At 36.3% G+C, this 57,671-nt stretch carries 44 protein-coding genes and 1 other annotated feature (1 of these 45 running past the window's edge); of the genes, 22 read left to right on the forward strand and 22 right to left on the reverse strand.

The features are described from left to right. The 3 genes from H592_RS21560 to H592_RS0105505 all read left to right on the forward strand — a co-directional run. A partial coding sequence (locus H592_RS21560) for a transposase domain-containing protein (RefSeq protein ID WP_037071003.1) occupies nucleotides 1–253 on the forward strand: 253 nt, incomplete at its 5' end. 158 nt (nucleotides 254–411) lie between these two features. Beyond that, entirely contained in the window at nucleotides 412–1,338 is a 927-nt protein-coding gene (locus tag H592_RS0105500) for a glutaminase (RefSeq protein WP_037071005.1), read from the forward strand. Between the two features lie 319 nt (nucleotides 1,339–1,657). Beyond that, on the forward strand, nucleotides 1,658–2,149 hold the full coding sequence (locus H592_RS0105505; RefSeq protein WP_037071008.1) for a GNAT family N-acetyltransferase: 492 nt from the start codon (nucleotides 1,658–1,660) through the stop codon (nucleotides 2,147–2,149). Between the two features lie 182 nt (nucleotides 2,150–2,331). Here H592_RS0105505 and H592_RS0105510 read toward each other — a convergent pair whose 3' ends face one another. Further along, nucleotides 2,332–3,696 (reverse strand): sigma-54 interaction domain-containing protein, encoded by a 1,365-nt coding sequence (locus tag H592_RS0105510; protein WP_028867897.1) that lies wholly within the window; start codon nucleotides 3,694–3,696, stop codon nucleotides 2,332–2,334. A gap of 866 nt (nucleotides 3,697–4,562) precedes the next feature. On the opposite strand from H592_RS0105510, the gene H592_RS0105515 reads away from it, so the two are divergent. The 4 genes from H592_RS0105515 to H592_RS0105530 all read left to right on the forward strand — a co-directional run bounded on the left by H592_RS0105515 (nucleotide 4,563) and on the right by H592_RS0105530 (nucleotide 10,986). Beyond that, a complete protein-coding gene (locus H592_RS0105515) occupies nucleotides 4,563–6,002 on the forward strand; it encodes an NAD-dependent succinate-semialdehyde dehydrogenase (RefSeq protein ID WP_028867898.1) in 1,440 nt (479 codons plus the stop codon). A 364-nt stretch (nucleotides 6,003–6,366) separates the two neighbouring features. Further along, entirely contained in the window at nucleotides 6,367–7,524 is a 1,158-nt protein-coding gene (locus tag H592_RS0105520; protein WP_028867899.1) for an iron-containing alcohol dehydrogenase, read from the forward strand. 18 nt (nucleotides 7,525–7,542) lie between these two features. Continuing rightward, nucleotides 7,543–8,922 (forward strand): hypothetical protein, encoded by a 1,380-nt coding sequence (locus H592_RS21565; protein WP_084296207.1) that lies wholly within the window; start codon nucleotides 7,543–7,545, stop codon nucleotides 8,920–8,922. Nucleotides 8,923–9,702: 780 nt separating this feature from the next. Continuing rightward, nucleotides 9,703–10,986, forward strand: coding sequence for a KAP family P-loop NTPase fold protein (locus tag H592_RS0105530; RefSeq protein ID WP_028867900.1), 1,284 nt, complete (start codon nucleotides 9,703–9,705; stop codon nucleotides 10,984–10,986). 803 nt (nucleotides 10,987–11,789) lie between these two features. Here the strand turns inward: H592_RS0105530 and H592_RS0105535 are convergent. The 3 genes from H592_RS0105535 to H592_RS0105545 form a co-directional block, all read right to left on the reverse strand. After that, nucleotides 11,790–12,365, reverse strand: a complete 576-nt coding sequence (locus H592_RS0105535; protein ID WP_028867901.1) for a porin family protein — start codon at nucleotides 12,363–12,365, stop codon at nucleotides 11,790–11,792. Nucleotides 12,366–16,325: 3,960 nt separating this feature from the next. Then, the gene (locus H592_RS0105540; RefSeq protein WP_028867902.1) at nucleotides 16,326–17,585 is read right to left on the reverse strand and encodes a Y-family DNA polymerase; all 1,260 of its coding nucleotides are present in this window, start codon (nucleotides 17,583–17,585) and stop codon (nucleotides 16,326–16,328) included. After that, entirely contained in the window at nucleotides 17,585–17,995 is a 411-nt protein-coding gene (locus tag H592_RS0105545) for a LexA family protein (RefSeq protein ID WP_028867903.1), read from the reverse strand. Before H592_RS0105545 ends, H592_RS0105540 begins: the two co-directional genes overlap by 1 nt. Nucleotides 17,996–18,236: 241 nt before the next feature. On the opposite strand from H592_RS0105545, the gene H592_RS0105550 reads away from it, so the two are divergent. Beyond that, the gene (locus H592_RS0105550) at nucleotides 18,237–18,605 is read left to right on the forward strand and encodes a ribosome recycling factor family protein (protein WP_051369021.1); all 369 of its coding nucleotides are present in this window, start codon (nucleotides 18,237–18,239) and stop codon (nucleotides 18,603–18,605) included. A 139-nt stretch (nucleotides 18,606–18,744) separates the two neighbouring features. Here H592_RS0105550 and H592_RS0105555 read toward each other — a convergent pair whose 3' ends face one another. Together H592_RS0105555 and H592_RS0105560 are read right to left on the reverse strand one after the other, a co-directional pair. Then, entirely contained in the window at nucleotides 18,745–19,146 is a 402-nt protein-coding gene (locus tag H592_RS0105555) for a DUF1801 domain-containing protein (protein WP_028867905.1), read from the reverse strand. A gap of 411 nt (nucleotides 19,147–19,557) precedes the next feature. After that, the gene (locus H592_RS0105560; protein ID WP_028867906.1) at nucleotides 19,558–20,925 is read right to left on the reverse strand and encodes a formimidoylglutamate deiminase; all 1,368 of its coding nucleotides are present in this window, start codon (nucleotides 20,923–20,925) and stop codon (nucleotides 19,558–19,560) included. A gap of 202 nt (nucleotides 20,926–21,127) precedes the next feature. Between H592_RS0105560 and hutC the strand changes: the two genes are divergently transcribed. The 6 genes from hutC (at nucleotide 21,128) to H592_RS23185 (ending at nucleotide 28,923) form a co-directional block, all read left to right on the forward strand. Then, on the forward strand, nucleotides 21,128–21,886 hold the full coding sequence (hutC, locus tag H592_RS0105565) for a histidine utilization transcriptional repressor HutC (protein WP_028867907.1): 759 nt from the start codon (nucleotides 21,128–21,130) through the stop codon (nucleotides 21,884–21,886). A gap of 446 nt (nucleotides 21,887–22,332) precedes the next feature. Then, on the forward strand, nucleotides 22,333–23,865 hold the full coding sequence (gene hutH / locus H592_RS0105570) for a histidine ammonia-lyase (RefSeq protein WP_028867908.1): 1,533 nt from the start codon (nucleotides 22,333–22,335) through the stop codon (nucleotides 23,863–23,865). Nucleotides 23,866–24,009: 144 nt separating this feature from the next. Continuing rightward, complete coding sequence (hutI, locus tag H592_RS0105575) at nucleotides 24,010–25,233, forward strand: imidazolonepropionase (RefSeq protein WP_028867909.1); 1,224 nt, start codon at nucleotides 24,010–24,012, stop codon at nucleotides 25,231–25,233. Continuing rightward, complete coding sequence (gene hutG, locus H592_RS0105580) at nucleotides 25,226–26,089, forward strand: N-formylglutamate deformylase (protein ID WP_051369023.1); 864 nt, start codon at nucleotides 25,226–25,228, stop codon at nucleotides 26,087–26,089. The genes hutI and hutG overlap by 8 nt, the downstream gene beginning before the upstream one ends. Next, nucleotides 26,089–28,086 (forward strand): urocanate hydratase, encoded by a 1,998-nt coding sequence (locus H592_RS0105585; RefSeq protein ID WP_028867911.1) that lies wholly within the window; start codon nucleotides 26,089–26,091, stop codon nucleotides 28,084–28,086. Before hutG ends, H592_RS0105585 begins: the two co-directional genes overlap by 1 nt. A gap of 108 nt (nucleotides 28,087–28,194) precedes the next feature. After that, nucleotides 28,195–28,923, forward strand: a complete 729-nt coding sequence (locus H592_RS23185; protein WP_051369026.1) for a HutD/Ves family protein — start codon at nucleotides 28,195–28,197, stop codon at nucleotides 28,921–28,923. Here the strand turns inward: H592_RS23185 and H592_RS0105595 are convergent. The 3 genes from H592_RS0105595 to znuC form a co-directional block, all read right to left on the reverse strand. Continuing rightward, nucleotides 28,912–29,451 (reverse strand): isochorismatase family protein, encoded by a 540-nt coding sequence (locus H592_RS0105595; RefSeq protein WP_028867912.1) that lies wholly within the window; start codon nucleotides 29,449–29,451, stop codon nucleotides 28,912–28,914. The two genes, H592_RS23185 and H592_RS0105595, sit on opposite strands and share 12 nt — an antisense overlap. Before the next feature lie 116 nt (nucleotides 29,452–29,567). Continuing rightward, a complete protein-coding gene (locus H592_RS0105600) occupies nucleotides 29,568–30,353 on the reverse strand; it encodes an iron chelate uptake ABC transporter family permease subunit (protein WP_245600370.1) in 786 nt (261 codons plus the stop codon). Then, nucleotides 30,346–31,140, reverse strand: coding sequence for a zinc ABC transporter ATP-binding protein ZnuC (gene znuC, locus H592_RS0105605; RefSeq protein ID WP_028867914.1), 795 nt, complete (start codon nucleotides 31,138–31,140; stop codon nucleotides 30,346–30,348). Before znuC ends, H592_RS0105600 begins: the two co-directional genes overlap by 8 nt. A 231-nt stretch (nucleotides 31,141–31,371) precedes the next feature. On the opposite strand from znuC, the gene H592_RS0105610 reads away from it, so the two are divergent. Further along, nucleotides 31,372–32,499, forward strand: coding sequence for a zinc ABC transporter substrate-binding protein (locus H592_RS0105610; protein WP_028867915.1), 1,128 nt, complete (start codon nucleotides 31,372–31,374; stop codon nucleotides 32,497–32,499). Between the two features lie 977 nt (nucleotides 32,500–33,476). Here the strand turns inward: H592_RS0105610 and H592_RS0105615 are convergent. The 6 genes from H592_RS0105615 to htpX all read right to left on the reverse strand — a co-directional run bounded on the left by H592_RS0105615 (nucleotide 33,477) and on the right by htpX (nucleotide 45,120). After that, on the reverse strand, nucleotides 33,477–34,358 hold the full coding sequence (locus H592_RS0105615; protein WP_028867916.1) for an NAD(P)-dependent oxidoreductase: 882 nt from the start codon (nucleotides 34,356–34,358) through the stop codon (nucleotides 33,477–33,479). A 489-nt stretch (nucleotides 34,359–34,847) separates the two neighbouring features. Beyond that, on the reverse strand, nucleotides 34,848–38,810 hold the full coding sequence (locus H592_RS0105620) for a translocation/assembly module TamB domain-containing protein (RefSeq protein ID WP_028867917.1): 3,963 nt from the start codon (nucleotides 38,808–38,810) through the stop codon (nucleotides 34,848–34,850). Beyond that, nucleotides 38,807–40,525: an autotransporter assembly complex protein TamA gene (locus tag H592_RS0105625; RefSeq protein WP_037071009.1), complete on the reverse strand. Its 1,719-nt coding sequence runs from the start codon at nucleotides 40,523–40,525 to the stop codon at nucleotides 38,807–38,809. The genes H592_RS0105620 and H592_RS0105625 overlap by 4 nt, the downstream gene beginning before the upstream one ends. After that, complete coding sequence (locus H592_RS0105630; protein WP_028867919.1) at nucleotides 40,525–43,053, reverse strand: putative bifunctional diguanylate cyclase/phosphodiesterase; 2,529 nt, start codon at nucleotides 43,051–43,053, stop codon at nucleotides 40,525–40,527. The genes H592_RS0105625 and H592_RS0105630 overlap by 1 nt, the downstream gene beginning before the upstream one ends. Next, nucleotides 43,046–44,023 (reverse strand): ABC transporter substrate-binding protein, encoded by a 978-nt coding sequence (locus tag H592_RS23190; RefSeq protein WP_051369027.1) that lies wholly within the window; start codon nucleotides 44,021–44,023, stop codon nucleotides 43,046–43,048. Before H592_RS23190 ends, H592_RS0105630 begins: the two co-directional genes overlap by 8 nt. Before the next feature lie 224 nt (nucleotides 44,024–44,247). Continuing rightward, on the reverse strand, nucleotides 44,248–45,120 hold the full coding sequence (gene htpX, locus H592_RS0105640) for a protease HtpX (RefSeq protein ID WP_028867920.1): 873 nt from the start codon (nucleotides 45,118–45,120) through the stop codon (nucleotides 44,248–44,250). A gap of 236 nt (nucleotides 45,121–45,356) precedes the next feature. Here htpX and H592_RS0105645 point away from each other — a divergent pair, with 236 nt between their 5' ends. After that, on the forward strand, nucleotides 45,357–45,638 hold the full coding sequence (locus H592_RS0105645) for a peptidylprolyl isomerase (RefSeq protein ID WP_028867921.1): 282 nt from the start codon (nucleotides 45,357–45,359) through the stop codon (nucleotides 45,636–45,638). Between the two features lie 145 nt (nucleotides 45,639–45,783). Here H592_RS0105645 and H592_RS0105650 read toward each other — a convergent pair whose 3' ends face one another. The 6 genes from H592_RS0105650 to yoaA all read right to left on the reverse strand — a co-directional run bounded on the left by H592_RS0105650 (nucleotide 45,784) and on the right by yoaA (nucleotide 51,897). Then, nucleotides 45,784–46,338 carry a cell division protein ZapC domain-containing protein gene (locus H592_RS0105650; protein ID WP_028867922.1) on the reverse strand — a complete coding sequence of 185 codons (555 nt, stop codon included), beginning with the start codon at nucleotides 46,336–46,338 and terminating at the stop codon, nucleotides 45,784–45,786. A gap of 177 nt (nucleotides 46,339–46,515) precedes the next feature. After that, nucleotides 46,516–47,526, reverse strand: a complete 1,011-nt coding sequence (pyrD, locus tag H592_RS0105655; RefSeq protein ID WP_028867923.1) for a quinone-dependent dihydroorotate dehydrogenase — start codon at nucleotides 47,524–47,526, stop codon at nucleotides 46,516–46,518. A gap of 236 nt (nucleotides 47,527–47,762) precedes the next feature. Next, nucleotides 47,763–48,575 (reverse strand): hypothetical protein, encoded by an 813-nt coding sequence (locus H592_RS0105660; protein ID WP_028867924.1) that lies wholly within the window; start codon nucleotides 48,573–48,575, stop codon nucleotides 47,763–47,765. Nucleotides 48,576–48,668: 93 nt separating this feature from the next. Further along, the gene (locus H592_RS0105665; RefSeq protein WP_028867925.1) at nucleotides 48,669–48,971 is read right to left on the reverse strand and encodes a hypothetical protein; all 303 of its coding nucleotides are present in this window, start codon (nucleotides 48,969–48,971) and stop codon (nucleotides 48,669–48,671) included. Nucleotides 48,972–49,038: 67 nt separating this feature from the next. After that, entirely contained in the window at nucleotides 49,039–49,779 is a 741-nt protein-coding gene (tsaB, locus tag H592_RS0105670; RefSeq protein ID WP_028867926.1) for a tRNA (adenosine(37)-N6)-threonylcarbamoyltransferase complex dimerization subunit type 1 TsaB, read from the reverse strand. Nucleotides 49,780–49,974: 195 nt separating this feature from the next. Beyond that, the gene (gene yoaA, locus H592_RS0105675; protein WP_028867927.1) at nucleotides 49,975–51,897 is read right to left on the reverse strand and encodes a DNA repair helicase YoaA; all 1,923 of its coding nucleotides are present in this window, start codon (nucleotides 51,895–51,897) and stop codon (nucleotides 49,975–49,977) included. A gap of 182 nt (nucleotides 51,898–52,079) precedes the next feature. Between yoaA and H592_RS0105680 the strand changes: the two genes are divergently transcribed. Beyond that, a complete protein-coding gene (locus H592_RS0105680; protein ID WP_028867928.1) occupies nucleotides 52,080–52,466 on the forward strand; it encodes a nitrous oxide-stimulated promoter family protein in 387 nt (128 codons plus the stop codon). Nucleotides 52,467–52,563: 97 nt separating this feature from the next. Here the strand turns inward: H592_RS0105680 and H592_RS0105685 are convergent, their stop codons facing one another. After that, nucleotides 52,564–52,797 (reverse strand): hypothetical protein, encoded by a 234-nt coding sequence (locus H592_RS0105685; protein WP_028867929.1) that lies wholly within the window; start codon nucleotides 52,795–52,797, stop codon nucleotides 52,564–52,566. 121 nt (nucleotides 52,798–52,918) lie between these two features. Between H592_RS0105685 and H592_RS23535 the strand changes: the two genes are divergently transcribed. The 5 genes from H592_RS23535 to hisB all read left to right on the forward strand — a co-directional run. Further along, the gene (locus H592_RS23535; RefSeq protein ID WP_084296208.1) at nucleotides 52,919–53,086 is read left to right on the forward strand and encodes a DUF2986 domain-containing protein; all 168 of its coding nucleotides are present in this window, start codon (nucleotides 52,919–52,921) and stop codon (nucleotides 53,084–53,086) included. 139 nt (nucleotides 53,087–53,225) lie between these two features. After that, nucleotides 53,226–53,341: a sequence feature (His leader region), on the forward strand. Between the two features lie 23 nt (nucleotides 53,342–53,364). Beyond that, on the forward strand, nucleotides 53,365–54,261 hold the full coding sequence (gene hisG, locus H592_RS0105695) for an ATP phosphoribosyltransferase (protein WP_028867930.1): 897 nt from the start codon (nucleotides 53,365–53,367) through the stop codon (nucleotides 54,259–54,261). A gap of 14 nt (nucleotides 54,262–54,275) precedes the next feature. Further along, nucleotides 54,276–55,568: a histidinol dehydrogenase gene (gene hisD, locus H592_RS0105700; protein WP_028867931.1), complete on the forward strand. Its 1,293-nt coding sequence runs from the start codon at nucleotides 54,276–54,278 to the stop codon at nucleotides 55,566–55,568. Nucleotides 55,569–55,657: 89 nt separating this feature from the next. Further along, nucleotides 55,658–56,728 (forward strand): histidinol-phosphate transaminase, encoded by a 1,071-nt coding sequence (gene hisC, locus H592_RS0105705; RefSeq protein ID WP_028867932.1) that lies wholly within the window; start codon nucleotides 55,658–55,660, stop codon nucleotides 56,726–56,728. Between the two features lie 9 nt (nucleotides 56,729–56,737). Beyond that, nucleotides 56,738–57,671, forward strand: partial view of a bifunctional histidinol-phosphatase/imidazoleglycerol-phosphate dehydratase HisB gene (gene hisB, locus H592_RS0105710; RefSeq protein ID WP_028867933.1) — the 5' portion only. The gene runs 137 nt beyond the window's last position; only the first 934 of its 1,071 coding nucleotides appear in the window; it begins with the start codon at nucleotides 56,738–56,740; its stop codon lies beyond the right edge, outside the window.

Genomic DNA, 57,671 nt, shown 5'->3' on the forward strand with positions numbered 1-57,671 from the left:
TAATGCGGCTGAAAATGCTATTCGCCCGTTTGTTGTTGGCCGCAAGAATTGGTTGCATTCGAACAGCGTCAAAGGAGCCAATGCAAGCGCCGCGATCTACAGTATGATTGAAACCGCGAAAGCCAATGAACTTGAGCCGTATGCTTACCTGTCATATATCATCAAAGAACTACCATTGGTTGAAACAATTGAGCAGTTTGAGAGTTTACTTCCATGGAATGTTAAAAATGAGCACTTAGCATACTGGCATTAATTCGTGCAGGTGGGTTAAATTTACGCTTACGGTGTAACATCAGTTGGTGAAATAGTTGTTATTTAATAAAATATATACAAGCATTACTAATAGCTAAAACTTCAATTTCATAACACGCCTAACGGCCACTCAATATAATACATTGGAGCAATGCATAAATGATTAATACAATCGATTATCATCATATTTTTTCTGAAATTGCATCTGAATTCAAAGAGGTTGATGACCTAGGTGCGATCGCAAACTATATACCTGAATTAGGTAAGGTTGATCCAACTAAGCTGGGAGTTCACCTTACTACTGTTGATAACCAACACTATGCATTTGGTGATGCTGACGAACCATTTTCAATTCAAAGTGTGGCAAAAGTATTATCACTGACATTAGCGTTGAAAATTATGGGAGGAGATCTTTGGAGTCGGGTTGGTGTTGAACCATCTGGTTCACCTTTTAATTCTTTGGTGCAGCTAGAATATGAAAAGGGCATCCCACGAAATCCATTCATCAATGCTGGCGCGATTGTTATTTGTGATATTTTGGTTACTTGTTTGGATGACCCAAAGGAAGACTTACTGGCGTTTATTCGAAAAATATCAGGCATTGATAGTATTAACTATTCTGCAAAAGTAGCAGAGTCAGAGAAAAAGTGTGGTTATCGTAATTATGCACTAGTCAATTTAATGAAAGATTTCGGTAATATTCATAACGATGTAGATATTGTTTTAGACCTGTATTTCTACCTTTGCTCGATTGAAATGACTTGTAAAGAATTGACTAATGCTTTTATGTTCCTTGCTTCTGGTGGTATAAATCCTATTACAAATGAAAGGGTTATTAGCCTTACAAGAACAAAACGAATAAATTCAGTGATGTTAACGTGCGGATTTTATGACGAAGCTGGTGAGTTCGCTTTTAGAGTTGGTTTACCTGGTAAGAGTGGAGTCGGAGGTGGCATTGTAGCCATACACCCTGGTAAATTTTGTATTGCAGTATGGAGCCCAAAGTTAAATGCCAAAGGTAATTCTTACAAAGGAATGAAGGTGCTTGAAGCACTCACGACCAAAACACAATGCTCTATATTTTGATCTGGGTTAGTCATGAAAACTGCTATTTCAAATGAATTGGTAATGATAATAAAAAATTATATGAATATTAGCTGCTATATGAAATTTAAACTGTACGTTCAGGTGTTTAAATAGAATTTAATTAAAAGAAATTTAAGGTAATACTGGATCTTATGGTGGAACAATTTAAGAAACCAGGAATGAAAATAGAATAAGCAACTTAATATCAACTAAATGCAATTATTGTCAGTTATGATTTGAATTAAAGAACGAAATAAGTAGGTTGAAGATGAAAGATTCAGCAACCTACTTAAGCGGCAACTTAGGAGTATAGTTTTACATGTCTGAACTAGTTATTCGTAGAGCAAAGGTCTGTGACTTAGATCGATGCTTTGAAATCGAAAATGATGCTTACGCTGGTGAAGAGGCGGCTACAAAAGAAAAAGTATTAAAAAGAATTAAAACCTACCCAGAAGGTTTTATTGTTTTAGAAAACGAAAAAGAAATTATTGGATTCATTAATTCTGGTGCAACACATACAGTCGAGCTGTCCGATGAAGAGTTCAAGGAATTAATTGGTCATGACCCTGAGGGTAAATACATTGTAATAATGTCAGTTGTCATTCATCCTAATTATCAGGGTAAAAGCTTTACTAGTTTGCTAATGAGAAACTTTATAAACGCAATGCAGGCAATGGGAAAAACTGAAATCTATTTGATATGCCAAACCGAGCTGATAAACATGTACGCCAAATATGGTTTTATTCATTTAGGGGAATCAGATTCTGATCATGGAGGTCTTAGTTGGCATGAAATGTCTCTTGCATTGTAAGACACATGATAAACATAATGAGTTAATGTAAGGGCTAAGCTCTGATATTTATAATCCTCTATTTAATAATCTAACAAAGCTGTTTAGTATATGGGTGACTCTAAGTATCTTGTTCAGGTCAAGCTGATAAGTTGCATTAGTTGCTTAATGGTTATGTGATTCAAGATTGAATCTATCTATGATTACTCGACGCTTTCTTTATTGGAATTCCAGCGTTTTTGTTTTTTTACTAAAGTTGATTGGTCTATACAAAGTGCTTTAGCAGCTGACCGAGTAGTGCCATATTCTTTTATTGCCTCATATATTAACTTTTGCTCTAGTGCTACTACTTGAGCTTTTAAAGAGCTTTTTTCACAAAGAAAAGTTTTTTCCAAGTTAAATTCAGCAGGGAGTTGCTGCAGAGTAATCAATGATTGGTCGGCCGTAACTACTAATCTCTCTGTGAGATTTATAAGCTCACGAATATTGCCGGGCCATTCATATCTACTTAACTGTGTAATAACTTCTTTATGCCAGTGACAATCTAGCCCATACATACTGTTGAAATGTTGAACATAGTACTCAAGTAGTGGACCGATTTCATCTTTTCTTTCTCGTAGTGGAGGTAATTTTATAGGGACAACATTTAACCGATAAAATAGATCTTCCCTAAACAAACCTGCATTTACTTGTGTTTTTAAATCATGATGTGTAGCTGAAATTAAACGAAAGTTTGTGACCTTAAATTCATTGCCACCAACTGGTATGAAGCGATTTTCTGCAATAACTTTAAGTAATTTAACTTGTAGACTTAATGGCAAATCACCAATTTCATCTAAAAATAAAGTACCATTATTAGCCGCTTCAAGTAACCCAATTCTTCCTTTTGCTGAAGCCCCAGTAAATGCCCCTGGCATATATCCAAAAAGCTCTGCTTCCATTAAAGATTCTGGCATAGCTGTGCAATTAAGCTCTATAAATGGACCATCAAAAACCTTACTATATTTATGAATGGTATTAGCTAATAGTGTTTTTCCTGTACCAGTTTCACCTTGAATAAGTATCTTAGTATTAGTTGTAGCAACTTTTTTTGCTAATTCATAGCAAGCTCTGGTATTACGACTAATAATTAGGGGTTCTTGATTATCATCGATTGCATCAGATCCATCGTATAAACTTCTTAATTTTAATAATTGTTCAAGCTGATCTTCAGTACGCTTTGCCTGTAGAAGCTCAGTAATATCTCTTACTGTAGTTACTACATACTCAATACTGCCTTTTTTATCAAACATCGGAGTTCCTGTAACAAATATCTTATGATCACCATCGATAGCTTGAATCAGGGTCACAACACGCAACTCCTTAAGAACTTCGAGAGAAACAGAACTCGAGATGAAACCACCTTCTACCACTTCAGACATGTGAAGACCAATTAAGCGATCCTTCGGCAATCCAGTAATCTTTTCATAGGACTTATTCATGGTAATGGTTATACCGTTACCATCAGTTATATAAACGCCATCACTAAGAGCATCAATTATTCTCTGTAAGTCTTTACCAAATACCATTTTTACTCCACTACTTTCCTAGAAAGCGCCAACAAAACGTAAGCCTGAAAATAATTATATTAAATATCTGAAACTTAGAGAACAAAAGTCCATTCTATTTGCGACTTATCTACTGTAAAAAAGTGATAATAATTATCATACAAAGAATAAAGCCATTTTTACTCGTTACTTAAGTTGAGAGATTAATTTGGGGCAAGTGAAATTAAATTGCATTAGCTAATACAAAACTCGAACTGCTTGGTCGATGCTTCACTATGAAATTAAACATTAACAACAATAATGCAAAATATACGGAAAGAGTGACCTATTAAAACCTGTCTAAGTCTAAGGTAATAAAAGATTCTAATTACGAAGGTGATATTAGGTGAACAAACTTCTAAGGTTAGAGGGGGATCTTTCTTAACAAGAAACCGTATAGAATACATCTTATATGTGTGTGATTTAATAACTGTAAAATAGATGTAGTACATATAACACTTAAGTTTCTTCTTGTAGTGGCTCCGATGAGATAGTCCCATTAAAATATGCTTTTATTAAACACCTCAAATATCATTTTTCATCTGCACGGAACCAAAAGCAAACTAATTCTCACACGCTTTAGCCACTTTCCATGCGCGATGAAAAACATCATCAAAAACTACTTTTTGATGCATAAATTCATCGATATATTGAGATAAAATCAAGTTATTCAAATGTTATTTAAATGTTACAGTAATGTAAATCAACAACTTAACTTAATATTGACAGGTTGGCTTCAAAGTTGCTTTGTATGGAAAACCGTTTAACTTGAATTAAAAATAGCGCTCGTTTTTACTTATTCAAGTTATACAGTTCCTATATAAATAATAACAAATAAGGTCAGGCTCATGCTACATGATATGTCACTTCTAAAAACACGTTGTTTGGTAAATGGTAAATGGATAGAAGCTAAAACAAAAGCAACGTTCCCCGTATTAAATCCAGCAACAGGTGAGCTCATTGCTGAAATTCCAGCCCTTTCTCCAGAGGAAATTCCTGCTGTTATTGAATATTCTCGTATAGCACAAAAAAAGTGGGCATTATTCACAGCAAAAGAACGCTCTAACATCCTAAGACATTGGTTCGAACTAATTGTCGAAAATACTGATGACTTAGCACTACTGATGACTATCGAACAAGGTAAACCTTTGGCTGAAGCAAAAGGTGAAATTGGCTATGCTGCGTCTTTCATTGAATGGTTTTCAGAAGAAGCAAAACGCATTTACGGAGACACAATTCCAGCAACAAGAACAGATCAAAGACTCTCCGTTATTCGCCAACCAATTGGTGTCACCGCCGCTATTACACCATGGAACTTCCCAGCCGCAATGATTACTCGTAAAGCTGCACCGGCTCTTGCAGCAGGCTGTTCTATGATAGTACGTCCTGCTGATTTAACGCCACTTACCGCACTGGCTATCGGAGAATTGGCTGTGCGAGCGGGAATCCCAGATGGCGTTTTTCAAGTGGTTACAGGTTCGGCGAGCGAGCTTGGAAAAGTATTAACTGACAGTAATGTGGTTAGGAAATTGTCTTTCACTGGATCTACCGAAGTCGGACGTTTATTGATGGCACAATGTGCACAAACCATAAAAAAAGTTTCCTTGGAGCTAGGCGGTAATGCACCTTTCATCGTTTTTGATGATGCTGATTTAGACAAAGCAGTGGAAGGTGCTATGGCATCTAAATATCGTAATGCAGGTCAAACCTGTGTCTGTGCAAATCGTTTATTAATACAACGGGGTGTATACGACGCGTTTGCACATAAACTAACAGAAAAAGTTAAAGCATTAAAAGTCGGTAATGGCGTAGAAGCAGGAACAGATATTGGCCCTATGATCGAAGAAAAAGCGATTATAAAAGTAGAAGCACAAATTCAAGATGCAGTCACTAAAGGTGCCACGTTAGCTTTTGGAGGACAGCGTTTAGGTGGACTTTTCCTACAACCAGCCGTTTTAACTGGGGTTACATCTGACATGTCAGTCGCACAAGAAGAGACTTTTGGACCGATGGCTCCGTTGTTTGTTTTCGATACTGAAGAAGAAGCTGTTGCGATGGCAAACGATACTATTTTCGGACTTGCAGCCTATTTTTATACTCGTGATCATGGTCGTATGGTTCGTGTTTCAGAAGCGCTTGAGTATGGAATGGTTGGCCATAATACTGGATTAATATCCAATGAGGTTGCACCTTTTGGTGGTGTAAAGCAATCAGGTTTAGGAAGAGAAGGTTCAAAATACGGCATAGAAGACTATCTTGAAATGAAATACATATGTAGCGCTATTTAATTAATAAAAGATAATAAATTTCAGAAAAACATGATGAATGGAATCAAATGTTTTTCTTTTAATACACTTAGTGTAGGCACCTTGAATAGGGTGGAGCAGACATATTGGTGAACTGCTTAGTGAATGGTTCAGAAAATATAATCTATCGGCACTTAAAGATAATTTTTTAAATAAATAAGTCTACTGAAACGTCGTTGGAAAAATATGGGGTAATTTATCCATGTTTGATGATGTGGAGGGAAGAAGGTGTAAAAAACACTCAATCTAAGATTGTTGGGGGGGGCGGTGACGGGGCCTCTATGGGCTTTATATCTAAGTGTTGATCATTCAATAAAAATCAAAATAATTAAAAAGGAACGTAGAGATGATATTTAATTCTCCTCAACAGATTATGCATGGCTTAGGGTGTTTAAATGAGAACACATTTAAATTGTCTAAGTTAAACCTAAATCGAGTACTGATAATTACTGACTCAAACATATTAAAAGTAGGCATTATAGCTAAAGTTACGGACTTATTACTAGACTCAGATATTACAATTTTTAGTGATATTCCTCCTGAACCAGCTTTGGAAGATTTAGTTGCTTGTGTTGATGTCATCAAGAAAGGTAATTTTGATTGTATCGTAGCAATAGGGGGAGGGTCGGTTTTAGATGTCGCAAAAGCAGGTAGAGTTTGTGCGAAATCAAACAAAACGATAGAAGAATTATTTGGTGAGAATTTAGTCGATAACGCAGGTATTCCATTGATTGCAATTCCTACAACGGCTGGTACCGGAAGTGAATGTACTGCAATATCTATTTTTAGTGTTGGTGATATGAAAAAAGGTATTGTCTCTAAATACCTTTTACCAGAACTTAGTATTGTAAGTCCTGAAATGACACTAAGTTGTCCTCCTAACATAACAGCAGCGTCAGGTGTGGATGCATTAGTTCATGCAATTGAATCGTATACATCAAATAACGCAACGCCAATGACAGATGCGTTAGCCATCAAAGCTGTAAGCCTAATTGCTAATTCAATTGTGAAAGCATACACATATCCCGATGATTTAGCCGCTAGAGAAAGTATGGCAACGGGCAGTATGTTAGCTGGGCTTTCATTTGGCAATGCAGGCGTTGGCGCGGTGCACGCGCTTGCATATCCATTGGGGGGTAAATACCATCTTCCACATGGTGTTTCAAATGCATTATTGTTGCCATTTGTTTTGAAATATAACATCACTCTATCAACGCTGGTTAAATTTACTGATATTGCTGAAGCTATGGGGTTAGAAACTCCGGCTGACGATATGTCTGATAAAGGTAAATTGCATCATGTATCAGAAACGTTAATTAGCCATCTGCATGGGTTATGTCGCGCAGTAAACATTCCTGAAAAAATTTCTGATTTAGTGCCTCTTGAAGATATTGATGTTGAGTATATGACTACTGAAGCAATGAAAGTGGAACGATTATTACGTAATAACCCGTACAAAATGACTCATGATGATGTCAGATCTATTTATCTAGCAACCGTTTGATTATAAAGGGATATATATATGTCAAATAACAAATTTAAAATAAACTTACCGTTTATCAATTACCGTTTTGAATTTCCTGATTTTTGCCAGGGATTACTAATGTGCGCAGTAGATCTTGCGGCAATACCATTGCTCATATCATTATTTGGTATGCCCATGGAGGTCGCTTTAGGTGTTGTTCTCATTAATGGCTTATTCTATTTATTACATGCTACTTTTAATGATGGTGTTGTACCAGGTTGGATAACACCAGCAATCCCCTTGATAATGGCTTTTGTGTCGGTCTTTCCTGAAGGCACTGAACGAATACATGCATTAATGGCATTACAGATGATGGTCGGTTTTTTATCTGTTTTTCTTGGCGTTACTGGCTGGGCTTTACCTGTAATTAAAGCTGTTCCTGCATCCATTCGTTCTGGAATAATCATGGGAGCCGGTATTGCATCAGTATTTGCTGTTTTTAAACTTGGTGGTCGATTTGATATTTTCCCTTACACCATTTCAATTGCGGTTGGTTTAGCATTTTATTTGATTTTTTCTGACCATTTTAAAGAATTATCGCAAAAAAATAGATTTTTCATGTCTATTAATAATTTGGGTATTTTCCCGATTATAGTTTTAGCTATTGTGATCGCTCCTTTATTTGGGGAAGCTCCTTGGCCAACGATTGAGTGGGGAATTACATCACCTGATTTTGGAACGTTATTTAGAGAGTATTCAGTTTATGGTATTGGATTCCCTCCACTTGAGACATTTATTTTTACTATTCCCACTGTAATGGCAATCTATTTAGTTTTGTTTGGTGACGTATTACAAACCAAAGCAATCTTAGATGATGCAGAATCAGCTCGCCCAGATGAACCATTAAATTATAGCCCTAATCGAGCTCATATTATTTTTGGCGCACGTAACTTAATCATTTCAGGAATTTCGCCAGATCCTACAATGGCGGGTCCTTTGTGGTCAGCGATGACCGTTGTAATATGCCAACGTTATAAGCAAGGTCAAAAATCAATGCAGAGTATGATTTCTGGTGTTGGTTCTTTTAGATTAGGGACCAATTGTGGGTTGTTAATGCTTCCTATCGTGTCACTTGTTCAACCTATATTGGGTATAGCACTTGCACTGACCATGATTATACAAGGGTATGTTTCGTGTAAAGTTGGGATATTAGAAGCTAAAAGTGAAAAGGATTTAGGGATTAGTGGTATCGTTGCTGGAGTACTTGTTGCCAAAGGGGCTGCTTGGGCATTTGCAGTCGGTACTGCAATTTGTGTGCTAATCTATGGATTCAAAATATTTAAGCCTCTGATTTATGGTTTTAAAAAAGGTGTTTACAAAAAAGAAGTTAGTACAGAAGAAGAACCAAATTTATTATTCAATCATTTGGAAAAATAATTCATTAGATACTGCCTCCTGATAAACCATAAAGCTCCACTATTTCAAGAAAGATATAGCTTCTCGGAGTTACTTGATGACTAGAGTACCGATGAACAATGTCGACAGGCATTGTTCAATTGGAAATCTAAAGGTAGCTTTGTGGTGTTATCAACCTCTAAATCAATTATGCGATAATCTGCTGATGAAAAATTCAATTACCTACGCAGGTTATCGTTATTCTCCAAAAATATATCAGCTATTCAGAGATTAGAAAACGTATATTAACCTATATAAATCTAATTATTAGCTGCCTTTTGACTTATTTTCGTCCATCGTTAACGATTGGTTATTGCTTTGCCATTGCTACTTCAAGGTATCAAGCTGACTCATTTGAAAAGTTTAGAGCATAAAAAATAACTTAATCAGATCGTTTCTGGTTATCTTGTTAATATACTACTTGGTATGATTAAAGAAGAGTAATAATATTATGGTGAATAAAACTTACGCTGCACGGCCAAGATAAATCCTATTTCTAATAAATCGTCAATGACAAATATATCGTCTTATCCATTTTTCAAAACAGTGAGAAGTTAAACACAAGGCTTAAGACTTTCAACCTCCATAATAGAACCTAATTAGCCTCATAAAAGCCTTTACAACTCGATTTAATCAATCATCTATTAAAAATTCAATAATCTATTTGAATATCAAGCAAATATAAAATACTGTATTTTTATAACTAAAATTCGGGCTGAGAACGAGAAACTCTACAGTCTCATTATATTTTTTGAGGGATTCATGAAACTAGCAATTAATCATCATGCGACAAGAATTGATAAAAATAGTAACTATATTTTTGGACGTGAAGAGTTTGCTGTAAACTTGAAAAATATTTTTACAAATACAGATGGTGGATTTGTTCTAGCAATTGACGCAAGTTGGGGCGAAGGTAAAACGTCATTCACTCATCAGTTAATTTATGATTTAAAGTATTCAAATAATTTGATTCCAATTTACTATGATGCATTTTCTAATGATTTTTCAAGTGATACTTTTTTGTCCATAGGAGCAACAATATCTCATGAAGTGGAAAAGCATTTCCAAAAGAAAGGGCTTAATAACAAAAATAAAATACAAATTACACACTTGAAAAGTGTAACAAAAAAAACTGCAGTAGAGTTAGTTAAACTAGGGACTAATTTAGCTGTAAGGTCATTGACTGCCGGGGTTGTGGGCAGCTCTGAGCTAGAAAAATTTGCGTCTGATGCATTTAACTCTGTGACATTTGACACTCTGGAACTCGATTTAAACAAAAAGTTTGAGGCATATGAGAATTCTAAAACTAGTATTCAATCTTACGTTAAAGCACTAGAGTCAGTTTGCTCTGAGAATGAAAAAGTCGTGTTTTTCATTGATGAACTTGATCGCTGTAGACCAAATTTTGCTGTTGAAGTCTTAGAAAAGATAAAACATCTTTTTCTTGCTAAGAATGTTATTTTTGTTATTTCTTACAATAAATTACAATTGTCTAAAATTATTTCAAGTGTATATGGTGTAGACGCTGAAGATTCATTTAAATACTTAGAAAAATTTATTCATATTGAAGCAAAATTACCAATGATCGATAGTAAGTATCAAGAAAGTTCTTATAAATTACTATTTAACAGTTTTGTCGATGAGTTTGATATTCAACTTCCTAGCGACGAATATTTAAGAAACATGTTTATTTCCTTATGTTCAGATAAACACTTAAAAATGAATAGTCGTGAAATTGAGCGGGCTTTCAGCTATGTGAGCTTTTGTTTTGCTTCTTTACCTCAAAACGATGGATTAGAACTGTTTAGATTTTTCTTGCCTGCTGCCATGATCAAAGTAAAAAATAGAGAACTTTTTGAAAGTGTTAAAGGTGGTAGTTTTAACTCTTTAAATGGAAATAACTCTCAAAAATGGGTGTACAATTTTTTTGACAAATATTTTTCTGATTATCTTGAGCAAAAGGCATCTAATGTATATTACGTTAAAGCTTTTGAAGAAGCATGTACTATTGTATCTATATTTAAACTACCTGCAGATGTCGAGTAGGGTATAAAACTATAAGGCTTTTAAATAGAACAAAAACAGCGGATTTCGTTTCGCTACACATTTTAACCGACTATTTTTGTCAGCTTAATGGTCAAGAGATTCAACTGAACGCTCGATAAATATTATTTGAAGAATAGAAGGGCTGTTAGATTAATATTTTTTATGAATAGTATATCGTTAAAATAAAATAAAATAAAATAAAAAATAAAATATCCGTTATTTAAATGAAAATTCTTCATCAACTGTAAAATTTTTTCTGGTTATGAGCTTATTTATTATGTAAATCTAGGATAAGAAAATATTATTACTATATGTAAAAATATTGGTGTGTATATATGATTTTTGATATCCAGAAAATTTAGTTAGTTAAAAATTTATTTTGTTTTTCCAATAGTAAAAAATTTAATCGCAAGCCAAGTGTAATTAGTAAAAAATATTTGAACAGTATGAAACTATAAGCATATACAACCTGTTCATCACTAGTCATTTAATAATATCCCACATCAATAAGGTGTGATGGAGTGTCTTACCTAATTATTTTCAATTACAAAAAATTAAGTAACTTCAATAACTTATGTTTGAAGATATTACAATCAAAGTAAAACTTCATGCTAAGAGTTTAGTATTAAGATTAATCTGGTAGCGGAAAATTTTCAAAAACGTTAGTCTATACTGTACCACTACATACAGATGATTTATTAGGTTTGGCAAGCGAGGTTTATTCTGGTCAGGGTGTAATACAATTTGTATTACACCCTTTGGACTTTACTTTTAAGTAGTTAATTTAATCATTCTACTTATCACTAGAAACGATATTCAACACCGATACTAGCCTGCTTAAAGTCTGTTTCTGTATCGGAACCGTTAGATACATTATCCAAATTAATTTCTGCATCATACCAAGTGTACTCGGCATTAATTAAAAAACGTTCTGTTACTTTAAACGCTACACCCGCACCAGCAAATACACCTTCATCATCTTTATTGCCAGAAAATCCGACCACGTTATAATCTGTTGAATACCATAACTGACCACCTTTAGCATACAACTCTACTCGATCAGCAACAGGCAATATCACCTTTAAGCCAGCGGTATAACCATCTGTTTCAGCGCTAGATAAGTTGTTGCCGTAACTACCAAAATCAATATAGCTACCTTCTAGAGCTAAGTAGTTGTTAAAGCGATAACCGACTATACCCTGGAGAACATCATTATTGTCGTCAAAATCATCTTCGCCATCTACTTTTAGGTAACCATAATTACCACCGACATAAATACCATGTTCAGCTACGTCTTTCTTGAAGTCATCAGCGTGAGAAAAAGTACTAACAGAGGCTAACGAAATAATTCCAGCTAAAGTAATAATCGTATTTTTCATAAGATACTCCTAGTTAATTGTGTAAATACATCTAACTAGTTACAAAATGGATGCCAACTTTATAAAAGTAACCGAGAGCTGTTTATCTTAGTTTGACATTTTGCTTAATATCAATGGGTTACGTTTGTTTATTTTTTTTGAGTGAATGTTGGAGAACAATATATATGCAATCATACTGCTTTTTTTTACTCGCTCAATGAGGTTGTGGTAACGTAAAATGGTAAATTTTTCTGATTAAATTGTAATATTTTCAAAGGATAAGTGAGGTCAAAGTAAACTTTATTCTATTATTTTATACCTTAAAAGGGCGTCCCATTTTCTTTTGATGCATACTTTCACCCGTTATTTTTCTATTTGGTCTTTAAATATGTCGCTGTCGATTACCATGCCTTTATTGGAAGAATTAATCAAAAATATCGAGTTGACTAATACGTCACTGAAAATAGTTCTGAGTAATAAATACAGCTTTAATGTCAGTTTTGTAACTGACGATGTAACATTTCAAAATATAAAATCGATTTTAAATGTTTAATCACCATATGAATTGTATAACAATGCATTAAAAATTTAATAAACAGTGAGTTGCGTTTCGTTTATTGCATCAGGAGTTTCAACTGAACACTCTAGAAATATTTTTAAAAAATAGAAGGGCAGTTAGATTAATATTTTTATGAATAGCATGTAGTTAAAATCAGATAAATAAATATCCTATCATTGAAGATAAACTTTTTACTAATAATAAAGTTGGTTCTGGTTATGAGGTTGTCTTGAAAATATAGGAAAAGAAATTGTCATTATCTATAAAAATATTGGGGAGTAAATAGTTTTTTTAATGCCAATAAAATTTATTTATTTAGTTAGTAATAATTTTATTTTACTAATCGTAAAGTAAAATTATTACAAGCCAAGTTTAATGAAAAAAAAATTTGTACAATATTAGTTATTAGTTATTTAAAAATAACTACATCAATGGGTGATGAAGTGTATTAATTATTTTTTCATTGAAAAAATAGTTAAGTAGCTGCTGTAAGTTAATGTTGTAGAAAACATTAGAATTCAAACATTAATCTATATGGCATAGAAATTAGTATTAAGATTAATTTTTTAATAAAAAATATTCGAACAATATTAAAACTATAAAGCTAGTTAATGTGATAGTTGATCATTAGGTTATTTAAAAGTATCCATATCAATAAGGTGTGATTAAGTATATTAATAATATTTTCCATGAAAAAACTGATTAAGTAACTGTAGTTGAATCGCCTGAAGAACAGATAGCAGCAGTTTAAAGTAGGTAAACTTCCTGAACTATCAGTTTGGGAAGCTGTAATACTTTCAAGTTAATGTTTAGAAGATATTACAACTCAAAAGTAAAACTTAATGACAAGAGTTTAAGGTTAATCTGGTAGCTGAAAATATATGTAAACATTTGTTAGCAGATACCGATGATTAATTAGGTTTGGTCAAGCCTGGCCAAGCTTAAATTAAATACGAATTTAGGAATTCAAATTATTTAATTATGCCTACGTAATATCAGACTGCTAATAAGTGATCTCATACTTAATTTACATAGTCTTATTTAACAAGCGGATTAGTTATAAACGCCAAAGCTTGAAAAGCACAAAAAACATAAAGGATAACAGTAGGTTATACATTTTATGTTAAATAGGATTATGGTAAATAAAAGAAAGTTAAGGTGATACTGGATCTCATTCTTAATTTACACTGACACAAGTTAATATTGAGAATAGCTATATTAAAACCCTATTTAACATAATATACATTACACGAAGTCATGTTAATGCTTGTGGCTAGATGGTATTTGTGTGGTAAAAATCATTCAATATGAGATTTTCCTCAACCGTAAGATTTTATAGTTACTAATTAACCTGTTGTTTTTATTTGAAATTAAATATCGCGTACGTATTTAATGAACTCTCGCTAAGTTGAATAATTATTTCCAAGTTAATCTCTATTATGTCGTTTATACTCGTTTCCTTATTTATTAAACTTACTCATTACTGCTAGCTAATACTACTGGCTAATAATGAGTCCATTACTTAGTCATTAACTAGTTTTTTCATTTGGCTATTGTCGGCCTAATTGTGATTTTTCTTTATTATATTGTTAACTCGTAACTTGAAAATTAACTGTTAGCTTAGCTTATTACATTTATCACATGAGTTTTAGATAGTTAAAACTACTTATTTTGTTATTTCTTAATGTAAATACCCGACAATTACCTTATAAATACTGAAAACATTTTTTTACTATCAACATTGCTAAATTTGATTATAAATTAGGCGCTCTGTGTTGAAATCTGAGATGTTATCAAGGCATTTATCTATAAGTAGGAAATCTCAGAGCCATTAATAAATAACTTTTTATCTTTAATTAGTTAAATATCATGCCTAACTACTTTTTATTGTCAGCTCTTAGACCAGAATATTTTTTATTACTTTAGATAAATACTATTTTTATTTTTTAACGTTAATGCCAATACTTAATCCTTATGCTTTTAAAATTATTTTAATGTTTAATAAAATTTAATTGTTATTACTGCTTCAATACTAATTTCTCATCTAATGTTATTACGACTTAAAAATTAATTACTTTTATTGATATTATTATTTTAACTTTTTTGATAACAAAACATTGTGGGTAATTTTTTATTGGAATTTTAAAATTAACTATTTGTTATATGCCAGTTACCTATAAAGCCAGATGTTATTCAATGATCGTTAAAGTTTAGCATTCTCCATTTAATTTTTTATTTAATAGATAGCTGAATTAATTATTTTAATGACACGCACGCATAAAATTTAATTCAGGTTAAGTAAATTTTAATAAAATAACTTTAACAAAGTGTCTTTAAAAATATTACTTTAACAACATAGTCTGGTTATTTTATCTATTTTAAATATCACACATAGATGGCAGACTATCTATTATTGATAGTCCATGAAATTATTTAGTTATTATGTTTTATAGTTTTATTTCATTTATTATAAAAATAAACTTATGTGTCATGCAGCCTTTAGTGAATTGAAATCTGTTTAGTTGTATCGTTACTGCCAAGATTTATATTTGTTATCTTGTATTTATGTATTTATGTATTTATTAAAAAATTAAAAAATTGACAGCCACCCTATCAATTACAATATTACGCACACGTTACAATTACATATTTAGAAACTTTAATTATTTATTCGTCTGATTTTAAATTATATTTTTCTCTAACTTAACAATTACTGAATAACAGCACAGGCCTATAAGTATATTTTCACAGGTCTCTATTACCGGTTATGAACTTAAATTTTAATACCCGTTCTCTTTTATAGCAGCTTGTAATTTTTTCCTTCAGAAAGTCCAAGCAAGACAACAGCAAGTGGTATAAGAATTAATATTTTTTGAATAGGCTAAACTTATTTAAAAACTTTTTTGGGGATGTATATAGTGACACATCAATAAAAAATTTTATGGTTTAATTCGTGTCACTACTTCAGGCTTAATTCCTTCAGAGCCAACTACCGAATTTATTGTTATCTAGTATAGGGCTCTAATGTAGTAACTGGCTGATAAAAATATTTATACTTACTACTATCATCCTCATCTTTTTTTACTTTTTGATGAATACTTATAATGCGTCAGAAAAGCCATATTTTAAATTATAGACTTTGCATTTTAGCTCAATATTAAATCAAGAACATTAACAACTCCCCTTCTCTATATGCTGGTTATTTATGTAATAAATTCGCTCTTTTATATAAAAAAATCACTTATATATAGCCGGAAATAAAGGGGGGGAATGAGTGTTGAAATAGTTTCTATTAAAATTTTTTAAATTTACACTTTATAAAAACGTGTTAGACACAATCTCTAGATATTAAATTAATACATTTAAAATCAACACACTAGGCTCACACCCTTAACAGGCTAAATTCATTTCAATACTATTATCTAACAACCAATTTTAGGGATATCTTTCCAATGAGTTGTGTATTGTGGTGTTAATAACTCTCTGCGCATTAACCATTTTTCTTCAGTGCCTTGTGCTGCAAAAAATAAGCTATTTGTACCATAGCGGTGATTGATTTCATCTAACATTTTCATCAATGACGCGTTATGTTCACTTGGATTGAATAGATCAAATTGTTGGTGTTTTTGACTACTTAAATTCAATAACGCAACGCCAATCTTGTAATATCGAACACCGGGTTTAAATAGCAGATGTATATTCTCGCTGATTACATGTAGCAGTTGCGAAGTGTCGTTAGTGGCCTGAGATAAGTGGACAATTACTTTATAACTCGCCGGTGATTTATCAAAGGGGCTACTTGATGCAAACGCTAATAATGTACTGCATAGTGAATATTGTTCTCTGGCTTTTACGCAGGCAATGGCAATATGTTTGGCTAATGCTTGATTTAGGCTTTGAATATCCGTAATACGTTTCCCAACACTACGTGTTGAAAATATTTGTAGTTTATCTGCCCTTACACCATCCCATATCTTACAAGGTTGGCCATTTAGCTCATTGATTGTGCGTTGTAACTCGACATTAAATAAACTTTTGGGTAATAGTTTAAGGTTAGCTTTACTCAGTTGTAATACAGTTTTGATACCATTTTGGGCTAATTTTTGATTGGTTTTTTTACCGATTCCCCATACGTCAAGCGGTGATAATTGTGCAAAAACATCTTCTTTAAACTGATCATTATCTAGCAAGCAGACACCGTTAAAACCAGGCCATTTTTTGGCAACATGATTAGCGACTTTTGCTAAGGTTAAGGTTTCGCCTAACCCTACACAAACCGGTAAGCGAGTTTCCTTCCACACGGCACGACGTATTTTTTCTGCCTGAATGGTTAAATCTGCAATGTTATGGCAACAGTGACTAAAATCTAAGAATGATTCGTCAATCGAATAGATATGTTGCTCTGGTGCAAAGCGCCCTATTATTTGCATCATTTTATGCGACAAGTCTGCGTAGAGTTCATAGTTTGAAGAACAGACGATAATACCTTTTTTTTCACAAAGATAACGCACTTTAAAAAAGGGTTGGAATTTTTTAATGCCCAATGCAAGCGCTTGTTTGTTGGCGGCTACAATACAGCCATCATTATTAGACAATACGATGATCGGCTTTCCTCGCCACTCTGGCCGAAACACTTGTTCAGCGCTGCAATAGAATGAGTTAGCATCGACTAAAGCAAACACTATAGATTGGCCGCTAATAACTGACTGCTTCGGTGGCAACGAATTGAACGTGTGACCACACCTTCGATTGTAAATTGATCGTCTTCATTAATAGGGATAGTTTTATAGCGAGGGTTAGCCGAGAGCAACAAACGCTCATTTATATTAATGATTTTACAAATAAACTCACCGTTATAATTAGCGACGATCACGTCGTTGTTTTTAACCGTGACATGTCTATCGACAATAAGGATATCACCACTGTATATACCAACACCTTGCATGGAGTGACCATCTGCTTTACCAATAAAGGTGGCATTTGGGTGCTCGACAAGCAGTGCATCCAAGCTTAATGGTAATTGTAAATAGTCACTTGCCGGGCTTTCAAAGCCGGTAATGCCTGCACTTGCTGTAATCAGAATGAAGTTCATAATAACGCTCACAATTTAACTGTATAAATAAACAGTTAAATTATAAGTGAGTTTGTTATAAGTACAAGCAGAAGTTAGTGCATGGTGATAGTATTACTGGCGAATTGATGTGCATCTAATCCTTGCCTTTAGCTCAATCGTTTCCCTAGTAATAACCTGACTAACTTTATATTATATTTTTGTTATCATGGTTTTACATTATTCCCATTCGGCAAAGCCGTTAACTTATTAAAGGCACAATGTGTTAAATAATGTTTCAGAGTTGTTATCCATCAAGTTGAATAATTTTATTCATCGTATCGATTCTAAAGCATTAATGGTAGAACTGGCTATTCAACATCGATGTAGTTTAAAGCGTATTCGTCGTTCTAAAAATTGGGGGTTGGTAGGGGCTAAAAAAGATCTTATTCAACTCAGTCTATATTTTAGGGAAAATAATAGTCTTTGGATTGCAGAAGCGATTGATAAAGCATTACCAAAAGCAAGCGTAGATTTATCACTCTTATTGAAATCGAACCCAGATATCACAGTCAATGAATTAGTTGCAGCATCTGGTTGTTCATTGGTTAAAGCGAGAGCTGCGATTGATTCAGCTGAACAACTTATTTGATGTGGTTAGTTAATAATGGAACTTTTTATTTTGAAAATACACCGTGGCGATGATAAAGCGTGGCTTTGTATAACGCGTAGAAAATGATTAAAATTACCTTTAGTTCATTGAATCAGAAACAATAAAATTCCCATTATTTTTATGCTCCTAATAAATCTAAATGTTTAATTTTCTTGTAACGTAAAGACATAGAAATACAATGTGCTAACTCTTGAGGTACTGGTTGGTCAATTTTTAAGATGATTGCGCGATTACCATCATATTTAAAAATATCGCCATAGACTTCTTTAAATGTATCAACGAGTGATGTTTTACAATTAAAGTAAATACAATACTGCTCAGGATGATTTGCTTTCCAATCAAATCGAACCGTACTCCCTGTTTTGCAAACGTAACTCGGTTCGCCCCACTTTAAGGTTTCCGTGATATCAGTTATTCCATCTTGCTTAGCAATGCTAAAAATTATATTTCGAATTGTATTCAGTAAAACAGCAATATGTTCAGGGTAGGTTTCAAATTTTTGTTTAACACTTAAGTCCATTAGAGAGTCCGCTTTACCAAGAAGTTTAATAGGGGGGGTGAATATATAGTCAAAAACTATGTTCCCCCTCTTGTACAGTCTGATGATTGAGCTAACCATTTAACCGTTTGCTTCATTTATAACATAAACAAAAGTGCTCTTCACTCAACTTGCCTTTACTGCACCAACTAAACATCTCAGTTTGTGAAAAAAGATGGCGCTGTAATTTTCCATAAGAATTAACCTATTAATTTGTGTATCTTGAATCATAATGGGATCCATTCATATTAAGTTATCTACCTAGATCCAATGCTGCCTAGCCTCAATGCTACCCATTATTAATGCTAATTAGCGAATGTAAAGTGTACAAAAATGAATAAGGTACAATAACGGACTTTTTTAAACTCCATATAAAACTGTTACTGTTAATTTTTAACCCATAAACAGTCTCTTTAATAATGCAGTAAATTCTGACCTAGCGAGATCTTCATTGATATGTTTGAAATCGCTGATCACAGGTTTTCCTGCTACGTAAACATGCTTGATTAGGTTTTCATTACAAGCAAATAACCAACGGTTAATAATATCTTCATTGTTACTTGCAGCAATAAAAGGGTGTTGATTATCTAGCACCATAAAGTCAGCTCGGTGTCCTACTGCTAAACCTAATTTTACTTGTGCTGCTTGATTCCCGCCAAGTCGTGCTTGGTTTAATAAAAAGTCACCTACATGATTCTGTTGATCACTATAAAGCCGATTACGTTGTTGATCTCGTAGTCGCTGGCCGTATTCCAGCGATCGCAATTCTTCTACTAGTGACAAACTAACATGGCTGTCCGAACCAATTCCCCAACGCCCTTGAGCTTCCATAAATGCTACCGCAGGGAAAATACCATCGCCGAGGTTTGCTTCTGTTGTTGGACATAAGCCAACGACTGCTTTGCTTTTAGCGATTGTGAATAATTCATCTTTATCAAGGTGTGTGGCATGCACTAAACACCAACGTTGATCGATGCCTATTTCATTATTTAACCATTGCACTGGACGTTGACCACTCCAGGCCAAACAATCTTGTACCTCTTTTTGTTGTTCTGCTATATGGATATGAATAGGTATTTGATTGGATGTCGCGCTTAATACTGTTTGTATTTGCTCTTGAGTGACGGCTCTTAATGAATGGAAGCAAATGCCTAAACGATGTAATGGATGATCTACGAATTGTTTTTCACAGGCCTGATGCAATGCTAAATATTGGTCACTATTGTTGATGAACCGCTTTTGTCCGCTGTTAGGCGCTTGCCCTGCAAAACCTGAATGTGCATAAAGCACAGGTAGTAGTGTTAAACCTATTCCAGCTGTATCAGCGGCGTGCATTAATTGTTCTGCCATTTCATTGATTTGAGAGTAGGCTTGGCCATTTTGTTGGTGGTGTAAATAATGAAACTCTGCAACTTGGGTATAACCCGCTTTGAGCATATCAATATACAGTTGGGTTGCAATAATACGCACATCATTGGGAGTGAGTTGCTCAACCATTTTATACATCAGGTCTCGCCAACTCCAAAAGCTGTCTTTAGGATCTAAGCTAACTTCAGCCATTCCAGCCATAACGCGTTGAAAAGCATGTGAGTGAAGGTTTGCAATTGTAGGTAACACTGGCCCATTTAAACAGATTGCCTTGTTTGCCACTACGTTGGTAGCGATGCTTTTGATGCAACCATCGATGACGTCGAAGCGAACATTATCTGCCCATCCATTTGCTAACAATGCTTGTTTTGCAAAATAAACCTGTTCAGTCATAAAACAATTCCACTATAATTTATTAAAAATACACACTAAAAAGTGTTTATGAGTGTAGCCTAACCTATCTTGTATATACAAGATAAACTTGAATCTATCTCCTATCTGTTATAACTACAAAATACTGGGTATAATTGCTTATTAAACCGTTTTATTTTTAAACGTTGTATTAATTGCCCCCTCTTTTAAACAAGGTAAAATCGTGACCGAAACTACCAGTAGCATGATGAACAAGCTTTCTCAGTCGATAGAGGACTCTCCAGCCCCTATTTATGCGCGCGTGAAACAAGCAATCTGCCTAAAAATTAACAGTGGTGAATGGCAAGCTAACCAACGTGTACCTTCAGAATCGGAGATGGTTAAAGCACTAGGTGTAAGTCGAATGACGGTGAATCGTGCGCTTAGAGAGTTAACTGATGAAGGGATCTTAATTAGACAACAAGGTGTCGGTACTTTTGTTGCGAAGAAGAAAACCCATTCAGCACTTTCTGAGATCCATAATATCGCCGATGAAATTGCGCAACGGGGTAATCAACATCGCGCGGAGTTAATCGAGATAATACGCACTAATGCGAGTATGGAAGAGGCTATCAACCTTTCAGTACGCACCAATCATACGATATTTCGTGCAACCATCGTACATTTTGAGAATGATCTACCGATTCAAATTGAAGAGCGAGTAGTCAATGCGACCCTGGCTCCAGACTATGACAAGCAAGATTTTCAACAGAATGAGACCTATGATTACCTGATGAAAGTGGCACCTATGACAGAGGGTGAGCACCTTGTTGAAGCAGTAATGCCTTCAGCTAACGAATGTAGACTATTACAAATTCAAGCTAATGAACCTTGTTTACAAATAAAACGCCGCACCTGGTGTGATGACCAATTAGTAACGACCGCCCGCTTGCTTTCTCCTGGCTCACGGTTTCAACTCTTCGGCCATTTTGGCGGTAAATAGTCTTATATTTGAATGACGTATTATTTTATCGTATTAAATGTATAGCTCTTTTAGCCTTTTGATATAAAACCCACTTATCCATTTAAGTAATAGCAGACTGCAATGTTCTGCTATTACTTTGCCACTTTGTACTAATCATACTTATTAAAAGCACTGGCTTTTTATTGAATTTTTTATCAAGAGAACAATTTTTGACATTAACTGACGTATTAAACTGAGCCACTTTTCCTACGTAAAAAGTAAGATCACATATTTACTAAAATACACATCATTACTTTTACAAATGACTTGCACCGAATATTAAATGCTATTAGTATCAAATTTATAGTTGTATATACATGTACATTTAATTGCGTGTAATTACATTTACTGAACAAAATACAAGTTTTATCTATCTTCCAACAGATAGGTAAAACTAAGTAACGCATGTTATGGAGACTTACACTATGTTTGAATTGACCATTAATCCAGGAAAACTGACGCTTAATGAATTACGCAAGATTAGCCGTGAAGCCGTAAAAATATCTTTGCATGAAAGTGCCATTGAAGGGATCCACGCCAGTAATCAGATAGTTAATGATGTTATTGCCGATGACCGTGCCGTCTACGGAATTAATACTGGATTTGGTCTACTCGCCAACACCCGTATTAAAACTGAAGATTTAGATGAATTGCAACGTAGTATCGTACTATCGCACGCTGCAGGTATTGGTAAATTAATGAGTGATGCTACCGTAAAATTGGTGATGACATTAAAAGTAAACAGCTTAGCACGTGGGTACTCTGGCATTCGCTTATCAGTGATTGAAGCCTTGATCACCTTGGTTAATAAACAAGTTTATCCATGTATTCCACAAAAAGGTTCAGTTGGTGCCTCTGGTGACCTTGCACCCTTAGCTCACATGAGTGCCGTACTTTTAGGTGAAGGTCAAGCACGCTATAAAGGTGAGATCATCTCTGGGCAGGCTGCATTAGCGATTGCTGGCCTTCAACCTATTACACTGGCACCAAAAGAAGGTTTAGCGTTACTTAATGGTACGCAAGCCTCAACAGCTTTTGCTTTAGAAGGTTTATTTCATGCCGAAGATTTATTTGCTTCTGCCATTGTTTGTGGTTCGTTATCTGTTGAAGCTGCACTAGGTAGCCGCAGCCCTTTTGATGATCGTGTTCATCAAGTTCGTGGCCATCAAGGACAAATAGATGCGGCCGCTGCGTATCGCCATTTATTACGTGACAGCAGTGCAATAAGTGAATCTCATGTTGATTGTGAGAAAGTACAAGACCCTTACTCTTTACGTTGCCAACCACAAGTCATGGGGGCTTGTTTAGATCAAATTCGTAATTCAGCTAAAACATTACATATTGAAGCAAATTCAGTTTCTGATAATCCGTTAGTGTTTGCACAAGATGGCGACATTATTTCAGCGGGTAATTTCCATGCTGAGCCTGTTGCGTTTGCCGCAGATAATCTAGCATTAGCAATTGCTGAGATTGGTAGTTTATCGGAACGTCGTATGGCCTTATTGATTGACAGTGGCTTAAGTAAGTTACCGCCATTTTTAGTTAATAATGGCGGTGTTAACTCTGGCTTTATGATCGCGCAAGTGACGGCAGCGGCATTAGCGAGTGAGAATAAAAGCTTTGCGCATCCAGCCTCTGTAGATAGTTTGCCCACTTCCGCAAATCAAGAAGACCATGTTTCGATGGCAACTTTTGCAGCGCGTCGTTTAAAAGATATGTCTGAAAACACACGGGGAATTTTAGCCGTTGAAATTCTGTCCGCAGCTCAAGGTATTGATTTCCGAGCACCACTTAAATCTTCTGATGCATTAGAACAAGCAAAAGCAGAATTGCGCGCACAAGTCGCATTTTATGATAAAGACCGTTACTTTGCGGCAGATATTGAAAAAGCGAATAACTTGTTAGCACAAGCCGTACATAATGAACTGATGCCTTCACAATTATTGCCGAGTCTATGACCTCGTGATTAATGAATAACCATACAAAAACTTGTTTTGGTTAATTAAAAGTAACGCTAACAATTTGATGGTGTTTGAGGGAAGTATACTTCTATTGAAGATCATTTTTTAAGCTTAATATTTCAATATAGCTGCGGGGCATTTATGGGTACTTCTCTAAAATTTGATTCACTTTGGACAGGGTTTCATGCTGCAACAATGCGCAGTGGTCAATATCACTGCATAGAACACGCAGCAATCGGCGTTACAAAACAACGTATAAGTTGGATTGGAAAGGAAGCCGACTTACCTACTCATCAATCCAAAATAGAGCACAACCTTGGCGGTGGCTGGGTGACTCCTGGATTAATTGATTGTCACACACATTTAGTTTTTGGCGGTAATCGTGCCACTGAATTTGAACAGAGGCTAAATGGCGTGAGTTATAAAGCTATCTCTGAAAATGGCGGCGGTATTGCAGCTTCAGTTAAATCAACACGAGAAGCAACCGAGCAACAATTAATACAATCTGCACAAGCTAGGTTACAGGCGCTGATCAAAGACGGTGTGACTACTGTGGAAATTAAATCCGGTTATGGGTTATCTACTGAACACGAAATAAAAATGTTGCAGGCAGCTCGTGCTTTAGCAACCAAACTTCCCGTTGAAGTTAAAACCACTTGCTTAGCTGCGCATGCTTTACCTCTAGAGTTTAAGGGGCAAGCAGATGCTTACATTGATTATCTATGTGATGAGTTGCTACCTGAAGTCGCTAGATTAAAACTGGCTGATGCCGTCGATGCTTTTTGTGAAAATATTGGTTTTAGCAAAGAGCAGGTAGCACGTTATTTCAGCACCGCACAATCTTTAGGGTTACCCGTTAAAATCCACGCTGAACAATTATCTTATCAAGGTGGTGCAGAGCTGGCGACCGACTTTAAGGCACTTTCAGCGGATCATATCGAATATATAACCGAACAAGATGTAAAAGCCATGGCCGACGCAGAAACGGTTGCGGTGTTATTACCGGGGGCGTTTTTTACCTTAAAAGAGACACAAAAGCCACCTATTGCAGCACTGCGACAATATAACGTGGCAATGGCTATCGCTACCGATTCAAATCCAGGGACCTCTCCTGTACTTTCACTACGATTAATGATGAACATGGCTTGTACTTTATTTTCTCTTACTCCAGAGGAAGCCCTAGCGGGTGTGACCATTCATGCAGCTAAAGCACTTGGTTTAGCTGAAACACATGGCGAATTAACTATTGGAAAAGTCGCCGACTTCGTTTGCTGGAATGTACAAAGTCCCGGTGAATTAAGTTACTGGATAGGTGGTGAACTTTTGAAAACGCGTGTTAAAGCAGGAGAAATTACTCATGGCTAATGACTTAGGAGGGGTAGTAGAAAATGAAGGAAATAAAATACTATCTCCCTTTAATTTTTTTCAAGGTGATAGTCCGATCCTGGTCAGCATGCCACATTCAGGTACCAAACTTATTACTGGTATGCAGCAAAGAATGACCGAACAAGCGAAAGTATTACCAGACACAGATTGGTTTATACCTGAACTTTATGATTTTTTGCAAACGATGAATATCAGTAATATTAGTGCTAATTATTCTCGTTATGTGATCGATTTAAATAGACCTTCTGATGATCAGCCACTGTATGCCAGTAAAACAACAGGACTATTTCCTGACATTTTGTTTTCTGAGCAGCCGGTATTCTTAGCCGATCAAATACATTCAGAAGCATTGAAAATACAAATAAAAACAAAAATCTGGGCACCCTACCACCAAAAAATCAATGATGAACTAACACGTATTAAAAATAAGTTTGGTTATGCGATTTTGTTCGATGCACATAGCATCGCAGCATTTGTGCCCATGTTATTTACAGGAAAATTACCTGATTTCAACTTTGGAAATAATGATGGGGTTGCTTGTGCACCTACGTTGTTAAATATTGTAGACAAAGTCATCGCTGCAACCCCCTATCAGCAAGTGAGTAACGGTCGCTTTAAAGGCGGTTATATCACTCGTTCATTCGGCAAGCCGCAACAGCAGATTCATGCCATTCAATTAGAGTTATCACAGGCAACTTACCTCAAGGATAACGCTAATAACTATCAACTCGATCCTGCTAAAAAAATACAAGTAAGTGCGCTTTTACAACAACTATTTCAGGCTTTACTCGCAGCTGGTAACCCAAGCGATTTAAATATTAAGGAAAACAGATAATGAATTTTAAAGAGATGATTTTAGAAGGGATCCCAAACACGCTACCAGAAAAAAAACAGCGTAATATCGAGTTGAGCCACGCCCCTAAAAGAAAAGATATTTTAACTCCCACTGAAAAAAAATTAGCGATAAAAAATGCATTAAGGTATTTCTCTCCTAAACATCATCAAGTTCTTGCTGAGGAGTTCTACGAAGAGCTACAAAATCACGGTAGAATTTATATGTACCGTTTTATCCCAAATTATAAAATATCAGCAAGATCAATTGATGAGTTTCCACATCAATCAAAACAAGCAGCGGCTATTATGTTGATGCTTAGTAATAACCTTGACGCTGCAATAGCACAACACCCTGAAGAATTAATTACCTATGGAGGCAATGGGTCTGTTTTTTCGAACTGGGCGCAATATCTTTTGACCATGAAATATCTGGCTGAAATGACTGATCAGCAAACCTTAGTTTTATACTCTGGGCATCCAATGGGGTTATATCCATCACATAAAGATGCACCTAGAGTGGTCGTAACAAACGGGATGATGATCCCAAACTATTCTAAACCGGACGATTGGGAAAAATTCAATGCGCTTGGTGTGACTCAATACGGTCAAATGACCGCAGGTTCGTTTATGTATATTGGTCCACAGGGTATTGTTCATGGCACCACTATTACGGTATTAAATGCAGTACGAATGATCAAGAACCGTGACCAATCTGTATTGCCTATCTTTGTTACTTCAGGTTTAGGTGGCATGAGTGGTGCACAGCCAAAAGCTGCGGTTATTGCGAAAACGATTGGTATTGTTGCTGAAGTTAACCCTAAAGCGGCTTATAAAAGGCATCAACAGGGTTGGGTTGACGAAGTACATGAAGAGATGGATAAGCTGATTGAACGTATTCGTTTAGCAATCAAGGAGAACACCCCTGTTTCTTTAGCTTATCTTGGTAATATCGTTGATCTGTGGGAACGCTTAGCAATTGAAGATATTACAATTGACCTGGGTTCCGACCAGACTTCGCTACATAACCCTTGGGCTGGTGGTTATTACCCAATAGATTATAGTTTTGAAGAAGCCAATGAGATGATGGCTAATGACCCAGAAAAATTTAAACAAGCGGTACACAATACTTTAAAAAGACACGTAAATGCAATTAATACATTAACTACTAAAGGCATGTACTTTTTTGATTATGGTAATGCATTTTTGTTGGAAGCAAGTCGTGCTGGCGCGAATATTTTAAATCAAGATGGTTCATTTAAATACGCTTCCTATGTGCAAGATATTATGGGTCCTATGTGTTTTGACTATGGCTTTGGCCCCTTTAGATGGGTATGTGCATCATCTGATGGTAAAGATCTTGATACCACGGATCAAATTGCAGCAGAAGTATTACTGGAAATGCACAAGACTGCTCCAATTGAAATAAAACAGCAGATTGCTGATAACTTACTTTGGATCCAAGAAGCGAAAGAAAATAAAATGGTGGTTGGGTCTCAAGCTAGAATTCTATATGCCGATGCTGAAGGCCGTATGAAAATTGCCATCGCTTTTAATAAAGCAATCAAAGAAGGAAGATTAACAGCACCAGTGATTTTAGGGCGAGATCACCACGATGTATCAGGGACAGACTCGCCCTATCGCGAAACATCAAATATCTACGATGGTTCTCAATTTACTGCTGATATGGCAATTCATAATGTGATTGGTGATTCATTCCGTGGAGCAACCTGGGTCAGTATCCACAATGGAGGCGGTGTTGGTTGGGGTGAAGTGATCAACGGTGGTTTTGGCATGATGTTAGACGGTTCAGAAGACTGCGATCGTCGTGTTAAATCGATGCTGCATTGGGATGTAAACAATGGTATTTCAAGAAGAAGTTGGGCGCGAAACGACGGTGCAGTATTTGCGATTAAACGCGCCATGGAAATGGAACCAAACCTTAAAGTAACTATTCCAAACATTGCAGATGATGCGCTGCTTGATGAACTTATAAATTAGCCATTAGGATTTACTGTATCAAGTCGAAGCGAAATAGCTATTTCCCTGCTCATATGAAATCTTGTATGGGCAGGCATGAGATGAGTAATTCCAACCAAGGTAAATAACGTGCTTGAATATCAAATACTATTACCACAGCAATACAAATCGATGCCCTGGAAAAATGGTCTTGGCACTACGCTTGAAATTGAACGTTACGACGATAAAAACGGGTTATGTTTTCGCATTAGCCAAGCGAGTGTGGTCGAAGATGGCATTTTTTCTGACTTTAGCCACTTACAGCGGACTCTAGTGCTGCTGTCAGGTCAAGGAATAACACTTGAACATTCACATCAACAACAGGATCATAGCGCTAGCGATGTACATGAATTAACCAGGCCATTAGATATGGCTCATTTTGATGGAGGAGATAAAACCTTAGCAACTCTTCATGATGGAGGAATTGAAGATTTGAATATTATGGTTAGAAAAACGGATACAACGGCAAAGGTTACTGTCATGAAGCTTGGGCGAACGTTAGTAATATCAGGTTCTAACCAACGGTTATTTAGCGCCTATTATGCCAATAGTGATTGTAACCTGCACCTAAAAACAAGTAATGGAAATGCTTATGTTGTTGAGTTACCTAAAAATAGTTTATTACGTTTAAAAGTAGAACCCTGGTTAACAAACAGTTTTAACAGCAAATCTGCAGCTCCCTTGAGTGATACAAGCACAAGTAATAACATCACTTCTACTACTGTCACCGCCAAAATAGTAACGACGAAAACGTTAACGACATTAACAGTAACTAAAGGTGCTGGTGTATTCATCGACATAACAAGTTTAACGGATTAATTCTAATATTTGTTTAAATTCAGGATCTCGGCAATCTTTTACTAGTTCATATAAGCACATCTCTAATCCTGTCGTATTAACGCCACTATTTTGTAATGCATTAATAGCAAGTTGCTTATTAACAGCAAGTCGAGAGCCGATACAATCACTAACAAGCTCTACCTTATAACCTAGCTCCGTAAGACCTTTTGCGGTTTGATATACACAAATATGTGCTTCAATGCCGCATATTAACCAAGTTGATACATTGGTAGCTCCGATTAAATCTAGAAAATCAGGTGATTCACAAGCATTGAAGGTATATTTTGTTATCAGTTCGATATCATCAAGTAAAACACTAAGCTCATCAACGGTAGAACCTAACTTTTCCGGGTTTTGTTCTAGCCAGATGATAGGTAGATCAAGCGCCAGTGCCCCTTTGATTAATTTTTCACAATGATCGATCAAAACATCACTTTCATCCACTAAACGCGCTAGTTTTCCCTGAATATCAACGACAATAAGTCCGGTATTTTCTCTCATTAACATCTGAACCTCCTATTCGAGCGACTATGTTTAAGATATTAATCGGAATCATCGAGAATCTAAAGCTATTTTCTAGCGCGTGTTTGGAGCAGTTCTGTAACGATACAAAATTATTGCAATCATTTTCTAGGAATAATTATACTCAGTAAAAACAACAAACAACCGCTGACGACAATCGATGGGCCCGATGGTGTATCGTAATAATAGGAACCAAGTAATCCGCCAATGACCGAAAAGCAACCAATAACAATTGCTAATATGGCCATCATTTCCGGTGTGCTAGCAAAACGACGAGCGGTCGCAGCGGGAATAATTAATAAAGCCGTGACTAATAACATACCCACCACTTTCATCATGATCGCGACGGTTAAAGCTATCAAGCCTAAAAAAAGCCAATTGGTGCGATCCACAGGAAGCCCTTCAACTCGTGCTAAATCTTCATGGATAGTGATCGATAATAGTGGTTTCCAAATCCACATTAGCCCTAAAAGAGCAACGCCACCTGCACCATAAATCCAATACAGATCGGTCGCACTTATTGCCAGGATATCGCCAAACAGATAGCCGACTAAATCTATTCTTACATCATCCATATACGCTAAGGCCACTAAACCCAAAGAAAGTGAACCATGTGAAAGAATACCGAGTAAGGTATCACTGGTTAATTGACGTTGATACTGGCTAACAAAAAGTAATATAGCTAATGTTTGGCAAATAATAAAAATCCCCAGCGTCAGGTTAATATTTAAAATAAAACCTAAAGCAACACCTAGTAATGCAGAATGAGATAAAGTATCTCCAAAATAAGCTAAACGGCGCCAGACTACAAAAGAACCAAAGGGGCCCGCAACTAATGCTACACCAATGCCCCCTATTAAAGCTCTTAATAAGAAATCATCAATCACTTTTTTTACCCCCTGAATGTTCACATAATTGGTTATGTTGATGACTGTGTTCAAGCTCCTGAGAGAGTGCATGCTTGTGTTCGTGACTTTTTTCATGAACGTACAATGCCAAATGACTTGCTGCATGCTTTCCAAACAACTGCGCATAAGCAGGATGACTAACAACGACTTCAGGCGTACCGCTACAACAGATATGCTGATTTAAACACAACACCCGATCAGTAGATGACATAACAAGATGAAGATCATGTGACACCATCAAAACGGCACAGTTTCTTTCCGTTCGAACTCGACTGATTAGGCTATAGAGTTCAGATTGGCCATGCACATCTACACCTTGCACCGGTTCATCCAACACTAATATATTGGGATTTCGTATTAATGCGCGTGCCATCAATAAGCGTTGTAATTCTCCGCCTGATAATGTGTGTAACGGAGCATCGATAATATGTTCAGCACCGACTTCTGCTAGTAATTCTTCAAACGGTTTTTTATGAGCTGTCTTTGCTAATGCTAAAAAACGTCTGACAGTCATTGGAAAAGTCGGATCAATATGAATTTTTTGAGGCACATAACCAATGGTTATATTATCGGCAAGCTGAACAGTACCGGAGGTTGGCTTTTGTAATCCAAGTGCGACACGTAATAATGATGTTTTACCTGCACCATTTGGTCCAACGATGGTGACTATTTCAGCGGTATTTAGCTGTAAATTAATATTCTCTAAAAGCGTTCGTTCTCCTAATACTAGGTTGATTGCATTTAAATTAAGTAATGCTGTATTCATATTATTTTTTATTCCTTACTCGGCTAAAAATATTGTAAAGCTTAGCTTGTTCAATGATTACTTAGTGTTATCTAATTTTTATAAGCAACTATTTACTAATAGAAAATTGTACATTAACAATACAAATTAAAAACAAGTAATGTTATCTTATAACAAAACTTTAAGTTATATTATAACACTACGTATCGTTATAATATAACAACTTTCATAAACTACTTAAGAGAAGGCAAGATGAAAAAATTATTATCCCCATTGATATTGATTACAGCCCTATTACAACATTCAGTAAATGCGGCTGAAAGCCCACAGGTTGCTGTTAGTATTAAACCAATTCACTCTTTGGTGAGTGGTGTTATGGAAGGCGTTGGGACACCACAGCTGATCGTTAAAAGTGGTTCACCACATGGATATACTTTACGCCCATCAGAAGCGAGAACATTATCACATGCTGATCTGGTTATTTGGGTTGGTCATAAGCTGGAAAGCTTTCTTGATAAGCCATTAAAAACCTTAGCAAAAGATGCCAAAAAACTTGAGCTAGCAGATCAGCTAGCAGCATCATTGTTGACAAAACGAGACTCTGGAAGCTGGGAACATCATGATCATAAAGAGCATGCAGCACATGATGACCACGACGACGATCATAAAGAGCACGCAGCACATGATGACCACGTCGACGCTCATAAAGAGCACGCTGCACATGATGACCACGACGACGATCATAAAGAGTATGCAGCACATGATGACCACGACGACGATCATAAAGAGCACACTGCACATGATGATGACCATAACGATCATGAAGAGCACACTGCACATGATAGCCACGACGACGATCATGAAGGTTCGATGGACCTACATATCTGGCTTTCACCTAGTATCGCTCAAAAAATTGTTGAGCAAACTAGCAAAGTGCTAATTGAAATAGATCCTGCAAATACCAAGCAATATGAAATAAATACAGTGAAAGTGACAGCAAAAATAACAAAGCTTGATCAACAACTACAGCAAAAACTAGGGCCAATACAAACAGTTCCTTATTTAGTGTTCCATTCTGCATATCAATATTTCGAAACAAGTTATAACTTAAATGCTGTTGGTTCAGTAACCATTGATCCTGAAAAAAAACCTGGAGCGAAAAGAATTACTGAAATACGTAAAAAAGTGCGAGACTTGAAAGCACGTGCAGTATTCAGTGAGCCTCAATTTGAATCAAAATTAGTTACTACCATTATTGAAGATACTGGAGCAAAAACAGCAACGTTAGATCCACTAGGTGCGAATATTGCTGCAGGACCAGATGCTTATTTTCAATTAATGAATAAATTAGCTGACGACTTAGTTAAAGGGCTTAAGTAAGGTATTAATTAATTAAATTCATTAATTAATAAGCTGATGTTAATAATGTTTAACAAAATAATTGTACCGTTTACTTTATAAATATTAATGATAAATCGGTTTTGTGATCAACTGTTAAAGTGACTCAAAATCGGTTCGTCCTCCTTTATATAGCAACTATTTATTGTAGAAACGATAAAAATTAATGACAATAAATAACACTTTCCTCTGTTGTATTATTGATTAAGTACTACAAATACTTAGATGCCAATTACCCATCCATATGCATTATTCCGTCACTAATACAAATTCAATACAGTTAATGTGATTAAGTTCATCAAATATGCTCAATTACTGGTCAGGAATAATGCACTAATTTAATGCAAAAATTGTGTCGAATGGTTGTCCCTTAGCAGAATTTCTAGCCCAGAAGTGATGTATTTTAACCAACAATAATGATCAGCTATTTGCTGAATTAACGGTACAAGGCATGATGTAACATGATTACATTTAAAGGATGTATACTATCGATGTTGAATCTAGGGAATGGAATAAGGTCGAACTAATGAGCTCGGGATTTTAAAAGTTACCTTATTGAAATCATTGTTGTTTTACCAGAAAAGGTACAGTAGTTGTACTTGGAACGCTACACAGAAAACTACATAGCAACTACATAACAGCTAAATAGAAACCATATAGGAAGGCGATACAGAAAACTACCAAGGACTACGCAGATAGCTAAATAGAAACTACATATGAAAATCTGTTAGTCGATAATAAAACCTCACAAAGATAAGCATAAGCAAAAAAAAACAGCACTGCTACTTTTGTGGTTGTTTACCTTTAACAATCTTCCAATAATTACTTATTAGTTGAGTCGTTAACCTTGAACAACACAAAAATAACAGCACTGTAAATATCTATTTAACTCGTTGATATAAAATCAGGTTTTCACTTTTATTATATCAAGCTTAGTGTACTGATAGCTTTTTTGAGTATTATTTATTTAGTTTTAAAAAATAATCAAAGATTTCTGGTACGTTTCCGTTACCCATATCCGCATCAACTGCTGCTTGTAGATTTGCAGAAGTACCTTCAGCAATTTCTGAAACAGTACCTAAGTCTTTAACCATTTCTAGGAAATAACCTAAATCTTTATTGGCATTAGCAATAGAGAAACCTAAGTCACTTACGCCATCTACTGCATATTTTTTACAGAAGCCCATAAATGGTGAGTTAGAAGGACCTGTCGACATGATATCGAACAATTGTTGACGATCAACGCCTGCTTTATCTGCAACTGCAAATGCTTGAGACATTGCTGTTACTGTTGTCATGCCCATGAAGTTATTGATTAATTTAGTTGTATGACCAGCACCCAAAGCACCAAGGTGGAATACATTTTCACCTTGTTCTTCTAGTACAGGTTTAACTTTATTAAATGTTTCTAAGTCACCGGCTGCCATGATGTTTAATAAACCATCTTTGGCGTGTGCAGGAGTACGTCCAAGTGGCGCATCGATCATACCTGCACCTTTAGCAGCAAGGTCTGCACCAATTTTACGAGTAGATGCTGGAATAGAAGTACCAAAATCAATTAATACTGAACCTTCTTTAATACCAGATAGGATACCGTTATCACCGTAAACAACCATTTCTACAACTTTAGACGTTGTAAGACAAAGCATTACAATATCACTTTTTTCTGCTAATTCTTTTCCAGTAGCAACTTCAGTTGCATTACCACGAGCAATAACTGCAGCAACTGCATCTTTATTAAGATCCATTACATTAACTTGAAAACCACGTGTTTGTAAGTTTTCTACCATGTTGCCGCCCATAAGGCCAAGTCCGATGAAACCGATGACTGGTTTAGTCATAATCTAACTCCTTAAATAGTGTTTATTTGTATGTTTGTATTATTATATAATTGATGAGTCTAGAATATAGACCTATTACATAATAAGCAACGTCGAAGCACACAAAAATGTCGATAAAGTCGATTATTTTCTTCGTTAGTTGTCAGTTATGTTACACAGCGCTTATTATTTAAATCGAATAGATTATTATTTAGACTATAAAAAGTGATTTAAAGCGTTGATAAAATACGTTCTCTCCCCCGATTATTTAAGGGGTATTAAAACTTCAAAGTGATAATGTAAAAAGATGTCAAACTTTGAAGTGAAGGCATAAGAAGGATATAAATCGAGCGATAGGCAAAGGTTGAAATGAATATGATTTGTTGTAATCAACTTGTTATTGCGATCAAGTAATGACCAAAGCTCTCAAGTATTAAAGTTGAAAGCTTTAGCAATTTGATGGTGAAGTCGATTGTATTATTGGAACAATATTACCTTTAAAAAAGTTAACTAATCCCAGTCCCATTCATAATAAGCATCTACCGCTTGATACAAACCACTAGAAGCTTCTATATAAAACTGTTTAAACAATTCATAGCGAATGGCAAAAATGGTAAATGAGTCGAAGACACCAACACCATAGCTGACTTCAACGCCCGGTGCGATAGTCCCTTTAATGCCTACAGATTGTTGATCACCCTGCCCACTAGAGGCGAGTGATAAATCATTAATGCCAACACTTTTACCGATGTTCCCCATTACACCATCAGTTTGGCCTGCCCCTAAATCTATTAATATAGAAGCAAGTTGATTGTTATTGCTATCACTTGAAGCATTAGCAATAGAGTAACCTCGGGTAATGTATGATAAAGCATTCTGTTGTGACATCGCAGGTTCAGAGAAGATCGTTAACTGTAATTGATCTGGCGTTCCCGTTACACGTACACCAGCGGTGACGTTATCTTGGGTATCATTGGGATCACGTATAGCTTCAATGTTCAGATAAGGCGCATCCGGTTGTCCTTGAAAAACGATACGACTATTTTGTAATACTAGCTGTTGTGCTAAGGCTTTGTAGCTTCCTTCAGAAAAGGTTAGTTCACCATTAACAGTCAGGTCTTTTTTCAGTTCTTTTTTAACAATGAGATCACCGTGAATATAAGAGTCTAAACCGATTGCTTGCAATCGGAGTTGATCACCTAATGATACTTTCACATTCATTTTAATAGGCAAATCAGCGCCAGTCTCTTGCTTTTTGGCATCAACAACTATTACATCTTTGGAGACGTTAACGGCCCCTTCAGGTAATTCTTTTACTGTAATGTTTCCTTTATTAACATTGATGACTCCGTCTACATTGATGTGTTCATCTAAAATAACATCAATATTAGGACTCACATAAAGCGTTATTTTGCCATAATCTCGAATTAACATCTGATCGGCTTCGAAGTGTATTTTGCCTTTCAAATCTTCATTCCAATCTAGTAAACCATTGATATCTGCACGCCCATTAGTTTCCTTATTAACTGCATCTGTATTACGCATGTTAGCAATACGTTGCGGTATATTAATGGTACTTATTGCAGTGTCCTTAATTGCTACTATGGTATCAAGTAGTAAATTTGATTTTTTCTTAGTGGTTTTTTTGGTGTTTGTGAAAAAGTAACCATCAATTTTTGCTTGATTGTCATCTATATCTACTTTTGCATTTAAATCAGTAATTTGTAAGGGTGCACTCGGCGCTCTCACGGATGCATCAGCGATTAATACCTGTCCAGCTAAAGAAGGTTTTTCAAGTTTTCCTTTAACCTTAATATCTGCTTGTAGTTGTCCTGTTAACTTGTCTACTTGAGGAATTAAAATCGCAAAGTTATCGAAATCAGGCACTAATAATTTCAGCGAGGCATTGATTTCAGGTGTCGTCTGATAAGGTGTTATATAACCTTCAACGTTTGCGTTAATAAGACCTTCAGATAATGCTTTTACACTAAAGTCAGTTTGTTGCTTGCCGGTTTTCATTTCGATATGAAATTGTTCTACAGGATAACGAATAACTTCTTTGGTGTTTTTATCAGTATTGATATTTAAAGCCATTGCATCACCGTTAACCACTAGGTCAATACTTGGTTTTTGATTATTTTTCCAGAATATATCTACATTTGCAGCAAGTGCACCTTCAAGTGTTAACGTATCGGGAATAAAAGGTGTTAATGATGAAAGTAAAAAGTCATCAATATTGATTTCTATATCGCCGTTTTCCCCTGCACTAAATTTTTTAATACAAAGTTGTCCATTTTGATCTTTGTTATTATTCGTTGCTAACCAACAATGAGCGGTTAAATTTATTGTTTCTTGCTCTGTGGTTACAGTGAATGGGTCTTTTAACACTAATAATCCCTGTGCCGTTTCAATAACTCCCTTATTTAAAATAGCCGACCAACTATTAAGCTGCTGTTCAAAAAGCACCGTTAAGTCGGAGTTGACCATTTTACTTTTTAAATCGACATTAACTTGATGCTGAACTTTTTTATCGGCGACCGCATTAGGTTTAAGCTCTATTTTGATTGAATCTATTTTTTGACCATTACTTCTAATATTCTTGGCACTAATGGCAAGGTTAGCAACAGGCAACTCAGATAAGGTGGCTTGCCCTGTTATGTTTAATGCTTCAATATCATTATCTAAATAACTTAAATCTTCGACATCTAAGTTACTGTCTATTTCAATTTTATCGATGCTGCCCGCTAAGTTAACCTTACCTTTAATTTTACCGCGGCTATCTACAATGATGTTAGTTAGGTTTTGAATATCTAAATCGATACTCAGGTCATTTTTATCTGCAACTTTACCATTCACTAACATTGAATTTTCAGCATTATTAATCGCTAAATTATTAATGCTAAAACCTTGTTTAGCATTACCGCTAGCTTTGCCCTTAATCGTTAATGGGCGCTCTAGATAGGAGCCATTAAGGTCTATAACAGGTAAATTAAAAGCCCAGGCTGGTTGTTTGTTGTCGGTTAACGGCACACTGACAGAATGTTGAATATGACCACTTAATTGACCAGGATAATCTTCACTCAATTTATTAAAGTGAATGTCATTAATACTTAAATCCCCCTTCCACGCAAGATTATTTAGCCAGTTTAGATTGCCGTTAAGTTGTATATCACCCTGTAATGCTTTAATCATCAACGTTGATAAATCAAAGGATTGTAAATTACCGTTACCCACTAAATTGATATCCGCAGGCGGTAAATCCGTCAGGTTAAGGTGACTATCAAGTTGTAATTGGTAATTGTTTAAGGTGCCTTTACTGGCAAGGTAACCTTTGTTACTAGAGATTTCAGGTTCGCCGGATAAGGGCCAGTTGAATTGCTCCCATTTGACGGTTAATTGATGTGGTAAGTTTTCACTGTATAAATCCACTGTATTATCAATTTTTGCATTAATTAATTGGCTCAATGTAATTGAAGAATGTAACTCGCCTAAATCGCCTCGACTGTTTAACGTTATTTTTTGGCCTTTTAATAATGTAGTAGGCTGAAGATCTTTAATTTCCTTGAGTGTTGCTTGTAAGGCTAAATCCATCGGGTAACGTTGGCTAAGGTCAATATCACCTGAGATTACTAGATCCGCTTCTGGCAAGTCTAGGGCAAACTGTCCGATAGTTAATTTAGAACCAAAAAAAGTGAATTGGCTATTCAGTTGATTGATAGAAACTAAGTCTTTTTTATTTTGGATTAGTTTAAAGCCCTGCAGATCAAATTGCTTAGCCGTTAAATTAATAGGTAAGATAATTTCAGGTAACGTTTCATCAGTTAAAATAGCGGGGAAACTTGAGAGTAGTTGTTGGCGTGTTTGTTGGTTTGTTTGGGAAGTGCTTGTTTTGGTTGCGTCATCAACTTGCGCATCCGCTAAAATAACGGTTAACCCTTTAATACTGGTTTTGAGTGCTAAATTATTGTCTTGTCCCTCTGCTTTTAATAATAGCTGTTTAAGATCGATCTCAACACCTGCCACCTTGATATGGGTATTGTTAATAGCCAGATCTTTAATATTAACACGCAAAGGAAACTCTAAAACAAAGGGCGCTGCATTTGGGTCTTCCGGTTCTGCAGGTGTTTCTGTCTCTGGTATATTAATATCTGTACTTGCGATTGTTAATGATTCAAGGCACAGCTCTTCTATTAGACAATTCCAATCAAATTCATAACTAAGGTCGTTGAACTCATATAACGCATCACCATCGGCCCAACGAATTTTGTCATAAACCGGGGAATAAAAAAGACTGCCCTGCTTTAATGATATGGTTAATCTAGGTTCAAATTTTTGTAGGGTATTAAAAATAAAGTTATTACCTTGATGCGTAAATACCCCCAAACCAGTAACAAATATGACTAAAATGATGAAAACAAAAAGAGTAAAGAAAATTCGTTTAAGATATTTTGTACTTAACAATAGAAAACTCATAGTTCAGGCCCAATCATTAAATGAATCTTGAATGCATCACCAGTATCAGTTAATGGTACGGCAACATAAAAACGAATAGGTCCTACGGGCGATGCCCACACAACACCGGCACCCGTGCCTACTGAAAGAGGTTCAGAAAAATCTTCAGTTGCTGTACCGACATCGGAAAATGCAGCTATTTTCCAATTTGGGGCGATTGGAAAGCGATATTCAAGACTTGCTGTCGCAAGGTATGAACCACCAATTAAATAATCTTCGGAATCCCTAGGTGCCACTTCCTCGTAATCATAACCTCGGATACTTTGGTCCCCTCCGGTAAAGAAACGCATCGATGAAGGCACGTTATAGATTGAGTCAGAGAAAATAGCGCCAGCTTCAGCTGACGCTATAAACTGATGGCCACTATAGGTTCTGATAAATTTAGTTTGCCCGTAGACTTTGATCGCATCAGCCGTAGATAATAAACTTTCATTCGCAAACTCAAAATACACTAACTGTTTGTCACCCCAATCGATATTGATTCCACCTTTACTCCTAATTCGACTAAAACTAATACCAGGTAAAACTAATGAGGTAGAGAACTCCTGCTGACCTTGGGTACCCGATTCATTATCAAATCGAAGATAAATAGTACGTAACCAATCATTATCTAAACGCCAATGACGATTAAAACCAACTACAGATTGTTTAGTATCGGTATCGTTTTGGTCGAGTACTTTATAACCCGCTTGAATTGAAAAGTAGTTATAAAGCGGATCTTCTAAGGGGATTTTATAGGTGGCAGACGCTTCCTGTTTGGGGACTGAGGCGGTAATATTGGTTTCAAACGAGTGGCCATATTGATTGATCCATGGACGTGTCCAACGAAATTTTCCACGAACACCTTCGTCGGTACTAAAGCCTAAACCTGCGTTAAATGAGTCTTCTGGTTGCATATAAGTTAAGACGTGCAAAGGGATCAATCGACCTTGCTTTTTTTGTATGTCGGGTAAAATAGTGATGCTTTTAAAATATCCGGTATCGTTTAGATCTTGATTGAAGGCATTTAGTATTCCGGTATCAAATGGGTCTCCTGGTTTAAAATTAAGTAATGATTTGACAAACTCTTTAGCGGGAGTTTCTAGGTCAAAAATCAAATCACCAAACTGATATCGTCTACCACTTTCAAACCACAAATGGATAATCGCGGTATTGTTTTTTTGCGTCACTTCAACTGAAGACTTAGTATATTTTGCATCAAAAAAACCATAGCGCAACGCCAAACTTCTGGCGCGGCTTTTAGCTGATTCGTATTCACCGTGGTCTAAAAAATCACCTTCCTTGATCGGAAAGTTAAGCATTAGTTGCTGAAAGTTTTTATCGTGTAACGCTTCCCCGGTAATACGTAAATCAACGGCTGAAATTGTGGTGCGAGTCCCAAGATCTACATCAACAGTAACGGTTTGCTTGTTCTCATCACCAGTAACTGAAGGGGTAATTTTTGCTTGGTAATACCCTAATGCCACCAAACTTTCTTTGCCTATTGCAACAACTTCATTCAAATAGGCCTCATTATCGGCATTGTCTGGTACCGATAGGCCATTTAAAAAAACTTTTAGATTTGAACTGGCTTTATTGTCTTTGATGCCTTTTATCTCAAAGCTTACATCTGCAACTACGTTGCTTGAAACAAGACTCAGTAAACAGCATAAATAGAGTTTATAAATATTTTTCATTAACTATTAGGCTTCTCAAGTTTGATTGTCGAATTTTCAAATTTATTTTCTTTTTGTTTCATATTATTTAATAATTTTTGGAAATCAATAGTCGTTAACGGTGCACTCACTAGATAGCCTTGGAATTGGCTACATCCTTTCTCAATCAAAAAGTCTAATTGTTGCTGAGTTTCGACTCCTTCAGCCACGACCTCTAGATTAAGAGATTTACCCATATTGATAATAGCGGTCACAATCAGTTGTTGACTGTGTTGTTGCATCAAATTAACAATAAAAGACTGATCAATTTTAAGCGCTGAAACCGGCAATATACTTAAGTATTGAAATGAAGAGTAACCCGTACCAAAGTCATCAATAGCGAATCGAAAACCAAGCCCGCATAGCTTATGCAATTTATTAATAATCAAATCAGTGTGAGAAACTAACACTGTCTCAGTAATCTCTATTTCAATCAAGCTTGGCTCTACACCTGTTTGTAATAAATACAGTTCAATGGTCTCGATAAAGTTATCTTGTAATAATTGTTTAGGACTCACGTTAAGTGATAAAGTTTTAAAGCTTTGTGGTAATCCCGCATCAACCCAATCTTTCAATTGAGTAAAAGCATTTAAAAGAACCCACTCTCCTAGAGGAATAATCAAATCAGACTCTTCTGCTACAGGGATAAAATGTGCAGGTTCAACCCAAGTATTGTCACCTTGATACCAACGGCAAAGTGCTTCTGCCCCAACTAGTTTGTTGTTACTATCGGTACGAGGCTGAAAGCAAAGTGTAAACTCATTGTTATCTAACCCTTGACGTATTTTACTTTGTAATTGATGTGTACGATTAATTTTTTCCTCTATTTCTTTTGCAAAAAAGCTAATATTATTTAATGGATTAGCCTGTGCTGTTTTCATCGCCATTGATGCTTGGCGAAGTACATCTTCTGCTTGCAAACCTTCACTTGGAAAATGCGTAATGCCATAGGCAAATTTCAAGGTGAGCTTTTCACTCATTAAATTGAACGGCTGTTTGAGTGTTAACGCAACCTGCTCAGCAAAACGTATCGATATTTGAGCCGCTTGCTCGCGGTCTGAATGTAAATCAGATAAGACAATAACAAATTCACAACCTCGTAAACGAGCAACATAATCGGGCACACTAATGTGTGTTTCTAATCGCCTTGCGATTAAACTTAATAGTTGGTCCCCTTTGTGGTTGCCATCAAGTTCGTTAATTGCTGAGAACTGTTGTGCATCAATTAATATTAACGCACCAAATAATCCATTGTTCTCTTGCCTGATATTTTCATCTGAAATATGAGCGATTAAACCAGATCTGTTTGGTAATTCAGTCACTTCATCATACTGCGTCTGATATTTGATTGAGGTGTGCAATACCTTGTAAGCCGAAACATCAATCATAGTGCCGATCACACGTAGCGGATTACCTTTGCTATCCCAAGATACTGTCTGCCCTCGCGTTAATACCCAACGGTATTCCCCATTTTTGCAGCGTATTCGATGAGAGTTTTCAAAAAATGAGTCTCGCCCTACAAAGTGCTCGCAAAAGTCATTAAACACATTATAAAGATCATCATCATGAATACGAGTTTCCCACTCTGTAATGTCTGCATTTATATCTTCCGGTTGATAACCTAATATCTCTTTCCAACGATTGGAAAAAAATACATGGTCACGTTTTATATCCCAATCCCATACGCCGTCTCGTGCGCCTCTAAGTGCGTATAATAAACGTTGTTCACTACCAGCTAGCTCGTTCATATTATCGGATACGCTGACAATTAATTCAGAAAAAGTGCGCTGCAAAAATCCTATTTCGCCAACGCCTTTATCAGTTAATTCCGATAAATTTGTTAAATCATAGTTACGCATCTGAGTTACAAGGCTTTTAAGTGGGACTATCACCAAGCTGTTGAGCGAATATACGGATAAGCTGACCGTCAGTAACAATAAGGCACACTGCTTAATAAGCTCGATTAGCTTACTGTGTGTTAGCTCACTGTAGGCACTCTCTAATGAATAGCGTATAAAAATAATGCCATTAAATTTGCGGTTTAAGCTATTACCTTTAGAGATCATTTGTAAAGGCGCATAAACTACTAACTCTTTACTTTGTTTGAAATATTTCACTACAATTTCATTATCATTAATAACACGATTTAATACGGCACCTTCATAACGTTCAAGTTGTAGTTTTGAAAACATGTATTTTTCACGGAAGTTATTGCTAAGAATAATTTGTTGATTTTTGTCAATCACAGCTACCGTTTGTACATTTTCATTTAATGCAGCAGTGGAGACAAAATCTTGTGCACGCGCCTTTTCAAGGCGCATTAAAGCATTAGATAATGAGGTTTGTAATTGCCCAGCTAAACCTTTGATGTCTTGCTCCGCTTCGACATATAACTGGTCTTGACTTTGACGAAAATCTTGAATAAAGATGATCGTTTGAAAAACAAAGAATATGCTCAGAAATATTGCGGGCAATATGATTAATAGTGAAATTCTACGAATTTTATTCATAAATTGCCTGCTCTAAGATACCTGTTGATATTAACGTCGCTAAGTTTGTTTGTATTTGACTTAACATCCTTTTATCACTCATCAACTTACTTAATTCTTGAGCTCGCAGTTGCATATTTGAAGGTGAACCAGATAAGAACATTAACGCCTCTTTAGGCGGAATAAAATGCGTATTCTCAAAGGCATTTTTCAGAGTATAAGGATATAATTGCAACCTTACTGACATGCTGGCTAAAGCTTCAGCTGTATGCTTCTCATAGAATGCTTGAGCACGATAAAATTGTTTTAGAAAGTGCGTTATTTGCACTTCTTTTTCTTGGTGTAAACTACCTCGAACGACCATTAGATTAATAATGGGTAAACTTAAGGATTTAGAGTTAATAAGTTCTCTTGCTCCTAATGCTAATAATTGTTGTTTTACCGGCTCTTTAACAATTAAGGCATCTATATCACCACGTAAATAAGCATCCTTAAGTTCATTTTGTTTGACTTCAAAGAGTTGTACGGTCTGATTATTTAAGTCCGTTAGCGAAAAAACTTTATCTAATAACAAGGCGCCAGCTGCTTTGTTTTCATAACCAATAGAGTGCCATTTTAATTCTTCCAGTGACTTTATTTCGGGCTTGGCCATTAACGCATCCCCTCCTCTAGAACGATCAATCACTGAGATTATTTTTAAATCGATTCCTAAAGCGACTAGCGTTAACACTTCATCCAATGAAAGAAAAGCAACATCGAGTTTCGCTGTCTGAAAAGCTTGAATGACGCTAGTAGGAGAAGTAAGTTCAAGTAATGAATATTTATCTTTATCTAAGTAGCCCAGTTCGCCTGCCAAAAAAGCAAACTCAAAATTTGGCCAAGGTGACGCACCGATAGTCAGCGGCTTTTGATACGGGGTACATGCCACTATCAATAGAGTAAGACATAGAGAACTGACAATTTTTAGGCATTTGTCGATATAGGTATTCATAGCGAGCACATCAGATTAAATTAGGAGAGCATTGATTTTACAGTAAAACAGATAAAAAAATAGCGCATAAAAAGTTACACGCTATAAATACCGGTTGCGGAGCAAAATACAAAAAATTAACTAACAGTATAATTAACTAATGATAGATTTAAATAAACTTAGCTCCTTATTCCTTTTAGACCTTTATAGTCTTGATGCTTTCATACTTTGATACCTTTATAAGGTTACATCACCTGGCTATTTTGTAAGGCTTTAATACGATCTTCTAGTGGAGGGTGTGACATAAAGAAGCTACTTTTCTTTTTACCCGATATGCCAAATGCCATTAAGCTGCCTTCTAGTTGTGGCTCAGATGTTCTTTGCAGTTTTTGTAATGCGGCAATCATCTTATTTTTACCAACCAGTGAAGCAGAGCCTGAATCAGCTTTAAACTCACGTTGACGTGAATAGTACATAACAATCGTACTTGCAAGTACACCAAATACCATCTCTAATATAAATACAATGATGTAATAAGAGAAACCATGCCCCGAATTTTCATTATTATTACGCATTGCATTGTCAATTAAACCTCCTATAACACGTGCTAGGAAAATAACAAAGGTGTTAACTACGCCTTGGATTAACGCAAGCGTTACCATATCTCCATTTGCAACATGACTGACTTCATGAGCTAAAACAGCTTCGGCTTCATCACTTGTCATTTGCTGTAACAAACCAGTACTAACAGCCACTAACGCATCATTTTTTTTCATGCCGGTAGCAAAGGCATTCATATCCTGAGCATTATAAATTGCCACTTCAGGTGTCTTAATACCTGCTAGTTTGGCTTGTCTTGTGACTGTTTGTAGTAGCCAACGTTCGGTTTCATTACTAGGGGAAGTAATAACCACCGCTCCTGTGCTTCTCTTTGCCATCCACTTGGACATAGCTAATGAAATGAATGAACCACCAAAACCAAATACTGTTGCTAGCATCAATAGCCCACCGATACTTCGTGAGTCCATTCCTGTAACTGAAAAAACAATACTTAATACAATACCTAACACCAATATAACGGCTAAGTTAGTTAATAAAAATAATGCAATGCGTTTCATGCTGACCTCATTAATAAATATTACGCCACAATAAATGGCTTTTGTTGATGTTATTTACGCGTGATGTGTGAGCAATATAAATAACAGCTTTTCGACATAATATGACTTTATTTTCAATATGCAAGTATTAAAATTAATATAATTTATAAAAAATCAATACACATGAACACTGATATTTGCACCTTATACTTTCTGCCGTTACAATCGAGCTCTTTTATACCATTTAAGGAATTACCATGGCTTTAGCTCAAGCACGTCACATATTAGTTAGCTCAGAAGAACAATGCTTAACATTAAAAAACGAAATCGAAGCAGGTACTGATTTTGCTTCAGTTGCGAAACAACATTCATCTTGCCCATCGGGTGCACAAGGTGGCGATTTAGGTGAATTTGGTCCTGGTATGATGGTGCCTGAATTTGATAAAGTTGTGTTCGGTGCGCCAGTAGGCGAAGTACAAGGTCCAGTTAAAACACAGTTCGGTTACCATTTATTAGAAGTAACTAAACGTAACGATTAATATTTGAACGTTGAAGTGATCTGTTTAGTTTTTCTAAGCCGAATGGAGTGATTCGACTATCAAACATTAATAAAAAACCGCTTAATAAGCGGTTTTTTATTACAAAAGTAAAAGTGAAAAATTACTCATAAAACTAATCATAAAATTAGCCCGCATTTTGAAATGAAATCCATTCTTGTGGTTGTGATTCTAAACATGGCGTTAATTTGTCAGCGGTGACTTTAATGATCTGAAATTGTTTGAATATTTTTCCATTAGAAAAAGTATGACATTCATCGAATAGCATACATAAGCAAAAATTGTCCTGTTGTTCCAATACCATGTACTTAGCAGACTCAGGTACCCCAGAGGTCGTTAAGATAGCTAACTCGCCATTATTATATTGTATTTGTTGATGCTCTGATGTTTGAAATAACCAACTTTTAGGCATCATTGGTTTGTGAAATAGATCTATTGCGATTAAATGTAAGATTATTTTACAACGCAGAGACTCTTCAAAGTGACTTAATGATTCACTTTCAAACAATTCAATATAACGCGTGACATCATCAACGGTAAACGACAACACTTGGCTTTCTCGTAAACGTAACATATTGGATTCGTAAACAATTGGGAAGGTTCGCTCACGGTCGACAACAGATAGCTTTCCCTGTTGCTGGTCAAAGACCCACTGCCATTCTGCTTTTGGAATATAATCCATTACTTTCTCCTCATGTTCTATCACTATCACTTAACCTTAAATTTAAAAGGCACTGGCCTTTAATAAAGTAACATTAAATACTTAGGGCAATTACTTTTATTTCAAGGGCCGTTCATATTTCATGTTGCTGTACTAGCGAAGCAACATGATTATGTCGTTTACTTGGCAGCCATATTTTTAAATGTAGTTAACAATATTTTTAACTAATGATGGTCCCTGATAGATAAAACCTGAATATATTTGCACCAAGCTTGCGCCGGCATTAATTTTTTCTTTTGCTGCAATAACACTATCGATACCACCTACACCTATGATTGGTATTTGCCCATTAAGATGTTGTGCAAATTTAGCTATCACGGCAGTACTTTTACTTTGTACAGGTTTTCCACTCAAACCACCTGCTTCTGAAGCATGTGACATACCTTTAACCATTGCTCGGTCTAATGTTGTGTTGGTTGCAATTAAACCGTCTATTTTGTATTTCAATAATGATTGAGCAATAGACTCAATCTCTTCGTCACTTAAATCGGGCGCAACTTTTAAGGCGACTGGCACATATTTACCATGCTTTTCCGCAAGTTCTTGTTGGCGTGTTTTTAATGAATCTAATAAATCATCTAATGCTTCACCATATTGTAAAGAACGTAACCCTGGAGTATTAGGTGACGAAATGTTGACTGCAATATAACCAGCGTATGGGTAAACTTTATCCATGCACAGTAAATAATCCTGCTTGCCTTGTTCTACAGGAGTATGGATGTTTTTACCTATGTTGATTCCAATAACACCTTTAAAATTGCTATTTTTTACATTTTCAATCAGGTTATCTACACCGTCATTATTAAACCCCATACGGTTGATGATCCCCTCACCTTCTAATACACGAAATAAACGAGGAGAAGGGTTTCCCGGTTGCCCAACTGGCGTAACAGTTCCCACTTCAATATGACCAAAACCCATTGCACCAAAGGCATCAATACATTCAGCATTTTTATCAAGACCGGCAGCAAGTCCAAGTGAATTAGGAAATGTTAACCCCATAACTTGCACCGGGCGATGTTGTACTTTTTGGCGGTATAAAAGATCTAATAATGTACCGTGTGTTAATTTGAGCTGTTTAATTGAAAGATCATGAGCTTTTTCTGGATTCATCTTGAATAATAAACTGCGCATAACTCGATATAACATAATAGGACCTTGTAATAGTGGGTTTTTATTAATGAAATTTTTATTATTGTATAGAAAAAATGAAAAAATCAATACTCAAATAATGACAAAAGGATAAAATCAGAAAGTTAATACAATCAACTGTTGTATTAACAAAGAAAAATTTGTTGATGAAGTGCAAGGATCAATTCGCAAGTCTTAACGTTAATACAGATAATATTTAATCAGATTAATTGCGCGCTAAAGATCCTGTTACATTATTGAATGTTGTTAGCGTTAATGTTTAATGAGGGGTAATGATGAATACGCACTCTCCATCCTTTTAACCACATTAGTTCATCTCTCGGTGCATTTTTAACACGCCTTGTGAGCATTTCATCGGCAGCTAAAGCAAAGCTACGTAATACATTATCAGTTTGATCTGGCATCGCCAACAAAACCTGTTTTAAGCCCCAACCCTGACCTTGATATTTTTCCTTATCAGAGATGCCTTCACCTTTAAAGTTAATATAATCTAATAAAACAAAAATACCTTCGGGTGTTGCTTTTAATGCATCTAGGCTTTGATTTATTTTAACGCTTTGTTTTTTAGTGCTATTCGCTAAGATAGCAGGAATACCTTTTTCTAAGCGTTTAATAATAAACTGAGCTTGTAATGCAGCAGTATCTTGCATTAATTGCCTTAATTGAGTGAGGCTTTCATTATTAAATTCACGATAAAATTCTTCTCTTGTTTTCCAGGGGGCTGTTTTGGCGTTAATTAACCACTTGGGGACGGGGACGGCCTTGCTAATAATATAATCAAGTAAAGCAGGGAATTGTTCGATGTATGGTCCTTTTTTATCCGTTGGATACCAAATAAAATGCCCGATTCCCATCGAAGGAAAATCTTCATCTCTATTCCAGACCGTAAGATGCTCCTTTTTACCGGCACCTTCATTTTTCCAGATCAAGTGCGCTAGCACATCGATTTGCGACAGAGAGAGTGGAATCGGGTAAGTATTTGCAAGAGATTTGAAGGGAGAGATAGCAAATATTAAAGTCAGTGACAGTATAAAATGACGCAACATAATTAACCTAAGAGATTATAAATATAGGAGTTGATAGACTGTGATAAACGCTTTAGGTTCAGTTTGGCATTAGTTAAGCTAGATAAAATTCAGTTAAACTACAAAATGAAAGCTCATGCTATCAATCACTTGTTCTCGTTTTTCTTGTGTTGCTACTTGATGATATGCATCTAATGCACCACGCTCTTTAGCACTTGGTTGGTCATAACCAATGGTATCATTGATCGACTCTTGTTGTTCTGTTGAAAGGACTAAAGAAAACTCAGTTGAGTCAGTTTTCTTAGAGACAGGACTAATTTCGCTAACGGGTGGCGTATTTTCATTTTTTTTAACTTGCGACAATTTACCCGTATTAATTGGGTTATTTGTCATTGCAACATTATTATAAATGGCCATAGGTTATTAGAACTACCTCTAAGTGAATGTTATTTATATCTGCATTGTCTATTTGCATTATAGACAATTATTCGCGACCTGGTAGCTTTTTCCACGTGACAGTGTCACGTAAATAGATAGGTGTAGCATTTTCAGGGTCAACAGCAGCGTTCTTAGCGATTAATTCGCTAGCAGATTGCAACATAAATGCAGCATTAGGGTATAAAACATCAGAAACATGGCAGACTTGAAACGCATTTAATAGCTCAGGATATGCAGCCCACCCAGTACCAACTAATAAACTGTTTGGTTGAATTGAATCACCTGTTTCAGACATTGAATTGATCAAGTCCTGTGGTTTGACGACCGTTTCTTTACCCTGTAATACCATGACACCATTTACATTAAGATAATGAGCGAAATAAACTTCGCCCATACGAGCATCAATAGCAGCATAAATATGAATAGGTTTTGTGTTTGTTCCTTGCTGAGCCAAACTAAGCGTTAATGCTTCCTGTGCCATTGCTTGTAACGTCGAAACACCAACCATTTGCTTTTCTAACCCAAATGCGAGTCCTTGAGCAATACTGATTCCAATTCTAACCCCGGTAAAACTACCTGGTCCTTGGCCGTAAGCGATCACATCGATATCTGATAACGATAAGCTTGCCTCTTTAATCACCTCATCAATGGTTGGTAATATGCGCTGAGTATGTTCTCGAGGAGCCAGCATAAAGCGTTGGAAAATGGTTGCTTGTCTAGTTAATACTGCAACCGAACATGCTTCTGTTGAAGAATCAATGCACAGAATATTGTATGTAGATGACATAAATCGCCTATTTAATGAATGTGAGAAAGTGTCCGGCGTTACGGTTAAATAACTGTTGTTTACCGTCATTAAGTTAAATTATAAAAAATTAGAAACTGGTCACCAGAGAGTTAGCTTATCGATTATTTCGACCGTTTGAGTGTTAAAGCATTTCAATCATGCTTGTTAAAAACGAGCCAATAAAATAGCGTTAGTTTATTCAATTAAAGTAAGAAAATCGATTGCTTTATTAAGGTCTCTAGTTCGCGGCATGCAAGGTAAACTATTAAGGAAAAGATTGCCATATTTTCGACTCACTAAACGTGTATCACAAACAATTAACACACCTTTGTCTTGTTCCGCTCTAATCAACCGCCCAACGCCTTGTTTTAAAGTGATCACCGCTTGTGGTAATTGTACGTCAAAGAATGGGTCACCCCCTTTCAACTCGGCATCTTCCATGCGTGCTTTTAGTAAAGGCTCTTCAGGTGAAGCAAAAGGGATTTTATCGATAATCACACAAGATAGCGTTTGCCCACGTACATCAACGCCCTCCCAGAAACTGCCCGTTGCCACCAATAATGCGTTACCGTGAGTAATGAATTCATCTAACAAGGCTTGTTTACTTTTTTCACCCTGCAATAGAACAGGTAAAGTTAACGATTCACGAAAAGCTTGTGCGAGCTGATTCATCATCGAGTGGCTGGTGCAGAGGAAAAAACAGCGTCCTTTACTGGCATTAATAACAGGCGATAACATATCAACTAATTTAGCCGCTAATCCAGGAGTACCCGGTTCTGGTATTAATCGAGGAACAACAAAAAGGCTTTGTGTTGCATAATCAAAAGGACTACTTAATTGTAAGCAATTAGCTGCAGTTAACCCAAGTAACTGGGTGAAATGTTTAAACTCCCCTTTAACCGACAAAGTAGCGGAGGTGAATATCCAACTTGCTTGCTTTTTTTGACACTCGGTTTGAAAACGAGTAGCGACACTGAGCGGCGTGATATTCAATGAAAAGTGCTGCTTAGTACATTCATACCAATAACTGAATCCGCTTTCATGGGTGTTATTTAAGCGTTCAAACAATAAACTGTATTGATTAATTTTTTCAAAGCAGTGATCTAGTACTTCGCTTTTACCCAAACGCTCGGTCAATACTTGTTTTAAAAAGCCCATGACTTGTTGTAAACGTGTGACGTGCATTTGCATCGCGCGATCTTTACTTTTGTCACGCCAACTACCCGAGCCTTTTTCGATTGCAAAGGCTAGCCTGAAATCTAAAGATGCAGCTCGTAATTGCTCTGCCGCTTTTGCCATCTGTTTTGCTTCTTTTAATTCGGTGCGATAGACAAAATCGATTTCTTTGGCTAGTTCTGTAAGTTGTTTACTTGATAAGCTTTCGCCAAAATATTGACTGGCAATGTCTGGTAGTTGATGGGCTTCATCAAATATATAACAATCAGCTTCTGGTATTAATTGACCAAAGCCGGTCTCTTTCACTGCTAAATCGGCAAAAAACAGATGATGATTAATAACGATAACATCTGCATCCATTGCTTTGGTTCTTGCTTTCACAACAAAACAATCTTCATAACTTGGGCATTCTTTACCGAGGCAATTATCATTACTACTGGTAATTGAGGGAATGATCATTGCATCTTCAGGCAAATCATCAACTTCTGCAATATCACCTGTACCGGTACTAATAGACCAATCTTTAATAGCGACTAATTCATTATGCAGGTTAGGTTGTTTGAAACGCGTTTCAAGCATAAAACGATTAAGTCGCTCAATACAAAGATAGTTCGCACGCCCTTTTAATAAAGTGCAATGCCCTGTGAAGTTAGTGGCTTGTAATAAAAGGGGGAGATCCTTTAAGTACAATTGTTCTTGTAGTGCTTTACTGCCCGTTGAGATAACTAGTTTTTGCCCTAAGCTTTTATCTAAATTTAATAACGCAGGTGCTAAATAAGCAAACGTTTTACCGGTGCCTGTTTCTGCTTCGACTACTAATGCACTTTGTTGCTTAATCGCTTGGTCAACGGATTCGGCCATTTTAACTTGAGCGTCTCGACCAATAAAGTGAGGAAGAATATTGGCAAGTGCGCCTGTTGAAGAAAAAAATGAAGCAATCAATTTATTAAGCTCTGCCGTTGAATAATGTATAATATTCTACGTTAATAATCTTAAACTGAACATGCTTTAGTACGCAGTAAAAAATACAAACAGTCTTTACTCATAACAACATAACTATCATTGCGCCATAACTAGCACTATTGCATAGAGCCATTACAACGGGAAACCTCTACGGGGACACAATGACAGAACAAAAGAAGGCAGTTTTATTAACACCTCATTTAACTGTCGAACTTAATACTATTCGAGCGATGACGACGATTTATTGTAAAGCACACCATCAGCATTGTGTTTGTGAACAATGCTTAGCGCTGATCGAACATGCAAAACAAAAATTAGATAGATGTGTTTATGGTGATAACAAACCTGCTTGTAAGCACTGCCCTATTCATTGTTATAAACCTCAATTTAGGCAACAGGCACAAGTGGTGATGCGTTATGCAGGCCCTAAGATGTTGCTTAGACATCCCTTGTTAGCGATTAAACATTTGATTAAATCAACGAAGAAGTTCCCGAAGGTCATTCCTACTGGCTTATCTAATTACCATCAGCGTAAGAAAAATAAGTGATTCTCTTGTAGTTATTGAACGATATAGTTGTTGAAAAATACAGTTATTAAACAATATGTTTGATTACACTCATCACACCGAGTAGTAGAGTTAACCATCAGATGGTGATATCGATATGTTTTGTTTCTGGTATTTCTTCTTGTTCTGTTTTTTTAGTGGCTCTAATGGGTTTCAGAAAATGCACACTTTCTTCTATATCTTCAGGTGAGGCATTATTGTTACGGTTAGATGCTTGATATTTGACTACCTTACCGGTGGACATTTTATTAGTTTGAAAAGGTTTAAACACATAGGTTCTGTTGATGAAGTCATTAATGAGATGTTGACTCATATCCCCTCCTACTCAGATTGTGTGCGTTAATGGATAAAACGTTTGTCATTGTAATCAAATTGAACTTTGAATTTATCCCTAGACTCTTTACAATACAACTCATATTAATAAGGGTTTTAACATGAATCGCAAAAAGAAACTAAATAGCATCCTCAAAAAACGTATGAAAAAGATTAATGCAAAAGCTGCGCCTAACACAAAGAGCAAATATATTTCTAAAGCTGAAAGAGAAAAATTAGAACAAATAGAGATACAAAATAGTGAAAATGAATCTATTACGAGTGAATAATCAAAGTTTTTGCATAATTATTCCAAATTGGACTTAGATATGTCCAAAAATAGTTTCACATTTTGGATTGAGATTGGTAGGCTTAGTGTCAATTAAATTACAGAGTTTTAATCACCATGAAGAAAGTAAATCTGAAAGCACATCACCATCATATTACCTAATCTTTCAGGATTTTTCTTGGAAGAGATGTTGTGTGCTTCCAGTGGTTACCCAAATTTAAACCCTCGGAAGTAAACCTCCCGAGGGTTTTTTAGTTTTAAATGCAAGGAAATGAGTTTATGTCAGAGCAACGTTTAAGAATCGCAATACAGAAAAAAGGTCGTCTAAGTGATGACACGGTTAAATTATTAAAAGCCTGTGGAATTAAAATTAATTTAAATACCCAACGTTTAATAGCACACAGTGACAATATGCCAATTGATATCCTTCGTGTACGCGATGACGATATCCCAGGGCTAGTAATGGATGGTGTAGTTGATTTGGGTTTTATTGGTCAAAACGTGCTTGAAGAAGAAAGCATGATGCGTAAAGTTGCTAACGAACCAACAGCACATAAAGTAGTAAAAGAGTTAGCCTTTGGTGAATGTCGTTTCTCTCTAGCCGTTGACAATGATTTTGATTATCAAGGTGTGCAATCTTTAGCAAACCTACGTATCGCAACAACTTATGTTCACATCTTGAAACGTTTTATGGCAGAAGCCAATGTTCCTTATACCTCTTGTATGTTAACAGGTTCAGTTGAAGTTGCGCCTCGCGCAGGACTAGCCGATGCAATTTGTGACTTAGTTTCGACTGGTGCAACCTTAGAAGCGAACGGCTTAAAGGAAGTAGAAGTGATTTACCGTTCTACTGCTGTATTAATGCAACGTGACAAACCATTAACTGACGCTAAACAAGACTTAGTGAATCGCATCCTTACGCGTATTGACGGTGTACAAACAGCAAAAGAATCTAAATACATCATGTTAAATGCACCTAAAGCTAATCTAGCGGCCATTACTGATCTATTACCAGGTTCTGATTTACCAACCGTGATGGAATTAGCCGGAAGCGAAGATCACGTTGCTTTACACGTTGTCAGTAAAGAGAACTTGTTCTGGGAAACGATGGAACAATTAAAAGCATTAGGCGCGAGTTCAATTCTAGTATTACCTATTGAAAAAATGATGGAGTAGTATAAAAAATGGCAATGCAAACGGTCAACTGGGAACAACTAACACCTGAACAGCAAGCTCAATTACTTGCTCGCCCTGCAATGGCAGATTCTTCGGGTTTAACCGCTACTGTTTCTGAGATTATTGCTAATATTCGTCAACATGGTGATCAAGCTTTGCTTGATTACACCAAACGTTTTGACAAAATAACTGGTGATAACTTTACCTTAACGCAAACAGATATTGATGCTGCGACGGAACGCCTTGGTAGTGATATAAAAAATGCGATAAAAGTAGCTTACGATCAAGTCGTTAAATTTCACATAGCACAAAAGCAAGATGTCATACGTGTTGAAACAATGCCCGGTGTTGTGTGTGAAATGCATACCCAAGCAATTGAATCAGTTGGTTTGTACATTCCTGGTGGCAGTGCGCCATTGCCATCGACGGTGATCATGACCGGTGCGCCTGCACAAATTGCAGGTTGTGCGCGTTTAGTATTGTGTTCACCGCCGCCACTAGCTGATGAAATATTATATGCGGCATCACTATGTGGTGTTAATGAAATCTATTCTGTAGGAGGTGCACAAGCAATTGCAGCATTAGCTTACGGAACAGAGACTATTAAACCGGTAGATAAAATATTTGGCCCTGGCAATTCATTTGTTACTGAAGCTAAACGCCAAGTCAGTAACGACTTTGCAGGTGCTGCGATTGATATGCCAGCAGGCCCATCTGAAGTATTAGTAATTGCCGATAAAGATGCAGATCCTGCTTTTATTGCTTCTGACCTACTATCTCAAGCTGAACATGGTCATGATTCGCAAACTATTCTAGTGACCCCCTGTGCAAAGATTGCTGAGCAAACGGGCATTGAAATAGCGAGTCAACTAGCCGTTTTAGAGCGTCGTGAAATCGCTGAGAAAGCAATTGCCAACAGTGTCAGTATTGTATGTAAAGATCTTGAACAAGCGGTTGCTATCTCGAATCGTTATGCACCAGAACATTTGATTGTACAAACTGAACAACCAAGAGCAATACAACCAATGCTGAAAAACGCAGGGTCTATTTTCTTGGGTGCATGGACGCCAGAATCAGTCGGTGATTATGCAAGTGGTACTAATCATGTATTACCAACTTACGGTTACACTAAAACGTATTCAAGTTTAGGCTTAGCTGATTTTGTTAAACGTTATACCGTACAAGAGTTAACACAGGAAGGTTTACGTAATTTAGCCCCTGCGGTAACTTGTTTGGCTGCTGCTGAAGGGTTAACAGCGCATAAGCGTGCAGTTACAATCCGTATGGAAAAACTAGATCAGCAATAGGTCATTTATTAGGTCAATCAATAGATCATGTAATCGCCTGAGTAGTCAGTTATATAACGACTCAGGCAATATTTAGGGAAGAATCATCGATGAGTACTATCCAACAGCTTGCGAGAAAAACAGTGCAAGCTTTAACACCTTATCTTTCTGCTCGCCGTATTGGTGGTCGTGGTGATGTTTGGCTTAATGCTAACGAAGCACCCGATTGCAGTATCTACCAACTTGATTCATCAAATCTAAATCGTTACCCAGAATTCCAACCTCCTCAAATCATTAATGCATACGCTGCTTATTCAAAGCTCAATAGTAATCAGATACTCACTACACGTGGTGCTGATGAAAGTATTGAAGTATTAATTAGAACGTTTTGTGAAGCTGAAGTGGACAGTATTTTAATATGCCCTCCCACTTACGGTATGTATGCAATCAGTGCAGAAACCTGTGGTGTAGGTGTTGAGCAAGTTGCATTACAGGCTAATTTTGATGTTGACTATGATGCCGTTGAAGCAGCCGTATTAGCATCAAACGGACGTATTAAAATTGTATTTTTATGCGCCCCTAATAATCCAACCGGTAATATGCTAGATAAACAAAAACTGGCTAAATTATTATCTGCTACGGCGGGTAAAGCGTTGATCGTAGCCGATGAAGCTTATATCGAATTTTGTCCTGAATTAAGCCAAACGGACCTGATTGCTGACCATGAAAACTTAGTGATCACCAGAACCTTATCTAAAGCTTTTGCATTAGCCTCGATTCGCTGTGGTTTTACCTTAGCACAACCATCAGTCATTGAGATGTTGGGCAAAGTGATTGCACCTTACCCTGTACCAGGCCCTGTGGCACAAATTGCTGCACAAGCTTTGTCAGATGAAGGTCTTGAAATCATGCGCGATCGCGTTGTAGTGCTAAATAATAACCGTCAAGTTTTAGCCAATGCAGTCCGAAAATTAGACTGTGTGACTGAAGTATTTCCAACCACTGGTAACTTCTTATTAGTGCGTTTTACTGATTCAGCTAAAGTATTCCAAGCGTTTGCTGACGATGGAATCATCATGCGAGATTTTGCAAACAAACCTCGCTTAGAAAATTGTGTTCGTATCACCATTGGTAACAGTGATGAAATGAGCAAAACATTAAAGACATTAAACTCACTGTAGGGAACCAAAATGAGTACACAAAAATTTCTATTCATCGACCGCGATGGAACGTTAATTGATGAGCCTATTAGTGATAAACAGGTCGATAGCCTTGAGAAGCTCGTGTTTGAACCGTATGTCATTCCCAGTTTATTAACGCTGCAACATGCAGGTTATGTTCTTGTGATTGTCTCAAACCAAGATGGTTTAGGCACAGCTAGCTACCCACAAAGTGATTTTGATATTCCACAGAATAAAATGATGGAAATATTTGCATCACAGGGTGTTAAATTTGAATCAACATTGCTATGTCCTCATTTCCCAGAGGACAACTGTAGTTGTCGTAAACCACATTTAGGTATGGTCAAAGAATATTTACAATCTGGCCGTATCGATCATAAAAATTCTTATGTTATTGGCGATCGCCATACTGATATCGGCCTTGCAGAAAATATGGGCATTACAGGTATTCTTTACAACAAAGAAACACTTGGTTGGAAAAAAATTGTTCATCAATTAACAAGCCGTGGTCGTACTGCTTCTGTAACACGCACCACTAAAGAAACAGACATCAATGTATTTGTTGATTTAGATACAACGGGTGAAAATAAAATTGATACAGGTATGGGGTTCTTTGATCACATGTTAGATCAAATTGCTACCCATGCTGGATTCCAAATGAACGTTAGTGTTAAAGGTGACTTACATATTGATGACCACCACAGCGTAGAAGATACTGCATTAGCACTGGGTGAAGCATTAGATAAAGCGCTAGGTGATAAACGTGGTATTGGCCGTTTTGGTTTTGTATTGCCAATGGATGAGACTAAAGCGAGTTGTACATTAGACTTGTCAGGACGCCCTTTCCTTAAATTTAAAGCTGATTTCCCACGTGAATTAGTGGGGACAATGTCAACAGAAATGGTTGAGCATTTTTTCTATTCACTAGCACAAGCAATGCGAG

It is taken from the genome of Psychromonas arctica DSM 14288 (assembly GCF_000482725.1).
GTDB lineage: Bacteria > Pseudomonadota > Gammaproteobacteria > Enterobacterales > Psychromonadaceae > Psychromonas > Psychromonas arctica.

Excerpts from the sequence above, each read along its gene's own strand:
- H592_RS0105500 (WP_037071005.1), top strand. The coding sequence starts at position 412 with ATGATTAATACAATCGATTATCATCATATTTTTTCTGAAATTGCATCT.
- H592_RS0105505 (WP_037071008.1), top strand. The coding sequence starts at position 1,658 with ATGTCTGAACTAGTTATTCGTAGAGCAAAGGTCTGTGACTTAGATCGA.
- H592_RS0105510 (WP_028867897.1), bottom strand. The coding sequence starts at position 3,696 with ATGGTATTTGGTAAAGACTTACAGAGAATAATTGATGCTCTTAGTGAT.
- H592_RS0105515 (WP_028867898.1), top strand. The coding sequence starts at position 4,563 with ATGCTACATGATATGTCACTTCTAAAAACACGTTGTTTGGTAAATGGT.
- H592_RS0105520 (WP_028867899.1), top strand. The coding sequence starts at position 6,367 with ATGATATTTAATTCTCCTCAACAGATTATGCATGGCTTAGGGTGTTTA.
- H592_RS21565 (WP_084296207.1), top strand. The coding sequence starts at position 7,543 with ATGTCAAATAACAAATTTAAAATAAACTTACCGTTTATCAATTACCGT.
- H592_RS0105530 (WP_028867900.1), top strand. The coding sequence starts at position 9,703 with ATGAAACTAGCAATTAATCATCATGCGACAAGAATTGATAAAAATAGT.
- H592_RS0105535 (WP_028867901.1), bottom strand. The coding sequence starts at position 12,365 with ATGAAAAATACGATTATTACTTTAGCTGGAATTATTTCGTTAGCCTCT.
- H592_RS0105545 (WP_028867903.1), bottom strand. The coding sequence starts at position 17,995 with ATGAACTTCATTCTGATTACAGCAAGTGCAGGCATTACCGGCTTTGAA.
- H592_RS0105555 (WP_028867905.1), bottom strand. The coding sequence starts at position 19,146 with ATGGACTTAAGTGTTAAACAAAAATTTGAAACCTACCCTGAACATATT.
- H592_RS0105560 (WP_028867906.1), bottom strand. The coding sequence starts at position 20,925 with ATGACTGAACAGGTTTATTTTGCAAAACAAGCATTGTTAGCAAATGGA.
- hutH (WP_028867908.1), top strand. The coding sequence starts at position 22,333 with ATGTTTGAATTGACCATTAATCCAGGAAAACTGACGCTTAATGAATTA.
- hutI (WP_028867909.1), top strand. The coding sequence starts at position 24,010 with ATGGGTACTTCTCTAAAATTTGATTCACTTTGGACAGGGTTTCATGCT.
- hutG (WP_051369023.1), top strand. The coding sequence starts at position 25,226 with ATGGCTAATGACTTAGGAGGGGTAGTAGAAAATGAAGGAAATAAAATA.
- H592_RS0105585 (WP_028867911.1), top strand. The coding sequence starts at position 26,089 with ATGAATTTTAAAGAGATGATTTTAGAAGGGATCCCAAACACGCTACCA.
- H592_RS0105595 (WP_028867912.1), bottom strand. The coding sequence starts at position 29,451 with ATGTTAATGAGAGAAAATACCGGACTTATTGTCGTTGATATTCAGGGA.
- znuC (WP_028867914.1), bottom strand. The coding sequence starts at position 31,140 with ATGAATACAGCATTACTTAATTTAAATGCAATCAACCTAGTATTAGGA.
- H592_RS0105610 (WP_028867915.1), top strand. The coding sequence starts at position 31,372 with ATGAAAAAATTATTATCCCCATTGATATTGATTACAGCCCTATTACAA.
- H592_RS0105615 (WP_028867916.1), bottom strand. The coding sequence starts at position 34,358 with ATGACTAAACCAGTCATCGGTTTCATCGGACTTGGCCTTATGGGCGGC.
- H592_RS0105620 (WP_028867917.1), bottom strand. The coding sequence starts at position 38,810 with ATGAGTTTTCTATTGTTAAGTACAAAATATCTTAAACGAATTTTCTTT.
- H592_RS0105625 (WP_037071009.1), bottom strand. The coding sequence starts at position 40,525 with ATGAAAAATATTTATAAACTCTATTTATGCTGTTTACTGAGTCTTGTT.
- H592_RS0105630 (WP_028867919.1), bottom strand. The coding sequence starts at position 43,053 with ATGAATAAAATTCGTAGAATTTCACTATTAATCATATTGCCCGCAATA.
- H592_RS23190 (WP_051369027.1), bottom strand. The coding sequence starts at position 44,023 with ATGAATACCTATATCGACAAATGCCTAAAAATTGTCAGTTCTCTATGT.
- htpX (WP_028867920.1), bottom strand. The coding sequence starts at position 45,120 with ATGAAACGCATTGCATTATTTTTATTAACTAACTTAGCCGTTATATTG.
- H592_RS0105645 (WP_028867921.1), top strand. The coding sequence starts at position 45,357 with ATGGCTTTAGCTCAAGCACGTCACATATTAGTTAGCTCAGAAGAACAA.
- H592_RS0105650 (WP_028867922.1), bottom strand. The coding sequence starts at position 46,338 with ATGGATTATATTCCAAAAGCAGAATGGCAGTGGGTCTTTGACCAGCAA.
- pyrD (WP_028867923.1), bottom strand. The coding sequence starts at position 47,526 with ATGTTATATCGAGTTATGCGCAGTTTATTATTCAAGATGAATCCAGAA.
- H592_RS0105660 (WP_028867924.1), bottom strand. The coding sequence starts at position 48,575 with ATGTTGCGTCATTTTATACTGTCACTGACTTTAATATTTGCTATCTCT.
- H592_RS0105665 (WP_028867925.1), bottom strand. The coding sequence starts at position 48,971 with ATGGCCATTTATAATAATGTTGCAATGACAAATAACCCAATTAATACG.
- tsaB (WP_028867926.1), bottom strand. The coding sequence starts at position 49,779 with ATGTCATCTACATACAATATTCTGTGCATTGATTCTTCAACAGAAGCA.
- H592_RS0105680 (WP_028867928.1), top strand. The coding sequence starts at position 52,080 with ATGACAGAACAAAAGAAGGCAGTTTTATTAACACCTCATTTAACTGTC.
- H592_RS0105685 (WP_028867929.1), bottom strand. The coding sequence starts at position 52,797 with ATGAGTCAACATCTCATTAATGACTTCATCAACAGAACCTATGTGTTT.
- H592_RS23535 (WP_084296208.1), top strand. The coding sequence starts at position 52,919 with ATGAATCGCAAAAAGAAACTAAATAGCATCCTCAAAAAACGTATGAAA.
- hisG (WP_028867930.1), top strand. The coding sequence starts at position 53,365 with ATGTCAGAGCAACGTTTAAGAATCGCAATACAGAAAAAAGGTCGTCTA.
- hisD (WP_028867931.1), top strand. The coding sequence starts at position 54,276 with ATGCAAACGGTCAACTGGGAACAACTAACACCTGAACAGCAAGCTCAA.
- hisC (WP_028867932.1), top strand. The coding sequence starts at position 55,658 with ATGAGTACTATCCAACAGCTTGCGAGAAAAACAGTGCAAGCTTTAACA.